Genomic DNA, 55661 nt, shown 5'->3' on the forward strand with positions numbered 1-55661 from the left:
CCCGGGTGCCGAACAGTTCCAAGGCGATGTCCGACGGATCCTGCTCCTCCACCCCGGCCACCAGCAGCGCGGTGGCCACGGCGTGCGAGAACGGGTTCGTCAGCGCCCCGTCGACCACCGCTTCGCCGTCCAGCCACCGGCGGCCGGCCCACGGATTACGCGCGTAGTAGCCGTCGGTGCGGACCCACGCGCCCGCCGCGCCGACGCCGGTGACCTCACCCAGCTCACCCCCGGCGATCGCGGCCGTCAGCGGCGGCAGCGCGGCCGACCCGAAACTCTGGAACCCCGTCTGGCAGATCCGGCCGGAGCGGGCGGCGAGTTCGGTCAGCGCGAAATACCCGTCGAGGTCGAGCACGGGCGGTGTCTCGATCAGCAGATCTCCACCGGCCAACAGCACCGACTCGGCCACCGCCCGATGCGTATGGGGAGGCGAGGCGACCACCACGACATCCGGGCTCACCATCCGCATCAGCGCGTCGACGTCCCGGTGCACGGGGGCGCCGTCGGGGAGCAGGTCGAGTGCGGCGGAAGACGGCTCGCGGATGTCACAGAGCCCGGCGAACTCGATCAAGCCTTCGTCGTGGAGGTCACGGGCTCTGCGGACGTAGGTGGCCGCGTATCCCGACGTGCCGACGACAGCAAGGCGTGCGGTACCCGCCATTGGGTCTCCGATCCTGCGAGTTTGCGCGTTTTCTGCGAGCAAACCGTACGGGTGAGATCTTCTCGATGTCAAGGACGAAATCGCAGGTAGAAGGCGGTTTTACGGGCAGGCGGGAGGACGGCGCGGCGTAGCGAATTGACAAGGCAGCAGACCATTTACATGATGTTGTGCAAGTCTGCGCAAAGGGAGTTTCGTGACCGTCACCATCTACGACGTCGCTCAACGGGCGAAGGTGTCCATCTCCACGGTCTCCCGCACCTTCACGACCCCTGATCTGGTCAGGGCCGAGACCCGGAACCGCATTCTCGCCGCGGCGGGCGAACTCGGTTACTCCCCCGTCGGCGGACCTCGCAAACCGGCGAAGAGCACCGGCCAGATCGGGATCATCGTCTCCGATCTCGACAACCAGTTCTTCACGGGCGTCCTCGACGGCGCGCAGGCCCGTGCCAGGCAGGACGACACCGCCGTCCTGTTCGCCAACAGCGGCCAGGACCCCATCGTCGAGGAGAACCTCGCCCGCAGCATGGCCAAACAGGTCGACGGCCTGGTGCTCTGCAGTCCCAGCATGTCGGACGAGCAGCTCCACGAACTGGCCGCGCACACCTGGATGGTCCTGTTGAACCGGGAAGTCGAAGGCATCCCGTCGGTGGTGGTGGACAGCCCGGGCGGGATGCGCCAGGCCGTCCAGCACCTCGCCGCGCTCGGCCACCGGAAATGCGCGTTCATCGGCGGGCCGAAGGATTCCTGGTCCTCGGCCGCCCGCAGACGCGGCTTGCTGCCCGCCGCCGAAGAACACGGGATCGAGATCGCGGAGTTCGGGCCGTTCCCCGCCCGGTTCGAAGGTGGATTGCAGGGCGCGGATCTCGCGCTCGCCGCCGGCGTGACCGCGATCGTCGCGTACAACGACATGGTCGCTTTCGGCGTGCTGGCAAGGCTCAACGCTCGCGGGGTCCCGGTACCGGACGAGATCAGCCTGGTCGGCTTCGACGATCTCGTGTTCGCCGCGATCTCGGCTCCTCCGCTGACCACGGTGGCCATCCCGGCCGAGGCGGCGGGCCGGGCCGCGGTCAACGTCCTGCTCGCCCTGCTCGAAGACGACCATCGGGTGGCGGCCAACCAATCGCTGGACACGTACCTCATCGTCCGGGCCACCACCGCTCCACCGTCCGCGGGCCAGCACTGAGTCCTCTGTCGGCCACCGGATCGATCCCCTCGACGTTAGCGTTAACACCACGGGAGGCATTCACGTTATCGACAACGCTCCGGCGGTCAAGAAGAAACCGAGTAACGGTCCAATCACGACCCGTGCTCGCGGACTCAGCGCAGGGTGCTGTCGCGGAGCACGACCTCTCCCTTGACCCGGATCACCCGCTTGCGACCGCCCTGCCGTTCCTCGTCGAGCACCAGTGACGCGGCCATCCGGCCCATGTCCTCCAGCGGGAGGCGCACCGTGGTCAGCGTGGGCGCGAGATCCCGCAGGGACGGGATGTCGTCGAAACCCGCGATCGCGACGTCCTCCGGGATGCGGAGGTTCCGGTCACGGGCGGCGGCGATCGCCCCGATCGCCATCACGTCGTTGACCGCGAAAACGCAGCCGGGCCGCCTTGTCCGATCGAGGAGTTCGTTCATCGCCTGGTATCCGCCGTCCCTGGTGAACTCGCTGGGCACGACGACCTCGGCCCGCCTGCCCCGTTTGGCGAGTCCGTCGACGAAGCCGTCGACGCGGTCCCGCGCCGTCAGCAGGTTCTTGGGCCCGCCGAGAACGGCGAAGGAACGATGCCCCAGTTCGGTCAACGCCGACGCCAGTTCCCTGGCACCGGACCGGTTTTGGGGCAGCACGGTGTCGGCACCCAGCTTGTCCTGGCCGATCACCGCCACCCGGCCGCCGTCGGAGACGAACTCCGCGATCGCCTCGGTCAGCCGCTTGGTGTGCCCGCTGTCGGTGGTGCGGCTGCCGACCATCACGATGCCCCGGACCTGGCGCGCCCGCATCGTCGTCACGTAGCGCAGTTCCTGCTCCGGCCGGTTCAGGGTCGTACCCAGCATCAGCTCGCCGTGTGGTTCGACCACGGCGAGCGCGGCCGCCGCGATCACCGAGAAATACGGGTCCTGGATATCGGCGACCACGAGACCCACGACGTCGCTGCGGCCTCGCGCGACAGCCTGCGCGAAGGCGTTGGCGGTATAGCCGAGCTCGGCGGCGGCCGCGAGGACACGCTCGCGGAAACGCGTGCCCACAACACGTTCACTGCCGTTGACGACCCTCGACGCCGTGGCCAGCGAAACGCCGGCCTTCTCGGCGACATCCGCCAAAGTGATCTGCGAACCCACGCCGCCCCCGCTCCGGAAACCGGTTTCCCATCATAACCGAAGCCGGGCCGATCCTCACGGAACACTCTGGCGCGTGGCGACCCCGGCCACTACAGTGCACTAACGCGATTTTTTCTCACGTTTCCGGATCGGGATGAGCGACCAGGTTTGCGGTCCTACCTACCGAGGTGAAGCCATGAAACGAATTCTCTTTCTCCTGTCGGCGCTTCTGCTGCTCGCGCCGATTCCGGCCGGAGCGGCCGCGGCCGAGTCGCCACTCTGGTTCGACAACGGATCCGTCGGAGTCTCCGGTGAGGCGTTCCGCGACGAGCACGGCCGCGAGGTGGTCCTACGCGGGTTCAACGTGTCCGGGGAGGCCAAGCTCGCCGAATTCCGGGGCCTGCCCTTCGCGACGGTGGACGACGCCCGGACCTCGGCAGCGGCCATGCGGCGGCTGACCGGCGCCAACGCGGTGCGGTTCCTGGTGACCTGGGCGTGGATCGAACCGGAACCGCGGAAGATCGACCGGGCGTACCTGGCCAAGGTCACCGAGCAGATCTCCGCCTTCTCCGCCCAAGGAATCCGGGTCTACCTGGATTTCCACCAGGACCTGTACTCGAGGTACCTGTTCAACCCCGGGAGCTGGTACACCGGTGACGGCGCACCCGCCTGGCTGATCCGCGCCGGTGGCTATCCGCCGGAATCCTGCGGTATCTGTTTCCACTGGGGACAGAACGTCAAGAACAACCAGGCCGTCACCAGCGCGACGTACGACTTCTGGCACAACCGGGAACTCGCGACCGAGGCGGGGCCCATCCGGATCAGGGACGAGTTCGTCTACCAGGCCGGCGAAACCATGCGTTACCTCAAGGAGAACCTCTCCCCCACCGCCTTCCGGCTCATCCTCGGCGTCGACCCGCTCAACGAGCCCTACGCCGGGCGCTACGACTCCGGCCAGACCGGCCCGACCTGGGAGCGAGACCTGCTTTGGCCGTTCTACCAACAGTTCCGCGGCCGGATGAACCAATCGGGCTGGGGCGACAAGGCGGCTTTCGTGGAACCGCACATGTTCTGGAACCAGAACGTGGACCTCGTCGCCGAACCCGGCGGACTGACCGGCGTACCCACGCTCGGCAACCGGTACGTGTTCAATTCGCATTTCTACGACGGAAAAGCGCAGTCAGGGGTACTCAAACCCGGGTTGGCCAAGGACGGTGAGTACGTCAAGGACTTCGGCCTGATCCGGGACCGTTCCCAAGCGCTGAGCACGGCCGGGATCGTGTCCGAGTTCGGCCACCCGGTCGCCGGCTTCACCTCCGACAAGACACCCACGGTGCTGAAGGCGATGTACCAGGCACTGGATTCCCGGGTGACCGGCGCGAACTGGTGGTCCGGCGCGGCGGGCTCCGGACGGCCGTTGTCCGGCAGCCAGTGGCATTGGGACATCTACTACAACCGCCACCACGAGCTGATGAACGACAACCCGGACAAGGTCCGCACCGAAGGCGACGCCATGAACGACGAGCACTTCTCCGCGGTGCGGACCGACGGTGGCGACGCGCAACTGACGATGGACGGCAAACTGGTCGACCGAGTCTTCCCCCGCGCCGTCGCGGGTGACACCAAAGCCTTCACCTACGAAGACCGGGCTGTCGCGGCCTGGAACCGGATCCCCGATTCGATGCCCGCGCTCAGCCGGGTCGCCGGCACCGGACAGTACGGGGTGCTCGTCTGGCGCTCCAACGGCGGAAAGGCACCGACCGAACTGCATCTGCCGTCGTCGTTCTCCCACGCGCGGACCACCGTCGTCAGCGACCTCGGCTCCAGCACCGGCCTGCCGGCCTACACCGGCGCCGAACCGGTCTCGGTCGCTCCTGAACCGGGAGAGCCCGGCGTGAACCGGCTGATGCTCTCCTCCGCCGACAGCGGTCGCGTGCATTTCGCCTTCGTCGGCAACGGATCCGCGGTGGCTCCCGCCGACCTGCGGGCCGCGCAGGCGGAGCTGGCCACTTGGGTGGCAACGAAATTCCCGTGACCCCGGATGCGGCACGACCCTTGCGGAAAGCGCTTTCCCGCTCGTACTCTCTCCACCAAGCCCGGCTTGCATGCTGAAGAGGCTTTCCCGCGGGGATAGCCGAACCAGGAGGTACGACCGGAGGTTTTCCATGAGCAGCAAGGGATGGCGCCGCGTCTTGTCGAGCGGAGCCGAGGCGAACGGCGAGGAAACCGTGACAAGCACGGTCAAACTCTCTGGCTCGCGGGACTACGGGATGAAACGGATCATCCCGCAGGGCCTGGGTGGCAGCGAGAGCCAGAAAGCGGTGTTCGAACTCGCCGATGGGGCCACACTCTCCAACGTGATCATCGGCAAACCCGGCGCCGACGGCGTGCACTGCCTCGGCACCTGCACGCTGCGCAACGTGTGGTGGGAAGACGTCGGCGAGGACGCCGCCACTTTCAAAGGCACCTCGGCCTCGCAGACGATGACCATCGACGGAGGCGGCGCGCTGAGCGCGAGCGACAAGGTCTTCCAGCACAACGGTCCCGGCACGATGATCATCCGGAACTTCGCCGCACAGGGCATCGGCAAGCTCTACCGTGCCTGCGGCGACTGCAGCAACAACCCGCAGAACCGGCACGTGCGGGTGGAGAACGTACGGATCGAGATGTCGGCGAAGAACGTCGTCAGCATCAACGTGAACTACGGCGACACCGCCCGGCTGAGCAAGGTCACGCTGGTCGGGGACAGCGGCAAGAAGGTCTCGATCTGCGACAAGTACAACGGTGTCAAGAAGGGTGACGGTTCGTCCAAGAAGGTCGGCACCGGGGCGGACGGGAAGAACTGCATCTACTCCGCTTCGGACATCATCTACAAATAAGGTTGAACGCCGGGGGCATCGTGTGTCCCCGGCGCCTTTTCGTTCGCGTGCCTGATGTGTGGGCACGTAGTGAAGGCCTCCTTCCCTACTCTCAGGGTAGGGAAGGAGGCCTTCACGGGCTTCCCGGCTTGGGGTGCCAGTCGCGAGTGGTCATTCGGGTTTCTCTTGAGCGGTAAGCCAAGCACGTTCTGTGGACATGATGAGGGGCCCGTCGCCGGTGTGGCTGGCGGGCTCCTCGGGTTCTACGGGGTTAAGCGGTGGCGCGGTGGAGGGTGTTGCGCCGGGGTCTTCGTAGCGGATCCAGGTACTGGGGTGGTGTGAACTCGGGTCGTCCGTCAGCGGCCATGCGGACTTGCCAGTCGCCGTGGTGGATCAGCCGGTGGTGAAAACCGCACAGCAGGGTGAGATTCCGCAGGTCGGTCGGGCCTCCGTCGGCCCAGTGATCAATGTGGTGGGCGTGGCAGTGCTTGGGCTGCCGATGACAGCCGGGGAAGGCGCAGCCGCGGTCGCGGATGTTGAGTGCTCGGCGTTGCCCGGGGGTGACGAATCGTCTCAGCCGTCCCATGTCGAGGGGTTCACCAGCGGCACTCATCACCACGGGCAGCATCAGGCAGTCGCAGGCGGCGAGTCGTGCCTCGCGGGCGGTCATTTCGCCGACGAAGTCCAGGCACGCTGTCCCAATCCCGGTCTTCAACTCTTCAAGGCCAATGGTGACGTGGAGCAGGGTGCGGTACCCGCTGGTTCCGGGCTGATCCGGACAGGCGATCGCCAGATCCAAGATCTCGGCGAAGGCGTCACCCTGACGTTCCGGTTTGGTGCGCGGATCCGCTTGGCCGAACTCGTCGACCGGGCGTGGTTTCGCGTAGGCGTCGAGAACGGCGGCGGTGCGGGCACCGAGTTCGTCATCCAGCAGGCCGGTCAGTTTCCAGAAGCCGTCTTTGCGGCGTTCCAGCGTGACTTCCCGTGCGGGCTGGGCGGGTTCGGGGTCCTTGGGTTCCTTGCCGTCGGGGGCGAGCCAGGCCAGCAGGTTTTCTTCTGCCTGTCTGAGCTGTCTCGGCCCTGCCTCGCAAGCAAGATCAGCCAAGATCTTCTCCGCACACTTCCGATCTTCGGACGACACCTCCGCCGGGATCTTCTTCAGAAACTCCAGAATCTGATCGATCCGATGGTCCCCGATCGCACCATCAGCAGCGGCCGCGGCGGTGGCAGGCGCGAACGCCGGAATCTCCGTGCCATCGAGTGCGCGGGTCGGGTTCAGTGCGATCGCGCGGCGCACGATCGGACCCGCCTCGCCACGGGTCAATCCCGCGACATCGGCGAACCACGACACCGTGGAACCATAGCCATACAAGTCTTTCGGGCCGCGAGACTCGATCTCCGCCAGAAACTGCCCCAGCGCGGCGGAGGCAATCCGGATCACCTGCAGGGACTGCTGCACGCCATGGCCAAGCTCCAGCTTGCCAGCGCGCCACAGCTCCTGCGGCAACTCGGGAAGGAAAGTCTCGGACACCCCTCAATAATACCAAACAACGGTCGAACATGTGTTCGTAATTTTACGTAGCAGTGAATCGGCGCGTTGACCACTGAAGGGTGATATCGCCAGGTAAGCACGGCTAACTCACCGTACTGAGTCGACGCCACTTCACTTTGGTAGGCGACGTTTGTTCGTCGAACAACACGTGAAGCACGCATTTAGTCGACTAAGAGGCTCCGGCACTTGATGCGGTGGGTTGATCTTGAATGTCCGGTGGTCGGGCAGGCACGGGCATAGGTAATCATGAAGTTTCTGACGCTACGTGATCACCTGGACTGCCCGTGCCTGCTGTGCCATCTTTCCTCATCGACCCGCTCTGGGCCGAACTGGAGGCACTGTTAGGGCCCCGTCCGGAGTTTTCTCCGACCCATCAGTGGGGGTGTCACCGGCGCCGGGTTTCTGATCGTGTCGTGTTCGAGCACATCGTCGCCGCCCTGGTGCACGGTTCGGGCTACGAGATCATCGCCAGCCGGGGATGTTCCGATCGCACCATCCGCCGCCGGGTCGCTGACTGAGCCGGACGTGGTCTGGGACAGAAGCTCCACAAGATCACTCTGACCGCCTACGACAAGATTATCGGGCTGCAACTCGATGACCTCGCGATCGATGGCTGCATCACGAAAGCCCCCTGTGGCGGGGATAAAGCAGGTTCGTCACCGGTGGATCGCCGCAAAGGCGGCCTGAAACGCTCCGCCGCCACCGATGCCGGCGGCGTACCCGTGGGCATCGTCTCAGCCGGAGCGAATCGGCACGATTCACCCTTGCTCGATCCCACTATCAAGGCTGTCAAAGAACAAGTCGGTGCTTTACCGCATAAACCGTTGGCGCACCTGGACCCCGGCTACGACGGCCAGCCCAGCCGTGACGTGCTCACCGACCACCACCTCGACGGCGAGATCGCGAAAAAAGGCATTCCCAGCCCTATCCAGGTCGGAAAACGCTGGGTCGTGGAACGCACGCACTCCTGGATGAACAACTATGGCAAACTCCGCCGCTGCACCGACCGCGACGGCGACATCGTCGACTTCTACCTCTACCTCGCCGCCGCGTTCGTCACCCTACGTTGCCTGATCCAGCAAGCCCGCCAGACCTACCGCTGGCACGGCCGCCCCACGACCCGCCGACTCAAATAGCCCCTATTGCCGGAGCCTCTAAATGCGGATTTCCCCGAGGTCGATCACCATGGACAGCGAAAGCCGTCTCCGTGGTGACGAAACCGTTGCCCGACTTGACGGTGCACCCACTCGCCTCGGGCAGGATCTGCTGCGTCTTCCGCCGTCCCATCGTTTCGCCACCGAGCGGGGCCATCGCCGTGGTGCGCGACCCGCCCGGCCACAAGCCCCGCTGTCGACGACTTCCTCGCCGCGCTGCTCCAAGCGAGGGACGACCAGCCTTGACATCAGCGTCCCGTCATTCATACATTCGACGTCACTTTGTATGAATGACGGGAGTTGATCCGCATGCGGCTCGGCAAGACCGCCGTCGTCCTGGGTGGCAGCGCCGCCGGTTTGTGCACCGCGGGAGCGCTCGCCCCGCACTTCGAGGAAGTACTGGTGCTGGAACGCGACGAGCTTCCGGCGGAAGCCGAACACCGGCGTGGCGTGCCGCAGAGCAAACACCCGCATTTCCTGCTGAACTCGGGCCGTCGCGCGATCGGGGAACTCTTCCCTGGTTTCGAAGACGACCTCATCGCCGCGGGCGGCCTGCATCTGATGCCGTCCATGGACGCCGCCTACCTCGACGGCGAGGGCTGGTCGGCACGCAAACGCGGCACGATGACGATGATCTACAGCTCGCGGATCCTCATCGAACGCGTGCTGCGCGACAAGGTGCGGGGCCTGGCGAACGTGACCATCCGCGAAGGGGTCGCGGTGAACGGCCTGACCGTACGGAACGGCGGCACCCTCGACGGAGCCGTCACCGGTGTCGATTTCTCCACCCCCGACGACGCCGAGCATGTCGACGCCGACTTCGTGGTGGACGCGATGGGACGCGGTTCCTCGGTCAGCGGCTGGCTGACGGCCGCGGGCTGGCCCGAGCCCGAAGTACGGACCCTCGACGCCAAGGTCACCTACACCTCACGCTGGTACGACCTGCCCTCCCCGGCGGAGCGGCCTCCGTCCTGGTGGTGGCGGCACCTGGTGATCATGCCGACCCCGGACAAGGGCGAGCACCCCGCGGAACACGAGTTCCTGGTCAACTTCTTCCCCATCGAAGGCAACCGCGCCATCGCCTGCATGGGCTCATGGGGAATCGAGATGCCTCGCACCACCGACACGTTCGTCGAAGCGGCCCGCCGGGTGCGGACGCCGTTGTTCGCCGAGGCGATGGACCGGTCCTCCCCCACCTCGGAGGTGCACCTGACCCGCTCGACCGGCAACAAATGGCGACGCTACGACCTTTTGCGCACTCCACCGAAGGGTTTGGTGTTCGTCGGCGACTCGATCTGCGCGTTCAACCCGTTCTACGCGCAAGGCATCAGTTCCGCGGCGGGTTCGGCGTTGCTGCTGCGGGAACATCTCGCGCGCGCCGACCGCCTCGACGTGAAGTTCTCCTCAAGATTCCTTGCGGCGCAGCGCAAACTGCTCAGCGTCCCGTGGAGCCTGGCGATGGCCAGGGACGGCGGCTACGAATGCGCGGCGGGGACCGAGAAGCTGCCCGAATGGCGACGACGCGTCGTCGCGGCCATGTCGAGCCCGGCGTTCAGCCTCATCGTCGGTGCGGCTCGTGAGGATCCGGTGGTCGACGACCATTTCGCCAAGGTGTTCAATCTCGACGAGTCGCTGGGTGCCATGCTGCGGAACCCTCGGGTGCTGGCCGGGCTTCTGCGCTACCGCGTCCGCGCCGCACTGGGCAAGCACCGGGTCCCGTTCGGCTTCGATCCGCAGGCCGAGCCACCCGCCACCGATTACTCGCCGGACAGCACGGCCACCGCCTCGGCGTCGGTACCCGCGCGATGAGCGCCGTCTGCGGGCCGGAGGCGGAAGCCGTCACCCGCGATCTCGGCTTCGATTGCCACGACGTCTCTCCCGTGGTCTCCCTCCGCTTCCCGTGGGATCTCGCCGAGCCGACGATGCCGCTGCTCGAAATCCTCGTCATCGGCGGCGCCGTATTCGCTTTGGTGCACGCCATTCGCCGCCACCGCTCAGGCGATTCGACGAACTTGGCGCTGTGGTTCGCTTCGCTCGTCTATCTCTTCGTGATCGAACCTCCGTTGTACTTCCCGGAGTGGTTCGGTCTCGAGCGGCAGTACGGCTTCATCTTCGCCCACAACCAGTTCACCGTGCAGTTCATGTGGGATCGGCTGCCGCTCTACATCGTGGCGTTCTATCCGGTGATCAGTCAGGTCGCGTACGAACTCGTGCGGTCACTCGGGATTTTCCGGCGCCGCGGCGCGCTCACCGGATCGGTGGCCGTCGCCTTCGCCTGCCAGGTGTTCTACGAGGTCTTCGATCACCTTGGCCCGCAACTGAAATGGTGGGCCTGGAACTGGGACAACCGGATCGTCAACCATCCCGCGATGGCATCGGTGCCGATGAACAGCATGCTGTTGTTCGCTTCCGTCTCGATGGGGGCCATGACCTACCTGGTCGTGCGGTTGACCGGCGGCGCGCGAAGTGGCCGCTCGCTGGTCCTGCGCATCCTGGTGGCCGGTGTACTCACCCCGCCGACGATGGCGATCGCCGGTATCCCGTCGAGTTTGTTCGGCGGGGACGAGCCCAACACGACCGCACAGGCTTGGGTCCTCGGTATCGAGCTCGCCCTGCTCTGGGTGGCGGGCACGTGGATTCTCGTTTCGCATCTGCGATCCCCGGATCGCGGGCAGGGTGAACCGCTGTCCGCCTTCGCCCGCTTCTATCCCGCCCTTTACCTGGGTGGCATGGCCGCGTTCTGGCTCAGCGCGCTGCCCGCGTACTTCTCCGCGAAGAACGGCGTCACCGAGGACGGCACCCCGATCGGAAGCGGCCTCTACGCGCTCATCTGCTTCCTCGGGGCGGGTCTGATGCTGGCCGCGGTGTACCGGAAGGCACCTGCCACCGGCTGAAGCGTTCCCCTCGGGGAAGATGGAGCGCATGGGGCACCATGGATGGCAGGGCAACCCACCCGGCACCGAAGACGAAGCACGCCGCCGGATCGTCGAGGCGGCGACGGCCTGCATCGACCGTGCCGGGCTCGCCAAGACCAGCCTCTCCGACGTCGCCGCGGAAGCCGGCGTGACCCGGCAGACCGTCTACCGTTACTTCCCGAGCCTGGCGGAGATCCTCCGCGCCGTCGCCTTGGCGGGCGTCGAGGAGTTCGCCGGGCGGATGGAACGCCATCTGGCGTCGTTCGGCAGCGCCGCCGAGGCGGCCGTGGAATCCGTGGTGTTCGCCGTCCGGACGGTCCCTGAAGAGCCCTACCTCGGCCTGCTCCTGGAAGCGGGCGAGACCGACTTCTTCACCGTCGAAGTCGCCTCCGCCCCGGCCTTCGCCCTCGGCGCGCGGATACTCCGGAACGTGCCGGTCGATTGGGCCGCCGTCGGTGTCACCACCGACGAGGAGCTGCAGGGGCTCGCCGAGATCCTGATGCGGCTCTTCCTGTCTTTTCTGCGCTACCCCTCGGCGGCGACGCTCAGCGACGACGAGCTGCGGAAACTCGTCCGCCGGTGGATCGGACCGGCGTTGGGCGGATGACCGGGCCTGATCCGGGTCAGCGGGCGGGTTGGAACAGCTCGACGAGATTGCCGGCCGGGTCGGCGAGCAGGATCTGACGGCCGCCGGGACCGGCGACGACGTCGCTGAGGAAGTCCTGCCCGGCGTCACCGAGACGGGCGATCTCGGCGTCGAGGTCGTCGACGACGAGGTGGATGCGGTTGCGGCCCGCGGTGTTGACGTCGTCGGGGGTGGCACGCGCACCCGAACTCGCGGGCCCGGACAGCAGCAGCCGCAGCGGTCCGCGGACCACGTCGGCGAAGGCGGGCGCGGCATCGGTGTTGAGGGTGAAGCCGAGCCGAGTGGTGTAGAAGTCGATGGCGGCTTGGACGTCGTCGACGAGGTAACGGACGCTGGCGGTCTTATCTGGTGTGGTCACGGCGAATTCTCCGATCCATTGGTAGCGGCGAGAACGGGCAGCAGATGCCGAACGCGGGTGTCGATTTCCACCGCGGCCCGCTCGAAAGCGGAATAGTCGGTGTCACCGGCCGCCGCCGGGTCGCGGATGCTCCAGTGGACCCGGCGCGCGTGGTGGCCGGGCTCGGGGCAGACCTCGCGAGCCTTGTCGCACAAGGTGATCACGTGGTCGAACCGGCGAGCGTCGAGGGTGTCCAGGTGCCGGGGGCGTTGTTCGAACACGTCGACGCCGAACATTTCGCGCAGCACCCGGACGGCGCTGGGGTGCAGGCTGGATTTGGGGCGGCTGCCGACGCTGGTCACGGCCACCTGACCGGCGGTGTGGTGGCGCACCAGGGCTTCCGCGATCGGTGAGCGGGCGCTGTTTCCGGTGCAGACGAACAGCACGGCGACCTGGCCGTAACGCCGACCGTCCGGCGGAGCGGGTGGTGCGGTGTCCCGGCGCAGTGCCGGATGCAGCGCGGCCCCGCTGCCTGTCAACGCCTCGGCGCAGCGATCCAGATCCAGGTGGTAGTAGCTGTCCCGGCCGTCGAAGCTGCTGCGCGTCGCGGCGACAAGCCCGCCGTCACGCAGCAGCCGCAGGTGATAGGACACCAGGTTCTGCGGCTGGTCGATCCGCTCCACCAGCTCTCGCACCCGGTAGTCACTGTTGGCGAGTTCGGCCAGTAACCGCCACCGCAGCGGATGAGACGCCAGTCGGACGAAGGCCGGTGGATCGAAGACTTGCCCTGTGGGCACCATGTGTCGAAGTTTACATCAAATGAGCTTGATGCATCAACCTCATTTGATGCGTTTTCGGAGCGGCCGACTTGCCGGGCTGATACTGGACCGGTTATGCATGAGTCATGCAAGCAAGGACGGCGAATCTGCTCGGTGCGGCGGCGCTGGCCGTATCCGACCGGATACTGGCGGATGCGCACCGGAAGGTCGGGGTCAGCGCCAGCGGCGCGGCGGCACTGGTGGTGGCGTCGACCGGTCCGGGGTTGAGCGTGTCCGAGTTGGGCCGCCGGGTGGGACTGAGCCAATCGGCCGCGGCCCGCATGGTCGACTCGCTGGAGCGGAGCGGGTTACTCGAACGGCGCCCTCGCCAGGGCCGGGAAGTGGCCGTCGAACTCACCCCGGAGGGGCGACAGGCGGCGAGCACCCTCCTGGAGGCGCGCGGCGCGGGACTGACCGGCTTGATCGAAGAGCTCAGCGCGCAGGAGCAGGACCAGTTCGCCGATCTGCTGGGCAAACTGCTGACCCGCCTCTACGCCGACGTCGGCAACGCCGATCTGTTGTGCCGGCTGTGCGACAGGGCGAGCTGCACCGACGGCGCGGTGTGTCCGGTCGGGCAAGCGGAGCGGTCTCGCTAGTGATTCGGGCCGCTAGTCCGTGAAGGCCTCCATCCCTACTCTCAAGGCAGGGGCCCGGCGAAGTCGGGATGCTGCAGGTCGGTGACCTCTCGGTCATGGCGCAGGGGACCACCAAGAACAGCGCCGACCAGCAACTCTGCGACTTTGCCGGGACCCTGCCCTCACAGTAGGGAAGGAGGCCTTCACGGACTTTCCTGGCTCACGTGAACTACCACGATGGCCGCACTACCGGGATCACCCGCTGTGGGACCGGGAGCGAGCCAAGGTCAGCCCACCGAGGAGCAGGGCGGCCAGCCCGATGATCAGTGCCACGAAGGCCCCGGCCAGCCCGTTGCCGGTCCCGATGCCCCCGTCGGAGGTGGCGACCACCAGCCCGGCCAGGACCATGCCGACCGCGGCCGTCACGACGGCCACGATGGCGCCGCGCCGCCCGGAGCCGCTGCCGAAGCGGCCGGCGGACCGAGCACGGGCGAGCCCACCGGCGACGACACCGATCAGACCGAGCACCCCGGCCACAATGGATCCGAGCCGCCCCGGGCTCAGTGTGTAGATATCGGCGGTCTGCTGGGCGAAGACATGAACGGACATGAGTTCTTCCTTCTCTCGGTGACACGCCGATCCTGTCCGCCGCACCCACCACTCGTCGTCGCACGGACGTGGACATCGGGCACTGCCGTCACCGCGGCAGAAACCCGGGAACTACCACGGACGCGGTAGTCGTGTGTGGTCTTCGCGGAGGATCACTTCGAGTCGCCGTCCGGCTAGGGTTCGGAGATGCGCAAGGCACGAATCGGTGCGAGAGACTGGGCGATCGCCGCCGGGGTGCTGGCTGTCCTCGTGGTCACGGTGATGTCCCGCCGGTCATCGGACACGAGTCTCGAGCCGCTCGGCTACGCGTTCTTCGTGATCGGAGGCGTGGCGCTGGCCGCGAGCCGCCGGGCGCCCGTCGCCGTGCTCGCCACGACGGGGCTGACCGCGCTGGCCTGCCAGCTCGTGGGTTTCGACGTACCGGCCGTCGCGTACTTGTTCGCGGTGTACGCGACGATGCGCGCCGGGCACCGGATCGCCACGCTGGCCGGTTCGGTGGTCATGGTGCTCGCCCTTCCGTTCGCGATCCTGGCTTCTGCGCGCGTGTTGTCCGTGGGCGAGGCCTTCATCCACAGCCGCGAAGTCCTGCAACTGGCCTGGCTGATCGCCGCCGCGGCGGCGGGTGAGGCGCTGCGTCAGGCCGAGCGACGGGCCGACGAAGCCGAGCGCACCCGCGAGGAGGCCGCGCGACGCCGGGCCGACGAAGAACGCCTGCACATCGCCAGGGAATTGCACGATTCACTCACGCACCAGATCTCCGTCATCAAGGTGCAGGCGGAAGTCGCCGTCCACCTTGCCCGCAAACGAGGTGAAGAGGTGCCGGAAGCGTTGCTAGCGATCCGGGAGGCAGGCCGTGAGGCTGCGGGCGAACTGCGCGCGACCCTGGAGGCGCTGCGCGATGACGCCGAACATCCGCCGCGTGGCCTCGACGCCGTCCCGGACCTGGTGCGGCAGGCCAGAACGACCGGACTGGACGCGAAACTGACCGTCGAAGGACAGCGGGCCGACGTACCGGCCGCGGTGGACCGGGCCGCGTACCGGATCGTCCAGGAGTCCCTGACCAACATCACCCGGCACGCCGCCGCCGCTTCCGCTTCGATCCGGATCGGCTACCGCCTGGACACGCTCGTCATCCAGGTCGACGACGACGGGAAAGCCGTTCCCGGCACCGGCTCGGTGCCCGGCGTCGGGCTGCTCGGCATGCGCGAACGGGTCACCGCGCTCGGCGGCCGTCTCCGGGCCGCGCCACGCGGCGACGGCGGCTTCACGGTCGAGGCCGAACTCCCCGTCGCGCGGTCGTCGTGATCCGGGTCCTGCTGGTCGACGACCAGCCGCTCATCCGCAGCGGATTCCGCGCCCTCCTCGACGCCGAAGACGGTATCGAGGTCGTGGCCGAAGCCGCGGACGGAGGTGAAGGGGTCACGCTGGCCAGGAAGCACCTGCCCGACATCGCGCTCATCGACATCCAGATGCCGCTGGTCGACGGCATCGAGGCGACCCGGCGCATCGCCGCGGACCCGGCGCTGGCTTCCGTGCACGTCGTGATCCTGACCAACTACGGTCTGGACGAGTACGTGTTCAAGGCGTTGCGGGCCGGGGCCGCCGGATTCCTCGTCAAGGACATCGAGCCGGAAGACTTCCTGCACGCGATCCGCGTCGCCGCGCGCGGTGACGCGCTGCTCGCTCCGTCGATCACCCGCAAGCTGATCGACCGGTACCTCACCCTGCCACCCGCCACCGGGACCGTCGCCGGTCTCGCGGAACTGACCAACCGCGAACGCGAGGCCGTCGTCATGGTGGCTCAAGGCCTGTCCAACGACGAGATCGCCGCTCGGATGGTGATCAGTCCGCTGACCGCCAAGACCCACGTCAACCGGGCCATGACGAAACTCCACGCCCGTGACCGCGCCCAGCTCGTCGTACTCGCCTACGAATCCGGACTGGTCGCCCCTGGGGCGAAGGCCTCAAGACACGAAAGTCCGTGAAGGCCTCCTTCCCTACTTTCAAGGCAGGGTCCCGGCAAAGTCGAAATCTTGCTGGTCGGAGACCTCTTCGTCATGGCGCAGGCCGACGTCTATGAAGGAATTGGGACGTTGAGTGTCCCAATTCCTTCATGGACACGGGGTCGCACCCCGGTTGCGAAGCTTGATCAACAGAACTTCAGGGGCATGCCCCTGAACCCGGTACACCTCGAGTGTGGAGGATTTGGGACGTTCACCGTCCCAAATCCTCCACACTCGCACCCCACAGGCATCAGCGATGCCACATCCAGACCACCAAGAACAGCGCCGACCAGCACTTATGCGACTTTGCCGGGGCCCTACCCTCAGAGTAGGGAAGGAGGCCTTCACGGACCTTGGCTGTGGCCGGGAGCCGCGTCCCGGATGGCGTCCACGATGAACTGGTAACCCGTGCACCGGCACAGGTTCCCCGAGATTCCCTGCCGGATCTCGGCGTCCGTCGGGGCGGGGTTCTCCTTCAGCAGTTCCATCGCCGTCGCCAGCATCCCGGGCGTGCAGAATCCGCATTGCAGGCCGTGGTGCTTCCGGAACGACTCCTGCAGCGGACTCAGTTCGCCGTCTGAGGCGAGTCCTTCGATGGTGACGATCTCCGCCCCGTCCACCTGGACGGCCAGCAGGCAGCACGAACGCGCGCTCGCGCCGTCGAGGGTGATCGTGCACGAGCCGCAGACGCCGTGTTCGCAGCCGACGTGCACCCCGGTGAACCCCAGGTCGTGGCGAAGGAAGTCGGCCAGGGTCCGCCGCGGTTCGCAGTCCGCGCGGTAGGTCCGTCCGTTCACCGTCAGGGTGACCGTGATCATGCGCGCTCCTTCGCTCGCGCGATCGCCCGCCGGGTGAGGACCGCGGTCATCTCGCGCCGGTAGCCGGCCGGTGCGTGGAAGTCGCTTGGTGGATCCGTCGCGGCGGCGGCGAGATCGGCGGCGACGGCGATCGCGTCGGCCGTCAGTGCGCTGCCGACGAGTGAGTCCTCGGCGGTGGTGGCCCGGATCGGCGTCGGGCCCGCGCCGCCGACGGCGATCCGCGCGGTTTCGCAGACGTCGCCGGACATCGTCACGGTGACGAAGACGGCGACCAGCGCCAGATCGCGGCTTCGGCGGCTCAGTTCCTCGACCGCGTGACCGCCTCGATGCGTCGGCACCGAAATGCGGGTCAGCAGTTCGCCGGGACCCAGCGCCGTGCGATGCGGGCCGAGGAAGAAGTCGCGTGCGGAGACCAGCCGCTCACCCTCGGGGCCGTGGACGCCGAATTCGGCGTCGAGCGCGACCATCACCGCGGGCAGTTCCGCGGCGGGATCGGCGTGCGCGAGGCTGCCGCCGATCGTGCCCCGGTTCCGGATCGCCGTGTGCCCCACGTAACCGATCGCTTCGGCGAGCAGAGGGACTTCGGAGCGTACGACTTCGGACATCTCGACGACGCGGTGCCGGGTGAGCGCGCCGATCTCCAGCCGTCCGTTCTCCTCGCGCAGAAAGGAAAGCGCGTCGACGCGGTTGATGTCGACCACCAGCGGCGGCCGGAGCTGACGCAGATTCAGCAGCGGTACCAGGCTCTGCCCGCCTGCCAGCACCCGCGCGTCCGGCGTACCCGCCAGCGCGTCGACGGCCTCATCGAGCGACGCGGCCCCGAGATAGTCGAACGGCGCGGCCTTCACCGGCGTCCTCCTCGCTTCATCGCGGCCAGCAGCCGGGGCGGGGTGATCGGCAGTGAAGTGATGTCGACGTCGTACTCGCGCAGTGCGTCTTCGACCGCGTGCGCGATCGCCGCGCCACCGCCGATCACGCCCGCTTCCCCCATGCCCTTGAACCCACCGGGAACGTGTTCGGCGGGCGTCGTCATATGGGACACGGAAAAGGGCGGGATCTCGGTCGCGGTCGGCAGCAGGTACCCGGTGAACGACGTGGTCTCCATCCTCCCGTCGGCGCCGTAGACCAGTTCCTCGTACAGCGCGCCACCGATCGCCTGCGCCGCGCCGCCGTGTAACTGCCCGTCCACGATCATCGGGTTGATCACGGTGCCGCAGTCGTGCGCGATCAGGTAGTCCAGCAGCGTCACCACGCCGGTCTCCCGGTCGACTTCGGCGAGGACGGCGGTGCAGCCGAACGAGGTCGCGACGTTGACCGGGTCGTAGACTTCGCGCTCTTCCAACGTCGGCGTCTCGTCTTCGGGCCAGGCGCCGTTCAGTCGCCGGTATGCCGCGTCGCCGATCGCGGCGAGCGTCACCTCTTTGCCCGGCACGCCTTTCACCGAGACCACTCCATCCTCAATGGACAGATCGTCGGGTGAGGCCTCCAGCAGATGTCCCGCCACCCGCAGGATCTTCGCCCGCAACCGGGTCGACGCGTTCAGCACGGCCGCGCCGCCGACGGCCGCCCCGCGGCTCGCCGCCGTGCCGTATCCGGTGTACGGGCAGCTGTCGGTGTCCCCGGAAAGCACGGTGACGTGGTCGAGCGGGACGCCGAGGGTCTGCGCGGCCACCTGAGCCAGCGCCGTGTGGATGCCCTGGCCGATCGCCGACATTCCCGTGTGGACGGTCACATGCCCGGTCGAGTCGACCCGCACGACCTCCTCGTCGAACCCGGAATGTCCCAGTCCGGCAAGGTTGATGATCCGGCTCGGCCCGAACCCGGTCAGTTCGTTGTGGAAGGAATACCCGACGCCGACACCGTTTCCGCGGCGCTTCGTCCAGCCCGCGTCTTCGACCGCCTTCAGGCAAAGGTCCAGGCAGTCTTCGTAGCGGCCGTTGTCGTAGACGAACACCGGGCTCTGGTAAGGAAACGCTTCCGGTGGGATGAAGTTCTTGCGCCGCACCGCGTGCGCGTCCACGCCGAGACGTTTCGCCAGCTGCTCCACCAGATGTTCGTGGACGAAGTTCGCCTTCGGCAGCCCGTAACCGCGGAACGATCCGTACGGCGACCGGTTCGTCATCACGGCGACGAGGCTCAGTTCCACGTTCGGGATGGCGTACGGCCCGGTCAGCAGCGCGGTCGTCGTCCAGCACGGGCTGGCACCGGCGGAACCGAGCACACCGCCGAGGACGCCGTACACCGTGGCACGCAGCCCGATGATCGTGCCGTCGTCTTTGGCCGCGAGTTCGACGTCGATCTTCTGCTCGCGCGAGTGCGCGTTGGCGACGAAGCTCTCCGCGCGATCCTCGATGAGCTTGACCGGTTTCCCGGTGCGCCGCGAGAGGATCGCCGCGACGACCTCCTCGGCGTAGAAGTCGAACTTGTTACCGAAGCCGCCCCCGACGTCGGGGGTGCGCACGCGGATCCGGTCCATCGAGAGCCCGAAGATCTCGCCGAACAGCTCACGCGCGAGGTTGGGCGCCTGCGTCGAAAGCCAGACGTCGAGCCGGTCGGTGAACGGATCCCAGGTCGCCACCACGCCGCGCGTTTCGATCGGCGCGCCCATCTGGCGCGCGAAACGGAACGATTCGGTGAGCACGACGTCGGCCTCGGCGAACGCGGCATTCACGTCACCCATCGGAATCGTGCCGGTACCGGCGATGTTGTCCGGCCAGTCTTCGTAGAGCTTCGGCGCGCCGTCCGCCAGCGCCTGTTCGAGGGTGCTGACGGCCGGGAGCTCCTCGTACTCGACCTCGATCAGTTCCAGCGCGTCTTCGGCGGTCGCCCGGTCCTTCGCCGCGACCGCCGCGACGCCTTGGCCGGGATACCGCACCTTGCCGACGGCGAGCGCGTGGTGTTCGGCCATCCGCATATCCGGCAGGTTCGACCAGATCACCGGTTGCGGTGCCTTCGTACTCGCGAGCACGTCTTCGCCGGTGATCACGGCGAACACGCCGGGATGGGCGTTCGCGGCCGCGACGTCGACGCGCACGATCCGCGCGTGCGGCAGGGGACTGCGGAGGACGGCGGCCTCGAGCATCCCCGGCACCTGGACGTCGTCGATGTACCGCGCCCGGCCGGTGAGCAGGCGGACGTCCTCCTGCCGGGTCACCCGCGCGCCGATCAGCCCCTCGCCCATGATCTCACTTTCGCGCACCGACGGCCTTTCGCGCATCGTGCACACGGGTCACCCCGGCTGGCGAATCCAGTCAGAGAATCCGTGCGACGCGGTAGGCGATCCCGCCTTCGACCAGATAGCCCGAGCCCGCGCACACCACGTCGTTCAGCCACGCGTAGCGCTTGTCGCCGGTTTCGAAGAGCGGATTCGTCCGGAAGTAGTACTCGGCCGGATCGACGAGGTGCCGGGTCGCGGGGTCGGCGAGTTCGGCGCGGCGCTCGGCCGGGATTCGCCAGCGGCCGCCGTAGGTCATGTGCAGCAGCGCGTCGTCGTGGGTGCGCAGGGTCAGCCGGACGTCGAGCACCATCGTGCCGTTCGCGCGGAATATCGCCCAGTCACCGCCGGTGGGCAGGACTTCGCCGCGCAGATCCGGACCGTCGAACGTGCCGCCGGCGGCACCGAAGAACGTCCGGCCACCGCCGATGTTCAAGGGAGGGTGGAGGTCGACGACGATGTCGAAGAGCAGTTCCGTCCGGAGTTCGCCGACATCCTTCACGCGCGTGGTCATGAGCCGAACACCTTCCGCCGGACGGCGTCGGTGGAGACGCCGGACTGGGCGCAGAGCGCCGAGAGATCGAAAAAGAACCGTTCGGACGCGATGAGGCCGTCCGCGAACGTGAATTGGATGAAGACGGGCAGCTCGGCGCGTTCGCCGTTGGGCACGACGCCGAACCGGTCGCCGGTCATGGTCATCCGGGCGGTGCCCCAGCAGACGAGCGTGGTGCCGTCGCTCGCGTGGCCGTCCAGGGCGACGTCGTAGTTGGGGAAGGCGGCGAAGAAGCGTGTCAGCGCCTTCTCGTTCTCGGCCCGGCCGTTCGCCGTCGTCCCGAAGGCCGGTGTCTCGAGCACCATGTCCGGATGCAGCAGGTCGAGTGCCGCGGGGATGTCTTGCCTGCTCTTGGCGACAGCCAGGGCACGGGCGAGTGCGAAGCTCATGAACTAAACGTACGATCGTTCGTATAGTTAGGCAAGCATTTAGTCCTCTAAATGCTCATGGCGGCCCGGTCCACCTCCGGAAGCCATTGCCGCTCGGGGTCGAAGGGGCGGTAGCCGGACCGCACGTGCTCGATCAGCAGCGCCAGCGTGGGGTGCCGGTTCTCGCGCCGCCACAGCAGGGAGAACGGGTACACCGGCGTCGGATCGACGAGCGGGATCTGGACGACGTCCGGATGCCAGGGCACGTGCATCTTCGCGCCGACGAAGCCGAGGCGGTCCTTCGACTCGCTGAGCACCTCGATGTGGTGCTCCAGCCCGAAGTTCGGGCCATCGGTGTCGACGAGGATGCCGAACGCGGGGCACAGCTCCTGCCAGAACTCCGCCCATTCACTGGCGCGCGCGTTGTACGGCATCCAGGCCGTCAGGCCGGCCAGTTCCGCCATGCCGACCCGGCGTCGCCGCGCGAGCGGGTGCCGTCGGCCGACCAGCAGATTCGCGGGCTCCAGGTAGGCGGGCGTGCGGTCGATCGCGGGATCCGGCACGGTGTTGACGCGGGCGAAGGCGGCATCGACCGTGTCAGGCAGCAGTGCCCGTCGCTCCGCGCCGAGGCCGGGTGTGACGAGTTCCAGTTCGTCGTCGTGGTCGGCGTGGAACGCCCGGATCACCTCCATGGTCGCCAGCCGTGTGCCGAGGACGTCGACGCGCAGCGGGCGGCGCCTGCCCTGGAGACGCTCGACAGCCTGGTCCGCGAGACCGATCAGCGCACGGGCGTGCTTGAGGAACTCTTCGCCGTCCTCGGTCGGGTCGGCCCCTCCGCGCGTCCGCGACAGCAGCCGTACGCCGAGATCCGACTCCAGCTTCGCGACCCGTTTGGAGATTGCCTGCTGACTCACCCCGAGCCGGATCGCCGCCTCGCCGAAGTACCGGTCTTCGGCCACCGCGACGAACGCGCGGACCGCGCCGAGATCGAGCTCCATCTGTCCTACACCGCGCTGACGCGCAACAACCGAAGCTGCCCGATCTCGGAGACGTTCTTCATCAGCTCGGAGTTCACCCAGGCGACGGTGTGGGCGAAGGTGAGGCCGGCTTCTTCGCCCCACGGGTAGCCGGAGGAAGCGTCCAGGTCGGCGTCGGTCAAGCGATCCAGGACAGCCAGCCATTCCTCGCGGAGCCCGCGCAACCACTCGACGGCGGAGTCTTCACCGGGCCATGTGATGTCCTCGCGCCCACGCGGCGTCCGCCGGTTCGCGTGATCGAGGGCGACACTCCACCACCAGCCGATATGCCAGGTGAGCCAAGCGATCGTGGGGACGGGGACGGGATCCGGTTCGGAGTCGGCCCAATCGGCGCGCCAGGCACCGTCGGCGTCCTGGCGCACGGTCCAGCAGAGCTCCCCGGGCTCCCAGAGGAAATCCTCTGGCTTCAGCTCGGCAAGGTGGTACTCGAACAGCGACCAGGTCAGCTCGAACTGCCACCGCGACAATTCGGAACGGGATGCGGGCACCCGCCGGATCTTCCCGGCGCGGCCGTCATGGGCGCAACCTGATTACCTTGGTGAGCATGAAGTCGAAGATCCTTTTGGTCGGCGCCACCGGAACGATCGGGACCGCCGTCTCCGAAGCCCTCACCGCACGCGGGCACGAGGTGCTGCCCGCGTCCCGCTCCGGCGAGATCCGCGTGGACGTCGAACAGCCCGCCACCCTCGACGCGGTGTTCGACGCCGAGCCGGGGATCGAGCACGTCGTCTGCTGCGCGGGGAGCGGCACCCTCGTCCCGATCGACGGCGGCACCGACGAGGAGTTCGTCCAAGGACTGCACGGGAAGCTGCTCGGACAGGTATTCCTGCTGCGGCACGCGATCCCGCGGCTGCCGGACGGAGGTTCGGTCACGGTGACCGCCGGCCGGATCCCGGAGACCTTGCGCGGCAGCGCGTTCGGTTTCCTGACGAACGCCGGCCTCGAAGCGTTCGTCGCCGCGGCGGCCCACGAACTGCCCCGCGGCCTCCGCGTCAACGCCGTGAGCCCGGGCTGGGTGAGCGAAACACTGGCCGCGCTCGGCGAGCCGGACGGCGGCACCCCGGCGGCGGACGTCGCGTGGTGCTACGTCGAGGCCGTGGAGACCGCGAGCCTCACCGGACGGACGCTCACGCCGTAACTGACCGGCCGCATTTTCGGTTGACCGCGCTGCGGGTCGCGGTCACCCTCCGGCTGCCGGACCGGCTGTCCGGCGACGGCGGGCAGCTTCTTCGACCCGCTCCCGGCCGGGGCGGACGCGTATCTGCTGTCCGACATCCTCCACGACTGGGACGACGAGCGCGCCCATCGCATCCTGGCCCGCTGCGCCGAGGCGGCGCGCCCGGGAGGTCGCGTCCTCGTCATCGAAGCGGTCGGCGGACTCGGGGCCCAAACCGAGTGGGACCTGGTCATGCTCGTGCTCTACGGCGGCCGCGAGCGGCGTCTCGACGAACTCCGTGAACTCGCCGCCGCCCATGGCCTGGCCTTCGACTCCATCACCTCGCTGACCGAGCAGCGCAGCCTCCTGGAGTTCCACCTCAAAGATATTCCTTGACAAGAATATTCTCTGAGGTGAATACTTCTTGGCATGGAGCAGATCGCAGCAGCACTGGGAGACGGAGCGAGGTGGCGCATCGTCGAGCTTCTCGCCGAGCGGCCCCGGTCCGTCGGTGAGCTCGCCGAGCTGACCGGCCTGCGGCAGCCGCAGACCACCAAGCACCTCCAGACCCTCGCCCGCGTCGGTCTCGTGACGGTCTTCCCGCTCGGGCAGCGTCGCGTCTACGCGGTCGAGGGGGCCCCGCTGAAGGAATTCGGAAGCCGGCTGGGGGAGCTGATCGCGACCATCCAGGCGAACGAGGGCGAGCGAGATGTCCTCACGCGCTATCAGGCCGCGATCGGCGCGGATTCCGCCGCCGCGGATCGTGCTCGGTGGGCGGACGGACGCGCGTTCTCGTTCGACCGCTCGCTCGCCGCGCCGCGAGACGTCGTCTGGCGGCATTGGACCGAGCCCGCTCTGCTCGCGTCCTGGTGGGCGCCGCCGTCGATGACCGTCACCGACTGCGTCATCGAACCGAAGACGGGCGGACGTGTCGTCCTCGACTATCGCGACGCGGAGGGGCGGTATCGCTCCGCAGGAAAGGTCCACGCCGCGAGGGAACTCGAACACCTCGAGTTCGATCTCTCGGTGCTGGACGGCAAGGGAGAAACCTTCTTCACCGGTCACTACGACCTGAAGTTCACCGACGAGCCCAACGGGACCCGCCTCCGGCTGGACCTGCGCATCACCGAAACCACCGTCGAGGCCGTCCCCTTCATCGCCGGGATCGAAACCGGCTGGGGCCAGGTGCTCGACAACCTCGCGACCCGACTCACCACGCACGAAAAGGAATGAACGACATGACGAACTCGACCGGCCGCCGCGTCACCGCGAACATCAGCCTCAGCCTCGACGGTCACTACAGCGGCCCCGGCGGCCCCGGCGACATGGGCGCGATCGTTTCGTACGCGACCACCGACGTCGCCCGCGGCCACCTCGCCCGCATCCACGAAAACGCGACGACGGCGCTGCTCGGCAGAAAGAACGCCGAGGGCTTCCTGGGCTTCTGGCCGACCGTCGCCGCCGACGAGAACGCCGACCCGCGAGACCGCGCCTACGCGAAGTGGCTGGTGGACGCGGAAAAGGTGGTCCTCTCCACGACACTGACCGAGTCCCCCTGGGACCGTGCCCGCGTGGTGAACGCCCCCGCCGCCGAGGTCGTCGCCGAACTCAAGGCGAGCGGCGAGGGCGACATCCTGGTCAACAGCAGCGCGAGCGTCATCAAGGCGCTGCTCGCGGACGACCTGATCGACCGGCTGTACCTGATGATCTGCCCCGAGATCACCGGCGGCGGGCAGCGGCTGTTCGTCGACGGCCTGCCTGCTTCGAAGTGGAAGCTGACCTATCAAGAGGTCGGGGAGCTGGGGGAGATGGCCGTGGTCTACGACCGCGTTCGCTGATCTTCGGGTGGCTCCGGCGTCTCGCCTTCGATGGCGGGACGTCGGTGTTCGCTCTTCTCGATCAGCTCACCGATTTCGCGGATCACGCCTTGCGCGTCTTTCGCCCGCTTCACGTCGATCTTGATTTGCGTACCTTCGCGGCTCTTGATCGTGAGCGTGATATCGGCCCGCGTCTGGGTGAGCCAGGTGGTCACCGAGCGGGCGAGGACGGCCCCTGCGCCACCGGAGCCGAGCGCTACGACGAGGACGTCGACGACGCTTCCCATCTCGCCGGGGCGGATCGGCTGTCGTCGGCCGGCGACTCGGCCGCGGAAGTCGTCCTCGTTCGTCAACCAGGAGCGCAGGGACCGGAAGTACTGGTCGGAGTTGTCGCCTTCGACGGCGAGGAAGACTTCGGAGTGCGCTGTCATGGCGTCCCAGTTCCCTGATAGTCCTTGGTGATGATCACGATGACGCCGGGTCCGGCGTTCTGAATCCCCTCGAACCGGGGCTCGGCTCGGATTCCGAACCGGTTTGCCAAGTCCTTGGCGGCCCGCTCTTCGTCGGTTCCAGGACGGTAGTACGCGGCTGACGCGGGAAGCTTTCCTTGAAAGCCGCCTCCGTCAATGACATTCCAGCCATCGGCTTTGAAGTCATTGCTTGCCTTCTCTCCGAGGCCGGGGACCGTCGAGTTGTTGTACACACGGACGGTGACCCACTTGAAGCCCTGGCTACTGCCCGTCGCAGGCGCCGCGCTGCTGGTCGTCGACGGCGGTGTCGTAAGCGTGCTTCCGCTTGTCGTCGGCGAACTGGAACTCGTCGTAGGGGTGGTCGGTGGCGTCTTCGCGGAGTTCGCCGTCGTGTCCGGTGCGTTGGCGATCATGACGATGACGGTGGTGACGAGAGCGGCGACCGCTGCGATCACGGAGACGGCGATGACCCTCGTGCGCGATCGCGCACCGGAAATGCCAGGTGTCACCTCGTCCGGAGGAGGTGACGGTTCGACGAAGGCGGTCGCCGGGTTGCGAGTGAGTGCCAGTTGGCCGACGGTGTCGGTGCCCCGCTGGGACGGCAAGGGCAAACCGCGGATGCGCATGGCGTGCCGGAGCTGGGTGTAGACCGTGCTGAGGGGAAGCAGTTCGAGGCCGTCCGCGACACCCCGGTTCAGCACCTCCAGCAGCGCGCCGGTGAACACGGTGAACCGCTCTCCAGCGGGAGCCAGCGAAAGAGCGTTCCCCGGCACGGAGGCCAACGTGTAGGAACCGGCGATCTCGGCCTGGCCGAGTACAGGAACACCTGCCGCACGATCTCGAAAGGCAGGGCGCTGACCTCGAGTTCGTCGTGGTCGGTGTCGGGCAGCGCTAGATAGAGCTCTTGCTTGACCGGCCCGAGCAGGCCGTGCCCGGCGAAGTAGACCAGCAGGGTGTCAGTGGCCAGACTGGCGGATTCCCTCAACTGCCTGTACGCCGTGCGCACGGTGTCAGGATTGCTGACGATGGCACAGCGGTCGGAACTGAAGCCGCCGTAGTGGGGGTCGGTCAGGGCCAACGCCAAGGCCGTGAGGTTGTTGGACACGGCGGGAAGGTCCGGTATATCGGTGTCGTGGTAGCGGCTCGCGCCGATCAGGACGGCGTATGAGCGATCGGGATCCGGTAATCGCACCTGCTGACATCCGTAGTTCTGGGCCTGGAGGCCGCGGCGACTGACCGGGGTCAGTATTCCATTGCGGTACGTGCTTCCGGGAGGTATCGGGGTCCTCGGCGTGATCCGTGGAGAAGCGACCCGCAAACGCATGATTCCGTCGATGAGCACGTCAAGTGTCCTCACGGGCGCGATGCGAGGCTATCAACTATAATCCGGTTACCTGTACTATAGTTGGCATCCCGGCACTATAGTGGTCCGGCCAGCGCGTACTGGAGGAGGCGAATCGTGGACTTGAGCCGTCCGTTGATGACGGTCACTCCCACGCTCGACGGCGACGTCCTGGCCGTACTCGCCAACCACGACGGCATCTTCACCACCGGGCAGCTGCATCGGCTGCTGGCGCGGCATTCGGAGGAGGGCATCCGTAAGGTGCTGCGTCGCCTGGCGAAGCAGGGTGTCGTGTCGTCCGACAGGGTCGGGAACGCCTTCGCGTACCGGCTCAATCGTGAGCACCTCGCGGCGGAGCACATCGTCGGGCTCGCCCAGATGCGCAAGACACTCCTGGAGCGCATCGAGGACCGTCTGGAGTCTTGGGAGATCCCGCCGGTGTACGCCGCTGTATTCGGCTCGGTGGCACGCGGCGAGATGACGGAGGACAGCGACGTGGACCTTCTGCTGATCCGGCCGGATGACGCCGATGACCATCTGTGGGAGACGCAGGTTCACGAACTGGCGGTCGAGGTGACCCGCTGGGTCGGCAACGACACTCGCCCCCTGGAGTTCACGGAAGCCGAACTCGCCGACCGCGCATACGACGAGGTCGTCCTGCGCGATGTGGTGCGGGACGGGCTCACCGTCGCCGGGAGCCGGGCTTGGCTGGCCAGTCACTTGAGAAAGAGAAAAGGCTGACGTGCGAACTCGGCAGTGCGACGTGAGCGTTCAACGCGGGCGCCTGGGCAAGGCAAATCAGTTCCTCGAGGCAGCCGACACGATTCGCGAACTTGCCTGCGAGCACGAGGACGTGACCGACGCGTACGTGACCTTGTGTGTGCCCGCGGGCATCGCGGCGGCTGACGTCATCTGCTGCGCCAGGCTGGGTGAGCACGCGCTGGGCGAAAGTCATGATGAAGCGATCGGCTTGTTGGCCAAGGCGGACAAGGACGTCGCGAAACACTTGAGGGCCTTGCTCAAGCTGAAGACCAAAGCGGGTTACAGCCATACCCCGGTTACCGCGGACGAGTTCAAGCGCGCGGGCCGGGCGGCTGAGACGCTGGTCGAAACGGCTCGTCGGGCAACGAACGTCAGTTGAGAACTCGACGGGGCCGCCATACGCGCCGACGCGTGTGGCGTGGCTGGGGTGGGCCCGGAGAGACTCGAACTCTCACTGGCACGGACCTAAACCGTGTGCCTCTGCCAATTGGGCTACGGGCCCCAGTACCGCCTCGAAATCGTAGCGTGCGACACGATCGGCGTTTCTCGGCGTGGCCGGTGCCGCCGCAGGGGGTGACGTCCTCTAACGTGGGGCCCCTGCAGGTACGTTGCGGCGAGGAGGACACGTGGCTCGCGATCCGGAGACCATCGAGCGTGAGATCGAGCAGGCCAGGAACGCGCTGGTCGCCACGCTCGACCAGCTGGGCACGAAGGCGAACCCCGCGAAGCTGGTGGATTCCGCGAAGACCGGCCTGCGCGCGAAGCTGGACGAGCCCAAGGTGAAGTACCCGCTCATCGGCGGTGCGGTGCTGATCGGCGTGCTGCTGATCCGCAAGCTCCTGAAGTAGGTCTCAGGAGGTCTGGGCCGCCTTGGCCGGTGTCTTGGCGGGCTCGTCCTTCTGGGCCTTCGCCTCGTCGACGGCCTTCGGGAGTTCCTTGCCCTGGGGCACCGGCGGCTTGGCGGTCTTGTCCTTGGCCTTGCCGTTCGCCGGGGGAGGAACCTCGAGGGGTTCGATCTCCGGGAGCGTGAGTCTCGCCGTCATGTAGGCGGCGGTGAACTCGAGCGCGCTGCCGTTGAGCAGGTGCACAACGGTCGACCGCTCCGGCGGGGACAGTTTCTCGACCAGCTGGTCGGCCCGGTCCCGTGCCGCGATGATGCCCGGCGCGCGACCGGTCAGTTCCTTACCGGAGCCGCTGACCGTGACTTTCCAATCGTCGTCCTCCTGGACGTACGACGCGGTGATCGGTTCGGTCATCCGCCTCACCCCTCTCCCTCGCGAGCATGCGTCACTACTGTGGACTTCGCCACTCCGCCACCATGACGCCGCTTTCACGAAGCGGCGCCCCCTCCTGGTGGAGGCCGTGACTGTCCATCAGAGTTTCTACAGTGTCATCGATACAGTAGGACAACTCTGTGTCACAAGACACTGGCGGCAATGTGCACTGAGTGACGACCGAATGGCCTAATGCACGCGCATCTTCACAGTCGCTTCAGCGGGCCCTCGCCGACAGGCCGGACCAGAGGATGTCCATCGCGTATCCGGTGGCCATTTCGGGGCTGACGTCCTCGTGTCGCTCGCACCAGATCGCGAGTCGTTCACATGCGCCGACGACGAATTCCGCGGACGCTTCGGCGCGGAAGTCGTCGCCCGCTTCGATGTAGTCGCTCATCAGCGCGGCGATCAGGTCGGTCTGCTGGCGCCGGGTCTGCTCGATCTCGTCGGCGGCCGGCGTGCCGATGAGGGCCATCTCGTGCCGGAGGAGTGACCAGGCCTGCCGTCGTTCCCGGATGAAGACGAAGAAGGCGAGCAGACCTCGCCGTAGCGCCTCCTCGGCGGTGGTGGCGCCCACGGTCGCGCGTTCGGTGGCCTCGCGCAGCGCCGCCCGCGACTGCTGGATGCAGGCCAGCAGCAGTCCCTCTTTCGAGTTGAAGTACTCGTAGAGCATCGGCTTGGAGACGCCGACGCGTTCGGCGATCTCGTCCATCGAGGCCGCGGTGTAGCCGCGTTCGGAGAAGACTTCTTCGGCGATCTCGATCATCTGTCGCATCCGGTCTGCCCGTGGCATGCGTTTGCGCTTCGCCGTCGTCACCACAGCACTCTACCGAAGGTAACCTACTTCAAGTAGGGTGAACTCCCGGTAACAGGTAATTCGAACGAGAGGTCGGGTCATGGGCAACCGCACCGAGACCGGTGTCGTCATCGTCGGGACCGGCTTCTCCGGTCTGGGCATGGCCATCCAGCTGCGGAAAGAGGGCCGCGAGGACTTCGTCATCCTGGAGAAGGCCGACGACGTGGGTGGCACCTGGCGGGACAACACCTACCCCGGCTGCGCCTGTGACATCCCCTCGCACATGTACTCGTTCTCGTTCGAGCAGAACCCCGGCTGGTCCCGCGCGTACTCGCCGCAGCCGGAGATCTGGCGCTACATGCGCGACGTCGCCGACAAGTACGAGCTTCGCCGCTTCATCCGCTTCGGCCAGGAGATGACCGGCGCCCGCTGGGACGCCGAGGAGAACCGCTGGCACGTCGCGTCGAAGTCCGGCGACGAGTTCGTGGCGCCCGCGCTCGTGGCCGGGGTCGGCGCGCTGCACCTGCCGCAGATCCCGAAGCTGCCGGGTATCGAGAACTTCAAGGGCCGCGCGTTCCACTCCGCGCGGTGGGAGCACGACTACGACCTGACCGGCAAGCGGGTCGCCGTGGTCGGCACCGGCGCGAGCGCGATCCAGTTCGTCCCACGGATCGCGAAGGACGTCGAGGAGCTGACGCTCTTCCAGCGGACACCGCCGTGGATCATGCCGAAACCGGACCGCGAGATGCCGTCGGCCCTGCAGAAGGCGTTCCGGTCGGTGCCGCTGCTGCAGCGCGCCTTCCGCGACGTCCTCTACTGGGGGCTCGAAGCCCGCGCGATCGGCTTCAACGGGCATCCGTGGGTGATGAAGATCGGCCAGCGCATCGCGAAGCGCAACATCCACAAGAGCGTCAAGGATCCGGAACTGCGCCGGAAGCTGACGCCGGACTACACCATGGGCTGCAAGCGGGTCCTGGTCTCCAACGACTACTACCCGGCGCTCGCGCGGGACAACGTCGACGTCGTCACCGACGGCGTCACGGAGGTGCGCGAACACAGCGTCGTCGACGGCGCCGGGGTCGAGCACGAGGTCGACGCGATCATCTACGGCACCGGATTCCACGTCACCGACGCCTTCGATGATCTGGAGATCATCGGCAGGGACGGACGCAACCTCGGCAAGGAGTGGGCGACCGAAGGGATGCGGACGTACCAGGGAATCACCGTGTCCGGGTTCCCGAACCTGTTCTTCCTGCTCGGCCCGAACACCGGACTGGGGCACAACTCCGTGGTGTTCATGATCGAAGCGCAGATCTCCTACGTCGCGCAGGCGCTGCGGCTCGCCCGCGGCAAGGCGCTCGACCCTCGGCCGGAGGCGCAGGAGCGCTTCAACGGCGACATCCAGCGCAAACTCGCCAAGGGCATCTGGACCCAGGGCGGCTGCAAGAGCTGGTACCTGGACGCGAAGGGCGTCAACCGGACGATCTGGCCCGGCTTCACCTGGCGGTACTGGCTGGACACCCGCAAGGTGCGGCGCGAGGACTACGAGCTCCTCGGCTGAGCCCGCGAAAAGGGGGAGGTCCGTGAGGGCCAGGATGGGGGGCGAGGCCTTCACGGACCAGGGAGCGCCGCGCTCATGAGGGGTTGAGCCGGCGAAGCCTTCCGATGAGATCGACGGTGGGGATGCCGCAGAGTTCGGCCATCCGCTCCAGTGCCGAAAAGTCGAGGTGGACCTCGGCGCTCCCGGCGTCGCCCGACCGTTTCAGCCGGTCGTCCGCCCACCGTCTCAGTGGGAGCAGTTCTTCCTGGTCGTCCTTGATCACCAGGCGCAGGTCGATCCGGACCCGGCCGGGTTCGTCGACGAACACGCGACGGTGCACCTTGGCCAGCAGATCCTGTGGCAGCTCGTCCATCGCGATGCACAGTTCGACCAGCCGCACCACGGAACAGTGCCGGGTGCCCAGCTCGTAGGTGGCCAGCGTCTGGAGCGAGATCTCGCTCTGCAGATGCTGGTTCAGCTCCTTGCGTGTCCAGCCACGCTTACGACGGAGCTTGCGGAGCTCGTCTCCGAGTATCCGCTGATAGTTCTCAGCGTCGATCAGCACTCCCCATCCCCTGCCTTGCCAACCTGCTCCACCGCTCACCCCGGGTGACTGATCCGGGGCGAGCGCACTCACGTGAATGAAAGTCGGCAGGACATCCGCTCTTACGCGGTTTCGGGGGTGCTTTTCACACTGATTTTGACCCATTGGGCCAAATGGGTTAATTCTGCGCGGCCAACGAGCGCATCAGTTGACGCAGGGGACGCCTTCAGCCGTGATCGGCTTTTCGTCGGACTGCTCGGGCGGCGGGGCCGCGGCCGACGAACCCGCGACGTTCTGTGAGGAATCGGAGCCCTGCGCGCCGCTCGCCGGCTTGTAGTCCGAGCCGAGGAAGACCATGACGTGGCCGGCTTCGACGCTCTTGTCCTCCTGGACGGTCGGGTTGCCCCCGAGTTCGGCGGCGACCGCCTTGCCTGCCGCCTGCTGTCCCTTGGCGACCCAGATCACCGTTTTCTTGCGCGCGCTGGCCGTGGCCGTGTCGCCCGCGGTGAAGCCCTTGTCGACGAGCTGCTTCAGCACCGTCGCGGCCAGTCCGTCCTTGCTCGTCGAGTTGCGGACGTCGACCGTGGTCGCCTTGTTGGGCGACTCGTCCTGCGGCGGCGCCTGCTCGCCGGGCGGCGGGCCGGCGACGCCCTGGACGAAGTCCTTGACCTGTTTCGGGTCGACCTGGATCGCGACGCCGTCTTCGGGAGTCTTGTACTCGATGTTGACGATCGGGATCGTCCGGAACTCGAGCTGACCGCCGGTGAGGCCCTTCATCTGCTGCGCGAAGCCGAAGATGTCCCAGTTCTGGTTGAGCACGACCGACTTCTTGATGGCCGTGATCAGGTCGTTGAGCTTGCCGGGGTTCGCGAGCGTGCCGGCGGAGAGCACCTTCCGCGCCATCCCGGCCATGAACACCTGCTGGCGGACCACTCGGTCGAGGTCGCCGCGCGGCAGACCGTGGCGCTGCCGGACGAAGCCGAGCGCTTCGACACCGGAGATGGTGTGCGGGCCCTTGGTGAACTTCGCGCCGGAGAACTGGTCGTTGACGTCGTCGTTGAGGCAGACGTCGACCCCGCCGATGGCCTGGGTGATCTCGCTGAAGCCGAGCAGGTTGATCGCGGCGTAGTTGTCGATGGTCGAACCGGTCAGCTTCTCGACCGTCTTGATCAGCGTCTTCGCCCCGGCCTCGTTGGCCTTCTGATCGAGTTCCTTCGGGTCGGAGACGCCGTCTTCCTGCAGTTTCTTGCGTTCGCTGAGCATCGCGCGGGCATAGGCGGAGTTGATCTTGTGCTTGCCGAAGCCACCGGGGATGTCGACGTAGGAGTCACGCGGCAGAGAGATCGCGACGGCCTTGGAGCCGTCGTTCGGGATGTGCACGAAGATCAGCGAGTCGGTGTTCAGCTCGCCGTCGGCCTGCCCGGCGCGCAACTGCGCGAGGAGTTCCTTGGACAGCGGGTTGCCCTGCGCGTCCGTGCGGCTGTCGAGACCGACCAACAGGATGTCGCGTGCGCCGTCGGCGGGCTTGTCGCCCTCGTCGGAGCCGATGCCGACGTTCGCGAACGTCAGCCCGTCCATCGCGGCCCACGCGTAGCCGGTCAAGCCCATCACCAGTAGCGAGACGAGACCCAGCGCGATCTTGGGGCCGCGGAACGAGCGCCGCGGGGCGCGCCGGGGTTCGGGGCGCCGGGGCGGCGCGTCCGCCGCTTGACGGGCGGGTGCCGGGCGGGATCCACGGGGCGGGGCCGGACGGGGAGGAACGCGTCCGGGCGCGTCCTGCCTAGGCCGGGCGGGACGTCGGTCCCCATGCCCATTCCGAGGCGGGTACTCCACGCGGTCTGCTCCTTCTCTTCGTTACCGGTTGACGGTCTTCTCAAGGGACGCATGGTGCCTGTTGAGGGTTGTCGCAGGATTACACATCCCCCCGAAGATGTGGCACGCACCACCGGTTTGCGTTCAATGGTACGGAGAACGCCTGGTCAGCGCCGTGTGACTCGCGACGGACTCAGGGGAGGACGCGGCGGGCGGCGCGTGCCGGGACCAGGCTGGCGGCGGCGGCGAGCATCGCGACGACGATCGTCGCGACGGGCAGCGCGACCGCCGCGGCGCTCACCTGCTTCCCGTCGAGAGCGCCCATCAAAGGCGGCGCGCACGCGACCGCGCAGACCAGCCACGTCCCGGTCATCCGGCTCGTCCCGTTGCGCACGGTGTGCAGGAGGTAGACGCCGAGGAGCAGATTGACCAGGCTCTGCACCGGCCCGAGCCGTAACCCCAGGAGGTCGGCGTCGGCGGAGGCGCCACCGAAGCGGGCCAGTGCGAAGCCGAAGACGCCGAGCATCGCGTACGCCATCCCGACCGTCGCCGCGGCGCGGCAGAACACCGCGGCGCGCAGGCCCGGCTCGTCGACCGCCCGCTGTCGCGGGCCATGCGGTTGAGTGTTCCAGTGCCTTTCGAACCACCAGAAGACCAGTACGGCGGGGACGGCGAGCAGTGCGAGCGCGAGCAGGACCCTCGGCCTGGCCAGCCAGCTGAGGCCGTCCACGAACGGATCCGGCAGGTAGACGACGGCCACGAGCAGCAGCATCGCGGACAGGAAGCCGAGGTAGAGGCTCATCGGAGCGCGGAGGATGAGGCGGGCGGTGGCGGCGACCGCCGGACGTGCGCCGAGCCCGGCCAGTGGCCGCGCGAGGAGTCCGAGCAGCGCGAGCTGGACGAGACCGAGCAGGAGCACACCCCACGGCGCACCCGACAGCGCGGCCGGGGCGCCGGGGCCGCCGAGCAGCATCACCCCTTCGCCGCGGACGGCGATCGCGAGGCCCAGCCCGGCGGCACCGGTGAACGCCGCCGCCAGGAGGACGCCGCGCGGCGGCCGGACGCCGTCGGCGTGGGCGAACGCGAGCTGCTGGACGAACAGCGCGAGGAACAACGTCTCCGCGTAGCGCGGGATGGCCGAGCCCGACCACTGCGCCGCGGCCTCGCTCGCCAGGGTCAAGGCCAGCAGCCCGGCGACGGAGGCGGTTCGCGTCCGGCGGTACAGCGACAGCAGGGCCGGCGCGAGGACGACGGTCAGCAGGAAGACGCCGAGCAGCCAGAGCGGGTGCAGCGCGATCCGCATGACGGTGGCGTTCGTGCCCGTCGGGATCCCCAGCACCTCCAGCGCGAGCGGGACGACCAGCGCGACGACGGCGAAGATCAGCGCCGGGCGCAGCAACGGGCTCGCGCGGTCGGCGAGGTACTGCGAATAGCGGCCGCCGGTCGCGCGGATCGAGCGCCAGCCCGCTTCGTTGATCCGGCCCACCGCGAAGAAGATCAGCGGACAGAGCTGAGCGAGCCAGGTGAACGGCCACAACGACCGCTCCGGCACGCCCGTCCAATGCACGAGCGCGACCGCGGATTCGCCGAGCAGCATCAGCACGACCCCGGCGACACCGAGCAGGGCCCATCGGCCGACCGGGGTCACCGGACGCGGTTCGCGGGGGAGCGTGACGGCGGTCCGGCGGGTGCGGACCCAGCCGCGGAGACGGAACACCAGCAGCGCGCCGATCACCAGCACCCCGACGACCATCGGGCCGAGTGGATCGCCGACCGGCGGTCCCCAGCGCTGGTGCCAGGAGTTGAGCACCAGACCGGCGGTATAGAGGGAGGCGACGACCTCGCAGGTGCCGCCCGAGTCCATCGGGTTGAGCACGCAGGTGTGGTGCATGTCGGCCGAGAGCCGGTCGTCGAGCGCGGTCCTCGCCTCCTGGCCGAGCGGGTGCCCCTTCCGTTCGGCGTAGCGGAGGATGTCGTAGCCGAGGTCGTGGGCCTTGCAGGGGACGGCGTAGTCCCATTTGGTGTTGTCGTCGCCCCACGGTGCCGAGCAGCCGCCGTCGGTGTGGACGGCGCGCACGGTGCCGTCCCGCGCCGTCATCACACTGGGGGTGATCCCGCTGACCGCGGTGAAGTCGGCGGGCAGCTTCGCGATGGCGTCCTCGACCGGGCCCGGGCGCACCAGGGCGTCGACGGCGTTCTGCGCGGCGAGGATGTCGCCCGGCGGGGGCCCCTGGACCGGCGGCGAGGCAGGCCGCGACGCGATCAGGCCGAACCCGAACACCAGCACCGTGACCAGCAGCAACCAGCCGGACGTCGACCATGGCCGCCGGATCCTGGCAGGACGAGCGTCGGCGTCGGCTGTCGCTGGCATGCCGTCCAGGGTGCCATCCGCCGATCGGGGCCGACATCCGGATAACCCCCGGGTTCACCCCCCGGCGTCCCTGAGCACGGGCGGGCACCGGCCGCGTTTAGTCCTCTAAATGCGTGGTGTGGTCTCCCGAAGGAGCGGGTCGTTCCACATCCTGGGCGAACCGCACCTGGTTCCGGCCGTTCTCCTTGGCCACGTAGACGGCGGCGTCGGCGGCGTGGAGCAGTTCCTCCAAAGATTCACCGTGACGAGGGAACAGGGCCGCCCCGATCGAGGTGGTACGGCCCGAGATGGTGACGCGGCTGCCTCGTTTGTCGGTAGTCACTATATGCAGTTCGGCGATAGCGCTGCGCACTCGCTCGGCGGCGAGTTTCGCGGCTGTTTCGTCGATATCCGGCAGAAGGACCAGGAATTCCTCGCCGCCGAACCGGCCGATGACGTCGGCGGGCCGGGTGACCTCGTCCAATTTCCGCGCCACGTCGCGGAGGACGTCGTCGCCCGCGGGATGCCCATATGTGTCGTTAATCCACTTGAAGTGGTCGAGATCAATCATCAGAAGGGCAAGGTTGTCGTCCGATCGGGCAGTCCTTCCGAGTGCCCGATCGGCCGACTCCGACCATCCGCGCATGTTGAGAACACCGGTTTTCGGGTCCGTCCGCGCGTCGTTTTGCAGTTGGTCGATCTCGGCGAGGCGATTGAACACCACCGTCACCACGGCCATCACGATCACCATCGGTGGCATGATCAACAGCAGTACCGCGGTGACCGCCCCGAGGCCGATCGTGATGGCCTCCAGCAGGTTGTCCGCCGCATTGCCCAGTACGGTCGACACCGACGGCCGCTTCGGCGAGCCGAGCGTGAGGATGCCGCCGATGTAGGCGATCTGCACCGCCTCGAAGACCATTCCGGTGATGATCAGGACACCGAATTCGCCGAGGGTGCCCCAGCCGGAAATCCGTCCCCATTCATGCGGGCCGAACGCGGCGAACGTGAGCGACGCCAGTGTCACCGAAACGCCGTGGGTGACCGAGGAGAACACGAAGTTGTGCGCCGGCCGCCGGGCGATGAACCAATGCTGGATCCGGACGAGTGCGATGATGGAAAGCGTCAGTGAAAGCGGCAGGATCACCGCGGCCGGAAATGTCCATACGGCGGTGAGGTCGATGAGAACGGTATGGCTGCGGTCGCGGCGCCTTTCCTCTTGCCGCTGGGTCAGCTGAATATGTGCCGTGGCGCCGACGGCGAGAATCGCGAATCGAACCCAGTCGGTTTTTCCCGGCGCCGTCGCATTCATCGTCGCGAGGACCATGATCGCGATTCCGATCGCCTCCATGGCGAAAAGGAACGCGATGAAGCGTTTCGGCCGCTGCCACAGCGCCCACGCCCTGGGGTCGTAGGGATGACGTCGAGGCGGTTCGGCCTGGTCACCTTCCGGGCTTGTCCGCCCGCGTTCGGTCACCGGGACAGCGCTCTCGGCGGCGGCGGTCGCCGCCACATCGTCAAGGTCGCCGGCACCGTCGCCGTGCTGGCGGCGATCGCCGGTCTCGGCTGGCAATTGCTACCTCTTTTCCGCGCGGTTGGCACGGCTGAGTAATCTCACCGGTACCGACTGATACACCGTTCGTATTCCACGGCCGGTATCATCCCATCGCATCAGTTGTTCGACACCGGCAAGGGCGGCCACGGCCGTGTGCCCCTGACTCGCCTTGCCCGCGAACACGGACCGGAGGTGGCAATCGTGTCCCGTGATTTCTGATCTTGCTCGCTGAATGTTTTTCAAGACGCGGTGTGGAAGGGGTGACCGATAGTGTCCAGTCGTGACTTCTGAGCCCGGACAAGGTATTAGTTCGCAGCGAGGTGTGCCGGAGGTGAGTGACCGTGTCGAGCCGTGACTTCTGATCCAGAGCCGTTTCAGGTCGGATGATTGTTTTAGACCGAGGTGCCCCAGCAGTGTCCCGTCGAGATTTCCGAGTACGAACCCGCCGGGCGGCCGTGCCGCCCCAGGGGTCGTCCAGTGTGGATTCCTCATGACAGCAGCGGTTCCGGACTGGTTCCGTTGATGTGCCCCCAGCTGAGCGCGACCAGGACGGCCAGCAGCAGGCCGACCACGCCTGCCAGTGCGATGGCCGAGGTCGCGGCCCCGAGCCGATCGGCGGCGAGCCCGCCGAGTCCCGCCCCTATTCCCTGAGCCACCCGCAACCCCGTGCGGTACACCCCGCCCGCACCGCCCCGAAGCTCGTTCGGGACCCAGGTGATGAACGTGGCGCTCACCGTGATCAGGTACGCCCCCGCCGCACCCGCCGCCGCCAGCAGCAGCAACGCCGGAATCAGGCCGGGCTTGAGCGCGAAGGCGATCAGGGCGACCATCGGCAGTGCCGCCAGCACACCGAGCAGCTTCCGCCGTTGTTCCGCGGAGACGAACCGCGACAGCAGGAACGCGCCGATGACGAAACCCAGCGGATCGGCGGCCAGCAGCCAGCCGACGGCCTGTTTTCCCACGCCCATCTCCGCGGCGAGCGGTGCGGCCAGTCCTTCGGGGATGACGGCGAGGCCGACCAGCCACGAGAACCAGACCAGCACCCGCAGGTGACGGTTGCCGAAGACCTGCTTCACCGCGCCGAACCAGCTTCCGGTGCCGTCGGACGCGGCCGCCCGCCGGGAGACGGCGAACCGGACGACGGCCGCGCTCAGCAGGAACGTCGCCGCGTCCAGCGCCAGTGCCCAGCTCACCCCCACCTGCGACACCAGCAGACCGCCGCCCGCCAGCCCGAGCAGCATGGCGGTGTTGGTCGAGATCCCGCGGATGTCCTGGCTCTTGAGATAGAGGGCGTCGTCGGTGAACACCTCGCGGGTCAGCGCGTTCTGCGCCGCGTTGCCGGGCGCGTTCGCGAGCCGCGCGAGCACCACCAGCCCGCACAACAGGGCGAGTGGGGTGCCGGGGATCGCCATGGTCGCGAGCAGCACCCCCTGGATCAGGGAAGAGACGACGAGAACGGTGCGCCTCGGATAGCGGTCGGCCAGCTGGGAGAGGCCGAGACCGCCCGCCAGCGCGGGCAGGAAGGTCAGGGAGTAGACCACCGCCGAGAGCAGCGCGGAGCCGGTGCGGTCGTAGACGAGGATCGCCAGCGCGACGATGGTGAGCTGGTCCCCGATCAGGGACTGCACCTCGGCGAGCCAGAGTGCGCGGAACTCGCGGTTCGCCAGGGCGGCGGTCATCCGCGGCGCCGCGTTCGTCCTCACTGCGTGACCACCTCCCCCCGATCGGGTGAACTTGACTCCCTCGCATTCTTGCCTGCCCTGTTACGTGGCGGACGAGGGAGTCACTGCGGAGGGCCCGCCGAACAACGTTCAGTATGCCTCCGGCTACAGGGAGACGAACAGAAGACCGGTGAATCCTTCCCCTGTTGGGCCGATCGAGCTACGCCATCTGATGGGCGAGTGACGTCGGTCTGACTCGTGCGCGGGTATCTGCGCGCTGATCGCCCCGCACTCGCTCGGCGCAGCCGGGGCGCCGCTCGCCGCCGCCCGCGTTCCGGTTGGGCTGAATGGGCCAACACTGAGGGGAGACCGGTCTGAATGCTGAGGCCGGCCGGGTACTAAGGGGTGAGGGCCATGAACGGTTTGCTCGACGACAAGGCCGTCGTCGTGACCGGGGCGGGGCGGGGGCTCGGCGAGGCGTTCGCGGTGCACGTGGCGAGGGCGGGCGGAGCCGTCGTGGTCAACGATGTCGACGCCGAGCTGGCCGAGCGCACGGCGGAGAACATCCGCCGGTTCGGTGGCCGGGCGGTCGCCAGCGGGCACAGCGTCGCGGATCCGAAGCAGGCGCAGGAGATCGTCGACCTCTGCCTTGCCGAGTTCGGAGCCATCGACGGGCTGGTCAACAACGCCGGCCTGAACTACGAGGCGCTCCCGTGGGAGGACGACGTCGAGCAGGCCCGCGAACTGGTCGAGGTGAACGTCCTCGGCGTCATGTACACCGGCCTCGCCGCGATCAAGGCGATGGTCGCGCGTGGCACGCCGGGCTCCATCGTCAACATCTCGTCCGGCGCGTCGCTCGGCCAGCGCAAGCTCGGCGTGTACGCCGCCAGCAAGGGCGCCGTCGCCTCGCTGACCTATTCCTGGGCGCTCGACCTGGAGGAAAGCGGGATCCGCGTGAACGCGGTCTGCCCGCTCGCGCACACCCGGATGGTGTGGAAGTCCGAACGGTCACTGCGGGCGTGCCCGCCGGACCGGACGCCGTCGCGGATCGCGCCGGTGGTGCTTTTCCTGCTCGGCGCCGGATCCGAGGGGATCACCGGGCAGATGATCCGCTGCAACGGGCCGCAGCTGCACGTGATGGGGCAGCCGTACCTGAAGGAACCCATCCTCGAGCGCCCGGTGTGGGACACCGAGACCGTGCAGCGCGCCTTCGACGAGGTCTTCAGCGCGCACTTGGAGAACTACGGCCTCGAAAAACGTGTCCCGCCCCGGTTGCGCAAGTGGACGGAGTCGACCCGGACCGCCTAGGACACGGCCTAGCCGACGACGAACGGAAGCTTCGCGGCCAGGTCGCCGAGTGCGGCCTTCTCCGCGTCGGTCGGCTGCCGACGTCCGGTGCCGATCAGCAGCGCGTCCGTGTCGGAGAAGGAGCCGGGGAACTTCTCCCCGGTGCGCTGCTCCAGGATCTGCCGCGTCTTGGCGAGGCTGTCGTCGGCGGGGCCCTTGAGGTGCGGCAGGTGCGCGACGAGGTCGAGGTGGTGCAGCGTCCACTCGACGACGTACGCGGAAAGGAAGTCGCCCGCGGACAGGACGATGTCCCGGGTGGCGACCCGCATGCCCGGGTCGGCGAGGTCGGCGGCCCGGCCGGCGGCGGAACCGACGTCGTCGAGGTGGAACTTGAGTAGCCGCGGTTCTTGGTAGGCGGCCGCGAGACGGACGATCAGCGTGTCGAGTTCGTCTTCGCCGGTCGGCGGTTTGTCGGACAGCTCCCAGTAGGTGACGGCGTTGCGCGTCGGCTCGGTTTCGGCAGGGGTGGCGAGGGTGATCAGGACGTCCTGTGCGTCGATCACCAGGTGACACACCAGGTCCTGGACCAGCCACCCGGCGCAGCCGGACGGTTTGGCGAAGTCTTCGTCGGGGGTTTCGGCGACGGCGGCGAGGAGCGCCGCCCAAGAGCGGGAGAAGAGATCCACGGCGGCAAGTTAGCAGCGGGGGCGCCGTGGTGGCGACCCTTTTCGGGACGGGAGGCCTTCACAGCACCCGGCCCGCTGCTGGGAAGGCGCCGCTGGTGAAGGCATGCCCGTCCTTTCCCAGTCGGTCTATGTCCTGAGGTGCATGGTGTTGCGTCTGGGTTGGCCTGTGGGGTCGAGGTAGGTGGGTGGGGTGAATTCGGGTAGTCCGTCTTGGGCGATCTGGACTTTCCATTCGCTGTGGTGGATCAGCCGGTGATGCTTCGTGCAGAGGAGCACGAGATTGTCGATCTTCGTTTCGCCGTGGTGTCGCCAGAAGACGATGTGGTGTGCGGTGCAGCGGGGTACGGGCATGTCGCAGCCGGGGAAGGCGCAGCCGCCGTCGCGGATGGTCAACGCATACTTCTGGGCCAGTGACACTGTCCGTTTGGATCGGCCGATGTCCAGTGGTTCGCCCGCGGTGCCCAAAACGCCGGGCCGGACGCGGGCATCGCAGGCGAGGATGCGGGCGTCGGTCGCGCTGATCGGCCCGACCAGATCCAGATGCGCTTCACCGAGGTCCCGGATCAGGTCCTCATACGACATGGTGACGAGGATGTGGGTGGCTTCCCCGGCTTGGCCGGGGAGATTCCGGCTGGTGGTCTTCAGCCGGACGTAGTCGGTGAAGGCGTCGCCGTAGCGTTCGTCCTGGGTGCGGGAGTCCCGGACTCCGTCGATGGCTTTGTGGGGTTTGGCCATCGGGTCGAGGTCGGACTTCAACCGCGCATACGTTTCCAGGTCGAGTCTGGCTTTGAGGCCGAGGGTGCCGTCACGGTGCTTGACGAACCGTAACTCCGGCCGGGTGTCTTTCGGGTCCTCGTTGCGGGGTTCTTTGCCATCAGGGTCGAGCTTGTCCAAGAGGCGTCGTCCGGCGCGGGTGATCTGCCGTGGGCCAGCACCCCGGGCCAGGTCGACGAGGATTTTCTCCCCGCCCCGCACGTCCTCTTCCGAAACCGTGGACGGGATCCGGGCCAGGGTACGGATGATCGCGTCGATCTGGCCGCCGCCGATCGCACCCTCCGCCGCGGCTTCGGCCGTCAACGGCGCCAACGGCGGCTCAGGATCTCCACCGATAGATGGCCCAGGATGCAGGGCCAGAACCCGGTCCGCGCGGACTCCGGCTTCCTTGTCCGTCACATGAAAGTCCTCGAAGATCAGCGCAGCCAGAGTGGAATGACCACTGCATCCACGAACACCGCGGGAATTGATTTCCGCCAGGATCGCGTACTGCTCCGCCTCCAACTGACGCTTCAGAACCTCGATTTCCTGCTTGCGGGCATGCAGCGTCGCCGTATCGACACGCCACCACTCGGAGCGCACCGCCTCAGGACTGTTTTCGCTGGCCACGACCTCAACGATACCCGTGCTCGAACACCTGTGCTATCGCATATTCAGACTACTGTGGCACCGAAACTACGTGGAGCACCAAACTTACAAGACGCGTAGCGCGCGTAGGCACCTTCGCTACAAAGCCTTCCCGCGGATGCGCCGAGCTGGTCGCAAGAGTCGAGTACGGGGCGCGTCGCGTGCCATGAAAGGTCCTTTCCTTGCGAAATTTCGCAAGGAAAGGACCTTTCATGGCGGCCTCGGGCGTCAGGAACCGGCGGCGGGAGCGGGTTCCGGAGCGGCGGCGGCGTAGAGATCGGCGATCGCGGGCCCGTACCGGTCGTTGATGATGCGCCGCTTCAGTTTCAGTGTCGGCGTCAACTCGCCGGTTTCCGGCGTCCACGCCTTCGGGATCACGTGGTAGCGCTTGATCTGCTCGATCCGCGCCAGCCGCGAGTTCGCCGACTCGACGGCCTTCTCGATCTCCGCGAGCACCTGCGCGTTGTCGGCGAGCGATTCGCCTTCGGTGAGCTGGATGCCGTTCGCGGTCGCCCAGCCCGGTGCGATCTCGTCGTCGACGACGATCAGCGCGGTGACGTAGGGCCGGTCGTCGCCGATCGCGACGGCCTGTCCGATCAGCGGGTGTTCCTTGAGCAGGCCCTCGATTTTCGTCGGGGCGATGTTCTTGCCGCTCGAGGTGATGATCAGTTCCTTCTTGCGGTCGGTGATCGTGACGAAGCCGCGTTCGTCGATCGTGCCGATGTCGCCGGTGGCGAGCCAGCCGTCGGCGTCGACGTCCGGTTTGATGGAGCCGTCCTGCTGCAGGTAGCCGAGGAAGACGATCGCGCCGCGGACGAGGAGTTCGCCGTCTTCGGCGACCTTCACCTCGATGCCTTCCAGCGGGCGGCCGACCGAACCGGCCTTGAACGCCGACGGCGTGTTGGAGGTGACCGCGCCGGTGGTCTCGGACAGCCCCCAGACCTCCTGGATCTCGACGCCGAGCCCGGCGATGAAGTACAGGATCTCCACCGGTAGCGCGGCGGCACCGCTGGAGGCGACTTCGATCTGGTCCAGGCCGAGCATGGCCCGCACCGGCGCGAGCGCGGCGGCGTCGGCCTGCGCGATCTTCTCTGCCAGTTCCGGCGGCACCTCCTTGCTGTCACTGCGCAGTTTGTAGCCCTGCTGAAGCAGTTCGTTGGCGCCGAGCAGTGCGGCGCGTTTGTCCTCGGGCACCGAGCCGAGCAGGTTCTTCAGTCCCGCCGCCATTTTTTCCCAGACGCGCGGGACACCGAAGAAGCTCTTCGGATGCACTTGGCCGAGCGCGCCGACGACGGCGCTCGGGTCGCCGACGGTGTGCACGTGCCCGGCCCACACGATCGGCATGTAGATCGACAGTTCGCGTTCGGCGATGTGCGCGAGCGGCAGGTACGCGATGTTCGTGGCGTGCATCGGCGAATCGTGCAGCCGCTGGACCGCGACGGCCTGGTAGATGGCGTTGCGGTGGGACAGCACGACACCTTTCGGGTCGCCGGTGGTGCCGGAGGTGTAGATCATCGACAGCGGATCGTCCGGGGTGATCGCGGACCACGCCGTCTCGAACGCCGCCGGATCGGCCGCGTGTTGTTCGGCGCCCGCCGCGCGCAGGTCGGCGAAGGACAGGAACCTCTTGTCGTCCTGGGGAATCACGGACGCGTCGAGTACGACGACGTGCCGCAGCGCGGGCAGGTCGTCGAGGACCTGTGACCAGCGGCCGAGTTCGTCGGCGCCGGCGAGCACGACGACGCCGGCGGCGCTGTGCCGGGCGACGAACCCGATCTGTTCCGGGCTGAGCGTCGCGTACGCGGTACAGGGGATGGCGCCGAGATGGGCCGCGGCGAGGTCGGCGATCAGGTGCTCGGGACTGCTCGGCGCCATGATCAGCATCCGGTCGCGGGCGCCGAGACCGAGCCCGGCGAGGCCGCGTGACACCTCGGCGATGGCGGTGCGGAATTCACGCCAGTTCAGGGTCGGCTTGCCCTCGATGTCGAGTGACGTGACCGCCGGCAGTTCACCGAACTCCTCGGCGTTGCGGTGAAGCAGGGCGGGGATGGTCTGGCCTTCGATCTGCTCGGCGACGGTCGGCTGGGTGGTCAACGCTGGCCTCCTCGATGCTGCCTGATCAGGCACACTGTAAGCGCTGTCGGCAGTGGTGGATAGAGAATCGCGGCCACGGTTGCGGCCTGCGAAATGTCCACCTTTTCCGTTTTCACCGCGTCAGTTCCGAACGAAGGAGAGCATCGACCATGACCGGTTCGGCACGTGAGCTGATCGACGCGGTGCAGGCGGAACTCGCACCACACGACGACGACAACCGGCTCGTCCCGTTGGTGGGCCGGGGAAGGCGGCGCGGGAGGTCTTCGCCGCGATCGCCGAGGAGAATACCGGATCGTCCGCAGTGATTGGCGCAGCTTCCTCATGCTCGCGTCGCGCTCGCAGGAGCAGGGCGCACGGGAGTTCTTCGCGACGCTGGCCTCGGGTGAAGGGCTCGCGCTTGGCAAGTTGCCCGCGCTCGCGGAGGAATCGCCCGATTTCGAGCCACGCGCGGGATGCCAGGCGTATCCGGCGTTCGCCGCCGCGATGCGGGAGCGGTACGGCTTCGACGACGAGGCGTGCGCCTTCTTCGACTTCTTCGGCGCGCCGTCACCGGAGCTCGAGGAGCTGGCCGTCAAGGCCGTGCAGGCCGCGCTCGACGCCGGTCGACTGTCCGAAAAGGACGCTCGGACGCACACGCGGCTGTTCCAGGCCTACGAGCTGGACTTCTGGCACACCCTCGCCGACGATTACCGCCGTGACTGACTTCGTAGCCGAGGCCGCGGCGCTGGACGCGGCCGATCCCTTGGCGCCGGTACGGAACGCCTTCGACCTCGACCCGGAGATCGCCTACTTCGACGGGAACTCGCTGGGCGCGCCGCCGAAGCACGTGGCGGAGCGGGTCGCCGCGGTCGTCCGCGAGGAATGGGGCGGACGGCTGATCCGGTCCTGGTCGGAGGGCTGGTGGGAGGCGCCGGTGCGGGTCGGCGAGCGGATCGCGCCGCTGGTGGGGGCCGCGCCGGGGCAGGTCGTCGTGGCGGATTCGACGAGCGTGAACCTGTTCAAGGCGCTGGTCGCCGCGACTCGGCTCAACCCCGGCCGCGACGAGATCCTCGTCGACGCGGACACCTTCCCGACCGACGGTTACATCGCCGACGAGGTCGCCAGGCTGACCGGGCGGACGGTACGCCGGGTCGTCGCCGAGGACATGCCGTCCGAGGTGAGCGAACGGACCGCCGTCGCGTTGATCAACCACGTCGACTACGTCACCGGACGCGCCCACGACCTGCCCGCGCTGACCGAGGCGCTGCACCGCGCCGGGACGCTGGCGCTCTGGGACCTTTGCCACAGCGTCGGCGCGCTCCCGGTCGAACTGGACGCGGCGGGCGTCGACCTCGCCGTCGGCTGTACCTACAAATTCCTCAACGGTGGGCCTGGCGCGCCCGCTTTCCTCTACGTGGCAACGAAGTGGCTGGACCGGTTCGAGCAGCCGCTGGCGGGCTGGGCAGGCGATCGCGACCCGTTCGCGATGCGCGGCGCGTACGAGGCGCACGCCGGGGTCGAGCGTGGCCGGTCAGGCACTCCCGACATCCTTTCGCTGCTCGCGCTGGACGCCGCCCTCGACGTCTGGGATGGCGTGGATCGCGCTCTGCTGCGGGAGAAGGGCCTCGCGCTCGGCGACTTCTTCTTCCGGTGCGCGGACGAACTCCTCGACGGCGCGACCATCCTGACCCCGCGCGGGAACGATCGCGGTCATCAGATCTCGGTCGTAGACGACGACGCGGCCAAGACCATGGCCGCCTTGATCGAGCGCGGGGTGATCGGGGACTTCCGCCCGCCCAACGTGCTGCGGTTCGGGCTCGCGCCGCTCTACACCACCTACGGCGAGGTGCTGCGCGCCGTCACGACGCTTCGGGAGCTCCGGAGCTGAAACAGTGAATGTCATTCGGGAATCGGTGGCAAAAAGGTGATCGCATCGCCCCTCCGGGGGAGAACGGGGGATCTTTCGTGAATCCGCTGTTAATCTCGATATTCGCTCTCGCCGCGCGTGTGACGTAGATCCTTTCCCTGTGGCGTAAGGGAAACCCGCGTCGCGCGTCTTAAGGGCGAGGCGCGGGCCACGGCGCCGGGAGAAGGAGGGATTCGTGTCGCTCAACTACGTCCTCGTCGCCCTGTTCGGGATCGCTTCCGGTTTCCTGCTGAACGAATTCGGCGCGCGTTACCCCGTCGAGACAGTGCTCGTCGCGATCCTGATCTGCGGGGTGGCGACCCTGTGCTGGGCGAGTGTCCGGATGCTCCGGGACGCCTCCGGGAAGGTCGACGCACTCCTCGATGACGAGCTCGGCGAGGCGAACGAAGATCATTTCGCCGAATCGGTGGCGATAAGTGTCCGCGATTCTCGATTTCGTGGTGCGAAGGGCGTTACGACGGCGTTCCTCCGCGGTGATGTCGTTCGCAAACCGAACGGTATGTGGAGCGCTGGTCCGAAAGCGTGAGCGACGTCACGGCCAGTAGTTTTCGACGACTTTTTCACGGCGGAGCGAACGTGACGAGCGGTGACTCGATCGAGTCCGAAGAGCGTCGATCAAGCCGCTGCCTGCGGTAAACCGCCAGGTGACCTACTGGTGAGTCACTTGGCTGGTGCCCTGGTCCACGTGGTGGACTCACCAGGTCGACAACCCTCTGGTCAGGGAGTCACCGCAATACGTGACTACTCTTCGCGTCCGGACTTGACTCACCCGTTTGGGTCTCCTAGCGTCTTCGCGGGCGGAGCGGACCACGCTGTGTTGATCCGGCTATCGGATCCCGCGGGTGAAGAGATCCCCGGCGACCCGACACCAAACTGCCGGAAGGAAAACGGACCACGGTGAAGCAAATTCCACTTCGACGAGGCCGCGGCTCATCGATTCGTTCGCGCGTTCTGACGATCGCGCTCATTCCGAGTATCGCGCTGATGCTCGTCGGTCTCGCGATCGGCGGCTACCTGATCTTCGACGCGGTCAACGGCCGTGACTACGCGCAGCGGATCCGGGGCGCGGAAGCGCCAACGGTCCCGTTCTTCGTTCAGATCCAGGAGGAGCGCCGTCTGACGCTGCGCGAGCTCGCGGGCGACCGTTCGCAGCACGCCGCGCTCGTGGAGCAGCGCGCCAAGACCGACGCCGCCACCCAGAACGTCGTCAGCTATCTCCAGACCCTGGTCGGCAACTCGCCCGACAGCGTGCAGCGCAACGTCGCCACGGTGGACGGGCTCTTCCAGAAGATGCCGCAGATCCGGCAGTCGGCCGACTCCGGTCAGTTGCCGCTGCTCGACGCCTTCACCTACTACAACCAGATCGTCGACCAGTTCGTCGAAGGTCTCACCGGTTTCGCCCAGGACGCGCCGAACGCGGAGAACGCCTACCAGCGGATCACCGCGGTGCCGCTGTTCACCGCGATCGACCAGTTGCAGCGGGCGAACTCCCTCGCCGCCGCGGCCGTGGCCGGCGGCGGCTTCACCGACGAGACCTACCGCGCGTACGTCACCCAGGTCGGTTCGTACCGGTCACTGCTCGAGTCGTCCGTGACGCGGATGTCCCCGGGCGTCAAGGCGAAGTTCGACCAGCTCGTCGCGAGCGACCCGTGGAAGGCCGTCAGCACGGTCGAGAACACGTTCCTGCAGAACAGCAAGGCCACGCTGCCGGTACCGGAGCAGGTCTGGCTGCAGTCGGCCCGCGGCGTCGGTGACGCGATGATGCGCGGCTTCGTCGAGCAGAGTGGCGCGGCCACGACGGAAGCCATCGACGAGGCCGACCGGACGCTGATCACCTCGGCCATCGCCGCGGCCATCGCGCTGCTGCTGGCCATCGGCGTGTTCGTCGTCGCCCTGCGGCTGTCCAACCGGCTCATCGGCAGGCTGGCCCGGCTGCGCGAGGACACCCTCGACGTCGCCGAGATCCGCCTGCCGGAACTGGTGGACCGGGTGCGGGCGGGCGAACCCGTCGACCTCGACGACAAGGGTCACTTCCTCGACCACGGCGACGACGAGATCGGCCAGGTCGCCGAGGCCTTCAACAAGGCGCAGCAGACCGCCATCGCGGCCGCCGTCGAAGAGGCCAGGACCCGTGAAGGCACCAAGGCGGTGTTCCTCAACATCGCGCACCGCAGCCAGGTCATCGTGCACCGCCAGCTCAAGGTGCTCGACCAGGCCGAGCGCAAGCAAGAGGACCCGGAGCAGCTGGAAACGCTCTTCCAGCTGGACCACCTCTCCACCCGCGCCCGCCGCAACGCGGAGAACCTGATCATTCTCGGTGGCGGCCAGCCCGGCCGTCAGTGGCGCAAGCCGGTCACCCTCGCCGAGCTGACCCGTGGCGCCTCGGCCGAGACCGAGGACTTCGCCAGGGTCAAGACGGCGAAGATGCCCGCGATCGCGGTGCAGGGCCCGGTCGTCGGCGACCTCGTGCACCTGCTCGCCGAGCTGATCGACAACGCCACCTCGTTCTCGCCGCCGCAGTCGCGGGTCGAGCTGCGCGGCAACGTCGTCGGCAAGGGTGTCGTGATCGAGGTCGAGGACCAGGGCCTCGGCATCGAGCCGGAACAGGCCGCCGAGCTGAACGCGATGTTGGCCGATCCGCCGGACTTCGGCATCATGGCCCTGTCAGCCGAGCCACGGCTGGGCCTGTTCGTGGTCGCGCGGCTCGCCGCCCGCCACGGGATCTCCGTGCACCTGCGCGAATCCGCGTACGGCGGCACCAGGGCCATCGTGCTCGTCCGAACCGACCTGCTCGCGCCGGTCCCGTCTGATCAGCCGGAGGACGAGGTGGACCCCGAGAGCACCGAGGTGCCGGACGCCGCACCGCTGCGCCCGGGCCGTCGTGCCCGGCACCGCACCGAGCTTCCCGCGGAACGGCCGGAGCTCCCGGTGCCGATGCCGGTCGTGCCGCAGGTCCCGGTCTCGCAGTCGCCCGCGCATCAGCCGCCGGGACCCGATTCGCCGGGTGCCGCGCTGCCTCCGCTTCCCCCGCGCCCGCCTCGGGTACCCCGGCCAGAGACGCCGCGCCCCGAGCCGATCCGGCCCGAGCCCGCGCGTGCCGAGGCACGGCCGCAGCCGGTGCAGCCGCCTGCCTGGCCGCCCGCCGATTCCCGATCGCAGGACGGCCGTCCGCCGCAGAACCGGCGGCCCGGCCCCGAGGCACCCGGCAGGCCACCGCTGCCGCAGCGCCGACGTCAGACGAATCTGGTCCCCCAGCTGATGGAGGACCGGCCTGCCGCACAGCAGGAGGAGGTCCGCGAGGACACCCCCGAGCTGGCCAGGAACCGTCTCGCCGCGTTCCAGCAGGGAACCCGGCGTGCCAGGGACACCGAACCCACCGACGACTACACCGACCTCGACATGTACGGAGATCGTGACTAGATGGCCAACGCGGGAGTCAGTGAACTCGACTGGTTGCTGGATGACCTGGTCAAGCGGGTCAGCGGTGCCGACAGGGCGGTAGTCCTCTCTTCGGACGGCCTGCTCATCGGACGGTCCGGCAACCTGTCGGAGCAGGACGGCGAGCACCTGTCCGCGGTCGCGTCGGCGTTCCAGAGCCTCGCGCGGGGCACGGGACGGCACTTCGGCGGCGGCAACGTCCGCCAGACCATGGTGGAGATGGACCACGCGTTCCTCTTCGTCACCGCGGCCGGTCGCGGCGCGTGCCTCGCGCTGCTGGCCAAGGAGGACGCGGACATGGGCCTCGTCGCCTATGAGATGAACCTGATGGTCAAACGGGTCGGCGCGGTGCTCACTTCGGCGCCCCGTGCCGCGACACCCACGTCGCCATGAGCGGGCGGCACGAGTCGTGGTTCGAGGACGAGGCCGGGCCGCTGGTCCGGTCGTACGCCGTCACGGGCGGGCGCACCCGCTCGGACACGATCGGCCTCGACCTGATCACGCTGGTGGTCGCCATGCGCAGCGCGCACGAGGTCGCCGGCTTCGAGCCGGAGTACGGGCGGATCCTCACCCTTTGCCAGAGACCGACCTCGGTCGCGGAGGTCGCCGCGCGCATAGATCTGCCGTTGCCGGTGGTGAAGGTGCTGCTGAGCGACCTCATCGAACAGAACCTCGTGCTGTTCCGCACCGCGACACCGGTCACCGACACCCCCAACAAACACGTACTCCAGGCGGTTCTTGATGGCATCCGGAAACTCTGAGCCCCGGCGATCCTTGACCGCGAACGCGGTCAAGGTCCTCATCGCCGGCGGGTTCGGGGTCGGTAAGACCACGATGGTCGGTTCGGTCAGCGAGGTTCCCCCGCTGCGCACCGAGGAGGTCATCACCGCGGCGTCCGAGGGCGTCGACGACCTCACCGGTGTCGAGAAGAAGACGACCACCACGGTCGCCCTCGACTTCGGCCGGATCACCATCAACCCCGAGCTGATCCTGTACCTGTTCGGCACGCCGGGGCAGGACCGCTTCTGGTTCATGTGGGACGAGCTCGCCGAAGGTGCTCTCGGCGCCGTCGTGCTGGCCGACACGCGACGACTCGACAGTTGCTTCGCGGCCGTCGACTTCTTCGAGCGTCGTGGGCTGCCGTTCGTCGTCGCCGTGAACTGCTTCGACAACGCGTACCGCTACGGCACCGAGGAGGTCCGGCAGGCGCTCGACGTCGGCATGGATGTCCCGCTGCTGCTGTGCGACGCGCGGGAACGCGAGTCGACGAAGCAGGTGCTGACCGTGCTGATGGAGCACGTGCTCGCGCTTTCCGACCTGGCGGCGGGACTGCCTCAGGGCCGTTGACATTCATCCTACGTAAGACGCGCTGAAGAGGCCTCGAATTCGCGCCGTGAAGGACGCTTTCCTTGTAATTTTCACCGGGAAAGCGTCCTTCACGGCATTCGGGGACGGTCAGGATCGACGGCGGCGGAGCAGGGTGTCGAGCGCATAAGTGCCCGGTCCCACCACCGCGAACAGCAGGAAGATCCAGGAGTACAGCGCTGCCGTTTCCCCCTTGTTCTGCAACGGCAGCAGTGCGTCCGGCTGGTGAACGACGAAGTACGCGTAGGCCATGGTGCCCGAGAGAAGCACCGCGACCGGGCGGGTGAACAGGCCTGCCAGGATGAACAGCGAGCCGACCAGCTCGATCACCCCGGCATACCAGCCTGGCCAGGTGCCGACCGGTATGGCCGGCTTGTCGAAGAAGCCCATCTTCTGCAAACCGTGACAGAGGAACAGGAACGCGACCACTACACGGACGATGGAGAGGGTCAGGCCTTGCCACTTCGTTCTGGTCTGTCCGACCTCGGCACTCGTGGCGGCGGTTGTCTGGGTCATGACACATCCTTCCGGCTCAAGATGGTCTAAACCATTGATAGGTGTTCAGGATGACGGATGGCCCTGTCTGTACGGAACTTTCTTTCGTGGGTAATACCACGGCTCATCTGGGCCCAACAACGTTGTGCGCACACGAAAAGAGGGCCCCTTTCCTGGAGTCGTTCCAGGAAAGGGGCCCTCTTTGTTTTCTTTCTCAGCGACGGCGGCGGCGCAGCGTGTCGAGCGCGAAGGTGCCGGGGCCGATCGCGGCGATCAGCAGGAAGATCCAGCAGTAGAGGGTCGAAAGCTCGCCCATGTTCTGCAGCGGCAGCAGGCCTTCCGGTGCGTGGACGGTGAAGTAGGCGTAGGCCATGACGCCGGAGAGCAGCACGGCGACCGGCCGGGTGAACAGGCCGACGAGCACGAGCGCGGCGCCGACGACCTCGATCACGCTGCCGTACCAACCGGGCCAGGAGCCGAGTTCGACGGCGCCGCCCGCGCCGTCGACGCCACCGAAGAAGCCGAATCCCTGCAAACCGTGGCAGAGGAAGAGGAACGAGACGACGATCCGGACGGCCGACTGGATCGCGCCCTGTGCCTTGGCCGACCGGCCGGTGGCGGTGCTCGTGGTGGCGGTGGTCTCGGCGGGGGTGATGGTCTGCGTCATCGTTCTGGTCCTTCCGGGAGAGTCTGTGTGGCGGCTTCTGACAACGCGTCGGACGAGCACGACGCGATTCGACAACCCGCCGGAAAGTTTTTTCGCGAGGCGGTCACATCACCCGATCGGCGCAAGGGCACACTGGACGCCGTGGCGGGTAAGACGAGTGCCGGGATCCTGCTTTTCCGCAGGTCGGGCGAGACGACGGAAGTGCTGCTCGGGCATATGGGCGGACCGTTCTGGGCGAAGAAGGACGCGGGCGGCTGGTCGGTGCCCAAGGGCGAGTACGAGCCGGACGAGACGCCGGAGGCCGCGGCGCGGCGCGAGTTCCAGGAGGAATTGGGGCTGCCGGCGCCGGAGGGGGAGTACCTCCCGCTCGGCGAGGTGAAGCAGTCCGGCGGCAAGGTCGTCACAGTCTGGGCCGTGGAGGGCGACCTCGATCCCGCTCAGGTGGTGCCGGGCACCTTCGAGATGGAGTGGCCGCCGCGGTCGGGCCGGACGCAGGAGTTCCCGGAGGTCGACAGGGTCGCCTGGTTCGGGCTCGCCGAAGCGGAGGAGAAGCTGCTCAAGGGGCAGCGTCCGTTCCTCGCGAGGCTGGCGGAGTCGCTCAGCGGCTGAGCAACTCGCTCAGTGGCTTGTCGGCCAGCGATCCCAGGACGAGATCGGCGTGGTCGAAGTTCAGTACCGCGGTGATCGGATTCGGTACCGCGACACACCGCAGTCCGGCGGCCTTCGCCGCGGTGACGCCGTGGGGCGAGTCCTCGAACGCGATCGCTTCGGACGGTGGCAGGTCCAAGGCCGCGAGCGCGGCCAGGTAGAGGTCCGGACTCGGCTTCGCCTCGTGGAGGTCGCCGGTGAGGACGGCTTCGAACGCGTCCGCGAGGCCCAGCCGGTTCAGATGCGTGGTGACCCAGTCGCCGGTCGAGCTGGACGCGATGGCCAGCCGCAGGCCCTGCTCTTTCGCCTCGTCGAGGTAGTCCTGGACGCCGGGGCGCGGCCCCTCGGATTCCAGCAGTGCGGTCACCCGGGCGCGGACGCCGGTGCGGACCGCGACCCTGTCGAGACTCTCGTCGTTCTTCTCGAGCAGTTCGAACATCGCGACCGCGGTGTTCTGTGTGCCGATCACGGTGTGCCAGACGTCGAGGGGGAGCTCGCCACCGCGTTCGCGGAAGGTCTCCTGCCAGGCGGTGAGGACGGCCGCCTCGGTGTCGACCAGCGTTCCGTCGAAGTCGAAGATCAAGGCACCGGTCATGGGACGAGTCTATGTCTTGACTCACTGAGTGGTACGGATTACCGTACGCATTCGTTAGGAAAGTTACCAAACGAACAAGCCGTACCGCACAACGCCGCGCACCCGTCCCTCTCAACCCGCCGCCACGGATTCCCGGGGAGATCGATGTGAAGGCCAGAACCCGACTACTGCCACTAGGCGCGGCACTCATCCTGCTGCCCACCCTGCTCAGCGGAAACGCCCAAGCCGCTGATGTCCTTTTGTCCCAAGGAAAACCCGTCCTCGTCTCCTCGGTGGAGTCCTCCTCGTACGGTGGACCGCTCGCCGTCGACGGGAAGACCAGCACCCGATGGGCGAGTGCCGAAGGCGTGGACCCGCAGTTCATCCGTGTCGACCTCGGTGGCCCTTCCGCCATCAACCGGGTCAAGCTGAACTGGGAAGCGGCGTACGCCACCGCGTACCGGCTGGAAGTCTCCAACGACGGCACGGCGTGGACCTCGATCAAATCCGTCACCGGCGGCAACGGTGGAACCGACGATCTCACCGGCCTGTCCGGCCGCGGCCGGTACCTGCGCCTCGTCGGCACCAAACGGGCCACCAGTTACGGCTATTCCCTTTGGGAGATCCAGGTTTACGGTACGTCGGACTCCTCCGGCGACACGCAGGCCCCGACCGCGCCGACGAACCTCAAGGCCGGTTCGGTCACGGCGTCCACAGTGGACCTGACGTGGACCGGTTCGACGGACAACGTCGGCGTCACCGGGTACGAGGTGCTGCGCAACGGCCAGGTCGTCGGCACGACCGAAACCACGTCCTTCACCGACAGCGGGCTGAGCGCGTCGACCGCGTACACCTACACCGTCCGTGCGAAGGACGCTGCCGGCAACACCTCGGCGGCCAGCAACCAGATCCAGGCGACCACGCAGGCGGGTGGCGGTTCTTCGTTCGTCCTCGCCGCTTCCGGTGACATCGCCGAACAGTGCACGGCCTCTTCGTCTTCGTGCGTCCACCCGAAGACCGCCGCGCTGGTCGGCCAGATGAACCCGGCCGCGGTGATCACCATGGGCGACAACCAGTACGACGACGCCCACATCGAGGACTTCACGAAGTACTTCGACACGACCTGGGGCAAGTACAAGAGCATCATGCACCCGATCCCCGGCAACCACGAGACCTACGACGACACCCCGCTGGGCGCCTACAAGCAGTACTTCGGCAAGATCGCGACGCCGAACGGGAAGACCTACTACAGCTGGGAAATGGGCAACTGGCACTTCGTCGCCATCGACAGCACGGAGTTCTCGCCCGGCCTCGCCGCGAACGCGATCAGCGACGAGCAGCTGAACTGGATCAAGCAGGATCTGCAGAACAACACGAAACCCTGCGTCGCCGCGTACTACCACCACCCGCGCTACACCTCGGGTGACCACGGTGACAACAGCAAGATGGCCATCCTCTGGGAGACCATGGTCGGAAACAAGGTCGACCTCGTGCTCAACGGGCACGACCACCACTACGAACGGTTCTATCCGCAGAACGCCAGCGGAGCCAAGGATCCGAACGGTCCGGTGCAGATCATCGGCGGCGGTGGCG

The 55661-nt window shown here is 67.5% G+C and carries 57 protein-coding genes, 1 tRNA gene and 2 pseudogenes (2 of these 60 cut by a window edge); 30 read left to right on the forward strand and 30 right to left on the reverse strand.

What is annotated here, in order from left to right:
- Window positions 1-661 carry the 5' portion of a Gfo/Idh/MocA family protein gene (locus ACZ7KI_RS24210; RefSeq protein WP_470275370.1) on the reverse strand. Its footprint begins 512 nt before the window's first position, so 661 of the gene's 1173 nt are visible here — the first part of the coding sequence; the start codon lies at window positions 659-661; its stop codon lies beyond the left edge, outside the window.
- A 193-nt stretch (window positions 662-854) separates the two neighbouring features.
- On the opposite strand from ACZ7KI_RS24210, the gene ACZ7KI_RS24215 reads away from it, so the two are divergent.
- Complete coding sequence (locus tag ACZ7KI_RS24215; protein WP_470275371.1) at window positions 855-1844, forward strand: LacI family DNA-binding transcriptional regulator; 990 nt, start codon at window positions 855-857, stop codon at window positions 1842-1844.
- A 134-nt stretch (window positions 1845-1978) separates the two neighbouring features.
- Here ACZ7KI_RS24215 and ACZ7KI_RS24220 read toward each other — a convergent pair whose 3' ends face one another.
- Entirely contained in the window at window positions 1979-2992 is a 1014-nt protein-coding gene (locus tag ACZ7KI_RS24220) for a LacI family DNA-binding transcriptional regulator (RefSeq protein ID WP_470275372.1), read from the reverse strand.
- A gap of 175 nt (window positions 2993-3167) precedes the next feature.
- Between ACZ7KI_RS24220 and ACZ7KI_RS24225 the strand changes: the two genes are divergently transcribed.
- Window positions 3168-5006, forward strand: coding sequence for a cellulase family glycosylhydrolase (locus ACZ7KI_RS24225; protein ID WP_470275373.1), 1839 nt, complete (start codon window positions 3168-3170; stop codon window positions 5004-5006).
- Window positions 5007-5136: 130 nt separating this feature from the next.
- A complete protein-coding gene (locus tag ACZ7KI_RS24230) occupies window positions 5137-5850 on the forward strand; it encodes a pectate lyase (protein ID WP_470275374.1) in 714 nt (237 codons plus the stop codon).
- A 250-nt stretch (window positions 5851-6100) separates the two neighbouring features.
- Here ACZ7KI_RS24230 and ACZ7KI_RS24235 read toward each other — a convergent pair whose 3' ends face one another.
- A complete protein-coding gene (locus tag ACZ7KI_RS24235) occupies window positions 6101-7360 on the reverse strand; it encodes an HNH endonuclease signature motif containing protein (RefSeq protein ID WP_470275375.1) in 1260 nt (419 codons plus the stop codon).
- 305 nt (window positions 7361-7665) lie between these two features.
- On the opposite strand from ACZ7KI_RS24235, the pseudogene ACZ7KI_RS24240 reads away from it, so the two are divergent.
- The 4 genes and pseudogenes from ACZ7KI_RS24240 to ACZ7KI_RS24255 all read left to right on the forward strand — a co-directional run bounded on the left by ACZ7KI_RS24240 (window position 7666) and on the right by ACZ7KI_RS24255 (window position 12057).
- Window positions 7666-8517: pseudogene (locus ACZ7KI_RS24240) on the forward strand (IS5 family transposase).
- A gap of 327 nt (window positions 8518-8844) precedes the next feature.
- Window positions 8845-10344 carry an FAD-dependent oxidoreductase gene (locus ACZ7KI_RS24245; protein WP_470275376.1) on the forward strand — a complete coding sequence of 500 codons (1500 nt, stop codon included), beginning with the start codon at window positions 8845-8847 and terminating at the stop codon, window positions 10342-10344.
- Window positions 10341-11429 (forward strand): hypothetical protein, encoded by a 1089-nt coding sequence (locus tag ACZ7KI_RS24250; RefSeq protein WP_470275377.1) that lies wholly within the window; start codon window positions 10341-10343, stop codon window positions 11427-11429. The genes ACZ7KI_RS24245 and ACZ7KI_RS24250 overlap by 4 nt, the downstream gene beginning before the upstream one ends.
- A gap of 28 nt (window positions 11430-11457) precedes the next feature.
- Window positions 11458-12057 (forward strand): TetR/AcrR family transcriptional regulator, encoded by a 600-nt coding sequence (locus tag ACZ7KI_RS24255; protein ID WP_470275378.1) that lies wholly within the window; start codon window positions 11458-11460, stop codon window positions 12055-12057.
- 16 nt (window positions 12058-12073) lie between these two features.
- Here the strand turns inward: ACZ7KI_RS24255 and ACZ7KI_RS24260 are convergent, their stop codons facing one another.
- Together ACZ7KI_RS24260 and ACZ7KI_RS24265 are read right to left on the reverse strand one after the other, a co-directional pair.
- Entirely contained in the window at window positions 12074-12454 is a 381-nt protein-coding gene (locus ACZ7KI_RS24260) for a VOC family protein (protein ID WP_470275379.1), read from the reverse strand.
- Window positions 12451-13233 (reverse strand): arsenate reductase/protein-tyrosine-phosphatase family protein, encoded by a 783-nt coding sequence (locus ACZ7KI_RS24265; protein WP_470275380.1) that lies wholly within the window; start codon window positions 13231-13233, stop codon window positions 12451-12453. The genes ACZ7KI_RS24260 and ACZ7KI_RS24265 overlap by 4 nt, the downstream gene beginning before the upstream one ends.
- 104 nt (window positions 13234-13337) lie before the next feature.
- On the opposite strand from ACZ7KI_RS24265, the gene ACZ7KI_RS24270 reads away from it, so the two are divergent.
- Window positions 13338-13847, forward strand: a complete 510-nt coding sequence (locus ACZ7KI_RS24270; protein ID WP_470275381.1) for a MarR family winged helix-turn-helix transcriptional regulator — start codon at window positions 13338-13340, stop codon at window positions 13845-13847.
- Between the two features lie 234 nt (window positions 13848-14081).
- Here the strand turns inward: ACZ7KI_RS24270 and ACZ7KI_RS24275 are convergent, their stop codons facing one another.
- A complete protein-coding gene (locus ACZ7KI_RS24275) occupies window positions 14082-14435 on the reverse strand; it encodes a DUF6223 family protein (protein WP_470275382.1) in 354 nt (117 codons plus the stop codon).
- A gap of 186 nt (window positions 14436-14621) precedes the next feature.
- Between ACZ7KI_RS24275 and ACZ7KI_RS24280 the strand changes: the two genes are divergently transcribed.
- Complete coding sequence (locus ACZ7KI_RS24280) at window positions 14622-15740, forward strand: sensor histidine kinase (RefSeq protein ID WP_470275383.1); 1119 nt, start codon at window positions 14622-14624, stop codon at window positions 15738-15740.
- Window positions 15737-16420, forward strand: a complete 684-nt coding sequence (locus ACZ7KI_RS24285) for a response regulator (RefSeq protein WP_470275384.1) — start codon at window positions 15737-15739, stop codon at window positions 16418-16420. The genes ACZ7KI_RS24280 and ACZ7KI_RS24285 overlap by 4 nt, the downstream gene beginning before the upstream one ends.
- Before the next feature lie 362 nt (window positions 16421-16782).
- Here ACZ7KI_RS24285 and ACZ7KI_RS24290 read toward each other — a convergent pair whose 3' ends face one another.
- The 7 genes from ACZ7KI_RS24290 to ACZ7KI_RS24320 form a co-directional block, all read right to left on the reverse strand.
- Window positions 16783-17256 (reverse strand): (2Fe-2S)-binding protein, encoded by a 474-nt coding sequence (locus ACZ7KI_RS24290; RefSeq protein ID WP_470275385.1) that lies wholly within the window; start codon window positions 17254-17256, stop codon window positions 16783-16785.
- Window positions 17253-18104 carry an FAD binding domain-containing protein gene (locus tag ACZ7KI_RS24295; RefSeq protein WP_470275386.1) on the reverse strand — a complete coding sequence of 284 codons (852 nt, stop codon included), beginning with the start codon at window positions 18102-18104 and terminating at the stop codon, window positions 17253-17255. Before ACZ7KI_RS24295 ends, ACZ7KI_RS24290 begins: the two co-directional genes overlap by 4 nt.
- The gene (locus ACZ7KI_RS24300) at window positions 18101-20437 is read right to left on the reverse strand and encodes a xanthine dehydrogenase family protein molybdopterin-binding subunit (RefSeq protein WP_470275387.1); all 2337 of its coding nucleotides are present in this window, start codon (window positions 20435-20437) and stop codon (window positions 18101-18103) included. The genes ACZ7KI_RS24295 and ACZ7KI_RS24300 overlap by 4 nt, the downstream gene beginning before the upstream one ends.
- A gap of 70 nt (window positions 20438-20507) precedes the next feature.
- Complete coding sequence (locus ACZ7KI_RS24305; RefSeq protein WP_470275388.1) at window positions 20508-20984, reverse strand: DUF3237 domain-containing protein; 477 nt, start codon at window positions 20982-20984, stop codon at window positions 20508-20510.
- A complete protein-coding gene (locus ACZ7KI_RS24310) occupies window positions 20981-21412 on the reverse strand; it encodes an ester cyclase (RefSeq protein ID WP_470275389.1) in 432 nt (143 codons plus the stop codon). The genes ACZ7KI_RS24305 and ACZ7KI_RS24310 overlap by 4 nt, the downstream gene beginning before the upstream one ends.
- Window positions 21413-21459: 47 nt before the next feature.
- The gene (locus ACZ7KI_RS24315) at window positions 21460-22389 is read right to left on the reverse strand and encodes a LysR family transcriptional regulator (protein WP_470275390.1); all 930 of its coding nucleotides are present in this window, start codon (window positions 22387-22389) and stop codon (window positions 21460-21462) included.
- 5 nt (window positions 22390-22394) lie between these two features.
- Entirely contained in the window at window positions 22395-22916 is a 522-nt protein-coding gene (locus ACZ7KI_RS24320; RefSeq protein ID WP_470275391.1) for a DinB family protein, read from the reverse strand.
- Between the two features lie 56 nt (window positions 22917-22972).
- Here ACZ7KI_RS24320 and ACZ7KI_RS24325 point away from each other — a divergent pair, with 56 nt between their 5' ends.
- The 4 genes and pseudogenes from ACZ7KI_RS24325 to ACZ7KI_RS24340 all read left to right on the forward strand — a co-directional run bounded on the left by ACZ7KI_RS24325 (window position 22973) and on the right by ACZ7KI_RS24340 (window position 25422).
- The gene (locus tag ACZ7KI_RS24325; RefSeq protein WP_470275392.1) at window positions 22973-23566 is read left to right on the forward strand and encodes an SDR family oxidoreductase; all 594 of its coding nucleotides are present in this window, start codon (window positions 22973-22975) and stop codon (window positions 23564-23566) included.
- An 81-nt stretch (window positions 23567-23647) separates the two neighbouring features.
- Window positions 23648-23980 (forward strand): annotated as a pseudogene (locus tag ACZ7KI_RS24330) (methyltransferase); the annotation flags it as partial.
- 33 nt (window positions 23981-24013) lie between these two features.
- Window positions 24014-24817 carry a metalloregulator ArsR/SmtB family transcription factor gene (locus tag ACZ7KI_RS24335; RefSeq protein WP_470275393.1) on the forward strand — a complete coding sequence of 268 codons (804 nt, stop codon included), beginning with the start codon at window positions 24014-24016 and terminating at the stop codon, window positions 24815-24817.
- A gap of 5 nt (window positions 24818-24822) precedes the next feature.
- On the forward strand, window positions 24823-25422 hold the full coding sequence (locus ACZ7KI_RS24340) for a dihydrofolate reductase family protein (protein WP_470275394.1): 600 nt from the start codon (window positions 24823-24825) through the stop codon (window positions 25420-25422).
- Here ACZ7KI_RS24340 and ACZ7KI_RS24345 read toward each other — a convergent pair.
- On the reverse strand, window positions 25404-25832 hold the full coding sequence (locus tag ACZ7KI_RS24345) for an effector-associated constant component EACC1 (protein ID WP_470275395.1): 429 nt from the start codon (window positions 25830-25832) through the stop codon (window positions 25404-25406). The two genes, ACZ7KI_RS24340 and ACZ7KI_RS24345, sit on opposite strands and share 19 nt — an antisense overlap.
- Complete coding sequence (locus tag ACZ7KI_RS24350; RefSeq protein WP_470275396.1) at window positions 25829-26104, reverse strand: LytR C-terminal domain-containing protein; 276 nt, start codon at window positions 26102-26104, stop codon at window positions 25829-25831. The genes ACZ7KI_RS24345 and ACZ7KI_RS24350 overlap by 4 nt, the downstream gene beginning before the upstream one ends.
- A 7-nt stretch (window positions 26105-26111) precedes the next feature.
- On the opposite strand from ACZ7KI_RS24350, the gene ACZ7KI_RS24355 reads away from it, so the two are divergent.
- Complete coding sequence (locus ACZ7KI_RS24355; RefSeq protein WP_470275397.1) at window positions 26112-26519, forward strand: hypothetical protein; 408 nt, start codon at window positions 26112-26114, stop codon at window positions 26517-26519.
- A gap of 46 nt (window positions 26520-26565) precedes the next feature.
- On the opposite strand, the gene ACZ7KI_RS24360 is transcribed toward ACZ7KI_RS24355, so the two are convergent.
- Window positions 26566-27063, reverse strand: a complete 498-nt coding sequence (locus ACZ7KI_RS24360; protein WP_470275398.1) for a hypothetical protein — start codon at window positions 27061-27063, stop codon at window positions 26566-26568.
- Between the two features lie 267 nt (window positions 27064-27330).
- On the opposite strand from ACZ7KI_RS24360, the gene ACZ7KI_RS24365 reads away from it, so the two are divergent.
- Window positions 27331-27954, forward strand: coding sequence for a nucleotidyltransferase domain-containing protein (locus tag ACZ7KI_RS24365; RefSeq protein WP_470275399.1), 624 nt, complete (start codon window positions 27331-27333; stop codon window positions 27952-27954).
- A 22-nt stretch (window positions 27955-27976) separates the two neighbouring features.
- Window positions 27977-28354, forward strand: coding sequence for a hypothetical protein (locus ACZ7KI_RS24370; protein WP_470275400.1), 378 nt, complete (start codon window positions 27977-27979; stop codon window positions 28352-28354).
- Window positions 28355-28403: 49 nt separating this feature from the next.
- Here ACZ7KI_RS24370 and ACZ7KI_RS24375 read toward each other — a convergent pair.
- Window positions 28404-28477 (reverse strand) — tRNA-Leu (locus tag ACZ7KI_RS24375).
- Between the two features lie 124 nt (window positions 28478-28601).
- On the opposite strand from ACZ7KI_RS24375, the gene ACZ7KI_RS24380 reads away from it, so the two are divergent.
- The gene (locus ACZ7KI_RS24380; protein WP_005165704.1) at window positions 28602-28823 is read left to right on the forward strand and encodes a DUF3618 domain-containing protein; all 222 of its coding nucleotides are present in this window, start codon (window positions 28602-28604) and stop codon (window positions 28821-28823) included.
- Window positions 28824-28826: 3 nt separating this feature from the next.
- Here the strand turns inward: ACZ7KI_RS24380 and ACZ7KI_RS24385 are convergent, their stop codons facing one another.
- Window positions 28827-29231 (reverse strand): hypothetical protein, encoded by a 405-nt coding sequence (locus ACZ7KI_RS24385; RefSeq protein ID WP_470275401.1) that lies wholly within the window; start codon window positions 29229-29231, stop codon window positions 28827-28829.
- 235 nt (window positions 29232-29466) lie between these two features.
- Window positions 29467-30024 carry a TetR/AcrR family transcriptional regulator gene (locus ACZ7KI_RS24390; RefSeq protein WP_465501628.1) on the reverse strand — a complete coding sequence of 186 codons (558 nt, stop codon included), beginning with the start codon at window positions 30022-30024 and terminating at the stop codon, window positions 29467-29469.
- A gap of 121 nt (window positions 30025-30145) precedes the next feature.
- On the opposite strand from ACZ7KI_RS24390, the gene ACZ7KI_RS24395 reads away from it, so the two are divergent.
- Window positions 30146-31606 carry a flavin-containing monooxygenase gene (locus ACZ7KI_RS24395; RefSeq protein ID WP_470275402.1) on the forward strand — a complete coding sequence of 487 codons (1461 nt, stop codon included), beginning with the start codon at window positions 30146-30148 and terminating at the stop codon, window positions 31604-31606.
- Between the two features lie 73 nt (window positions 31607-31679).
- Here ACZ7KI_RS24395 and ACZ7KI_RS24400 read toward each other — a convergent pair whose 3' ends face one another.
- The 5 genes from ACZ7KI_RS24400 to ACZ7KI_RS24420 all read right to left on the reverse strand — a co-directional run bounded on the left by ACZ7KI_RS24400 (window position 31680) and on the right by ACZ7KI_RS24420 (window position 39549).
- Window positions 31680-32150, reverse strand: a complete 471-nt coding sequence (locus ACZ7KI_RS24400; protein ID WP_470275403.1) for a helix-turn-helix domain-containing protein — start codon at window positions 32148-32150, stop codon at window positions 31680-31682.
- 183 nt (window positions 32151-32333) lie between these two features.
- A complete protein-coding gene (locus ACZ7KI_RS24405; protein WP_470275404.1) occupies window positions 32334-33962 on the reverse strand; it encodes an LCP family protein in 1629 nt (542 codons plus the stop codon).
- A 172-nt stretch (window positions 33963-34134) separates the two neighbouring features.
- Complete coding sequence (locus tag ACZ7KI_RS24410) at window positions 34135-36312, reverse strand: phospholipase A2 (RefSeq protein ID WP_470275405.1); 2178 nt, start codon at window positions 36310-36312, stop codon at window positions 34135-34137.
- 97 nt (window positions 36313-36409) lie between these two features.
- Window positions 36410-37864 (reverse strand): GGDEF domain-containing protein, encoded by a 1455-nt coding sequence (locus ACZ7KI_RS24415; protein ID WP_470275406.1) that lies wholly within the window; start codon window positions 37862-37864, stop codon window positions 36410-36412.
- 470 nt (window positions 37865-38334) lie between these two features.
- Window positions 38335-39549 carry an MFS transporter gene (locus tag ACZ7KI_RS24420; RefSeq protein ID WP_470275407.1) on the reverse strand — a complete coding sequence of 405 codons (1215 nt, stop codon included), beginning with the start codon at window positions 39547-39549 and terminating at the stop codon, window positions 38335-38337.
- A gap of 372 nt (window positions 39550-39921) precedes the next feature.
- On the opposite strand from ACZ7KI_RS24420, the gene ACZ7KI_RS24425 reads away from it, so the two are divergent.
- A complete protein-coding gene (locus ACZ7KI_RS24425) occupies window positions 39922-40815 on the forward strand; it encodes an SDR family NAD(P)-dependent oxidoreductase (protein ID WP_470275408.1) in 894 nt (297 codons plus the stop codon).
- A gap of 8 nt (window positions 40816-40823) precedes the next feature.
- Here the strand turns inward: ACZ7KI_RS24425 and ACZ7KI_RS24430 are convergent, their stop codons facing one another.
- From ACZ7KI_RS24430 to ACZ7KI_RS24440, 3 genes are all read right to left on the reverse strand, one after another.
- Window positions 40824-41480 (reverse strand): maleylpyruvate isomerase N-terminal domain-containing protein, encoded by a 657-nt coding sequence (locus ACZ7KI_RS24430; protein WP_470275409.1) that lies wholly within the window; start codon window positions 41478-41480, stop codon window positions 40824-40826.
- A gap of 126 nt (window positions 41481-41606) precedes the next feature.
- Window positions 41607-42863, reverse strand: a complete 1257-nt coding sequence (locus ACZ7KI_RS24435; protein ID WP_470275410.1) for an HNH endonuclease signature motif containing protein — start codon at window positions 42861-42863, stop codon at window positions 41607-41609.
- Between the two features lie 246 nt (window positions 42864-43109).
- Window positions 43110-44975, reverse strand: a complete 1866-nt coding sequence (locus ACZ7KI_RS24440) for an AMP-dependent synthetase/ligase (protein WP_470275411.1) — start codon at window positions 44973-44975, stop codon at window positions 43110-43112.
- 149 nt (window positions 44976-45124) lie between these two features.
- Between ACZ7KI_RS24440 and ACZ7KI_RS24445 the strand changes: the two genes are divergently transcribed.
- From ACZ7KI_RS24445 to ACZ7KI_RS24480, 8 genes are all read left to right on the forward strand, one after another.
- Window positions 45125-45280, forward strand: a complete 156-nt coding sequence (locus ACZ7KI_RS24445) for a hypothetical protein (RefSeq protein ID WP_470275412.1) — start codon at window positions 45125-45127, stop codon at window positions 45278-45280.
- Window positions 45281-45296: 16 nt separating this feature from the next.
- Window positions 45297-45677, forward strand: coding sequence for a hypothetical protein (locus tag ACZ7KI_RS24450; RefSeq protein WP_470275431.1), 381 nt, complete (start codon window positions 45297-45299; stop codon window positions 45675-45677).
- Complete coding sequence (locus tag ACZ7KI_RS24455) at window positions 45661-46842, forward strand: kynureninase (RefSeq protein ID WP_470275430.1); 1182 nt, start codon at window positions 45661-45663, stop codon at window positions 46840-46842. The genes ACZ7KI_RS24450 and ACZ7KI_RS24455 overlap by 17 nt, the downstream gene beginning before the upstream one ends.
- 214 nt (window positions 46843-47056) lie before the next feature.
- Window positions 47057-47407: a hypothetical protein gene (locus ACZ7KI_RS24460; RefSeq protein ID WP_470275413.1), complete on the forward strand. Its 351-nt coding sequence runs from the start codon at window positions 47057-47059 to the stop codon at window positions 47405-47407.
- 371 nt (window positions 47408-47778) lie between these two features.
- On the forward strand, window positions 47779-50301 hold the full coding sequence (locus ACZ7KI_RS24465; protein WP_470275414.1) for a sensor histidine kinase: 2523 nt from the start codon (window positions 47779-47781) through the stop codon (window positions 50299-50301).
- Window positions 50302-50712, forward strand: coding sequence for a roadblock/LC7 domain-containing protein (locus tag ACZ7KI_RS24470; protein WP_037341577.1), 411 nt, complete (start codon window positions 50302-50304; stop codon window positions 50710-50712).
- The gene (locus tag ACZ7KI_RS24475; protein ID WP_061982202.1) at window positions 50709-51080 is read left to right on the forward strand and encodes a DUF742 domain-containing protein; all 372 of its coding nucleotides are present in this window, start codon (window positions 50709-50711) and stop codon (window positions 51078-51080) included. Before ACZ7KI_RS24470 ends, ACZ7KI_RS24475 begins: the two co-directional genes overlap by 4 nt.
- On the forward strand, window positions 51061-51666 hold the full coding sequence (locus ACZ7KI_RS24480; protein ID WP_026466899.1) for a GTP-binding protein: 606 nt from the start codon (window positions 51061-51063) through the stop codon (window positions 51664-51666). The genes ACZ7KI_RS24475 and ACZ7KI_RS24480 overlap by 20 nt, the downstream gene beginning before the upstream one ends.
- A gap of 108 nt (window positions 51667-51774) precedes the next feature.
- On the opposite strand, the gene ACZ7KI_RS24485 is transcribed toward ACZ7KI_RS24480, so the two are convergent.
- Both ACZ7KI_RS24485 and ACZ7KI_RS24490 read right to left on the reverse strand, forming a co-directional pair.
- Window positions 51775-52200, reverse strand: a complete 426-nt coding sequence (locus ACZ7KI_RS24485) for a DoxX family protein (RefSeq protein WP_037306795.1) — start codon at window positions 52198-52200, stop codon at window positions 51775-51777.
- Window positions 52201-52393: 193 nt separating this feature from the next.
- Entirely contained in the window at window positions 52394-52846 is a 453-nt protein-coding gene (locus ACZ7KI_RS24490; RefSeq protein ID WP_470275415.1) for a DoxX family protein, read from the reverse strand.
- Between the two features lie 141 nt (window positions 52847-52987).
- On the opposite strand from ACZ7KI_RS24490, the gene ACZ7KI_RS24495 reads away from it, so the two are divergent.
- A complete protein-coding gene (locus ACZ7KI_RS24495; RefSeq protein ID WP_470275416.1) occupies window positions 52988-53455 on the forward strand; it encodes an NUDIX hydrolase in 468 nt (155 codons plus the stop codon).
- Here the strand turns inward: ACZ7KI_RS24495 and ACZ7KI_RS24500 are convergent.
- Window positions 53445-54089 (reverse strand): HAD family hydrolase, encoded by a 645-nt coding sequence (locus ACZ7KI_RS24500; protein ID WP_470275417.1) that lies wholly within the window; start codon window positions 54087-54089, stop codon window positions 53445-53447. The two genes, ACZ7KI_RS24495 and ACZ7KI_RS24500, sit on opposite strands and share 11 nt — an antisense overlap.
- 146 nt (window positions 54090-54235) lie before the next feature.
- Between ACZ7KI_RS24500 and ACZ7KI_RS24505 the strand changes: the two genes are divergently transcribed.
- Window positions 54236-55661 carry the 5' portion of a discoidin domain-containing protein gene (locus ACZ7KI_RS24505; protein WP_470275418.1) on the forward strand. Its footprint extends 164 nt past the window's final position, so 1426 of the gene's 1590 nt are visible here — the first part of the coding sequence; its start codon is at window positions 54236-54238; the stop codon falls past the right edge of the window.

It is taken from the genome of Amycolatopsis sp. NPDC039088, assembly GCF_055598845.1.

What these genes read in the sequence shown, in the direction of transcription:
- ACZ7KI_RS24480 (WP_026466899.1), top strand. Translation starts at nt 51,061, where the DNA reads ATGGCATCCGGAAACTCTGAGCCCCGGCGATCCTTGACCGCGAACGCG.
- ACZ7KI_RS24225 (WP_470275373.1), top strand. Translation starts at nt 3,168, where the DNA reads ATGAAACGAATTCTCTTTCTCCTGTCGGCGCTTCTGCTGCTCGCGCCG.
- ACZ7KI_RS24470 (WP_037341577.1), top strand. Translation starts at nt 50,302, where the DNA reads ATGGCCAACGCGGGAGTCAGTGAACTCGACTGGTTGCTGGATGACCTG.
- ACZ7KI_RS24425 (WP_470275408.1), top strand. Translation starts at nt 39,922, where the DNA reads ATGAACGGTTTGCTCGACGACAAGGCCGTCGTCGTGACCGGGGCGGGG.
- ACZ7KI_RS24490 (WP_470275415.1), bottom strand. Translation starts at nt 52,846, where the DNA reads ATGACGCAGACCATCACCCCCGCCGAGACCACCGCCACCACGAGCACC.
- ACZ7KI_RS24265 (WP_470275380.1), bottom strand. Translation starts at nt 13,233, where the DNA reads ATGGTGCCCACAGGGCAAGTCTTCGATCCACCGGCCTTCGTCCGACTG.
- ACZ7KI_RS24230 (WP_470275374.1), top strand. Translation starts at nt 5,137, where the DNA reads ATGAGCAGCAAGGGATGGCGCCGCGTCTTGTCGAGCGGAGCCGAGGCG.
- ACZ7KI_RS24445 (WP_470275412.1), top strand. Translation starts at nt 45,125, where the DNA reads ATGACCGGTTCGGCACGTGAGCTGATCGACGCGGTGCAGGCGGAACTC.
- ACZ7KI_RS24305 (WP_470275388.1), bottom strand. Translation starts at nt 20,984, where the DNA reads ATGACCACGCGCGTGAAGGATGTCGGCGAACTCCGGACGGAACTGCTC.
- ACZ7KI_RS24310 (WP_470275389.1), bottom strand. Translation starts at nt 21,412, where the DNA reads ATGAGCTTCGCACTCGCCCGTGCCCTGGCTGTCGCCAAGAGCAGGCAA.
- ACZ7KI_RS24410 (WP_470275405.1), bottom strand. Translation starts at nt 36,312, where the DNA reads ATGCCAGCGACAGCCGACGCCGACGCTCGTCCTGCCAGGATCCGGCGG.
- ACZ7KI_RS24450 (WP_470275431.1), top strand. Translation starts at nt 45,297, where the DNA reads ATGCTCGCGTCGCGCTCGCAGGAGCAGGGCGCACGGGAGTTCTTCGCG.
- ACZ7KI_RS24280 (WP_470275383.1), top strand. Translation starts at nt 14,622, where the DNA reads ATGCGCAAGGCACGAATCGGTGCGAGAGACTGGGCGATCGCCGCCGGG.
- ACZ7KI_RS24345 (WP_470275395.1), bottom strand. Translation starts at nt 25,832, where the DNA reads ATGACAGCGCACTCCGAAGTCTTCCTCGCCGTCGAAGGCGACAACTCC.
- ACZ7KI_RS24385 (WP_470275401.1), bottom strand. Translation starts at nt 29,231, where the DNA reads ATGACCGAACCGATCACCGCGTCGTACGTCCAGGAGGACGACGATTGG.
- ACZ7KI_RS24270 (WP_470275381.1), top strand. Translation starts at nt 13,338, where the DNA reads ATGCAAGCAAGGACGGCGAATCTGCTCGGTGCGGCGGCGCTGGCCGTA.
- ACZ7KI_RS24395 (WP_470275402.1), top strand. Translation starts at nt 30,146, where the DNA reads ATGGGCAACCGCACCGAGACCGGTGTCGTCATCGTCGGGACCGGCTTC.
- ACZ7KI_RS24335 (WP_470275393.1), top strand. Translation starts at nt 24,014, where the DNA reads ATGGAGCAGATCGCAGCAGCACTGGGAGACGGAGCGAGGTGGCGCATC.
- ACZ7KI_RS24500 (WP_470275417.1), bottom strand. Translation starts at nt 54,089, where the DNA reads ATGACCGGTGCCTTGATCTTCGACTTCGACGGAACGCTGGTCGACACC.
- ACZ7KI_RS24475 (WP_061982202.1), top strand. Translation starts at nt 50,709, where the DNA reads ATGAGCGGGCGGCACGAGTCGTGGTTCGAGGACGAGGCCGGGCCGCTG.
- ACZ7KI_RS24275 (WP_470275382.1), bottom strand. Translation starts at nt 14,435, where the DNA reads ATGTCCGTTCATGTCTTCGCCCAGCAGACCGCCGATATCTACACACTG.
- ACZ7KI_RS24340 (WP_470275394.1), top strand. Translation starts at nt 24,823, where the DNA reads ATGACGAACTCGACCGGCCGCCGCGTCACCGCGAACATCAGCCTCAGC.
- ACZ7KI_RS24390 (WP_465501628.1), bottom strand. Translation starts at nt 30,024, where the DNA reads ATGCGACAGATGATCGAGATCGCCGAAGAAGTCTTCTCCGAACGCGGC.
- ACZ7KI_RS24315 (WP_470275390.1), bottom strand. Translation starts at nt 22,389, where the DNA reads ATGGAGCTCGATCTCGGCGCGGTCCGCGCGTTCGTCGCGGTGGCCGAA.
- ACZ7KI_RS24245 (WP_470275376.1), top strand. Translation starts at nt 8,845, where the DNA reads ATGCGGCTCGGCAAGACCGCCGTCGTCCTGGGTGGCAGCGCCGCCGGT.
- ACZ7KI_RS24325 (WP_470275392.1), top strand. Translation starts at nt 22,973, where the DNA reads ATGAAGTCGAAGATCCTTTTGGTCGGCGCCACCGGAACGATCGGGACC.
- ACZ7KI_RS24290 (WP_470275385.1), bottom strand. Translation starts at nt 17,256, where the DNA reads ATGATCACGGTCACCCTGACGGTGAACGGACGGACCTACCGCGCGGAC.
- ACZ7KI_RS24300 (WP_470275387.1), bottom strand. Translation starts at nt 20,437, where the DNA reads ATGGGCGAGGGGCTGATCGGCGCGCGGGTGACCCGGCAGGAGGACGTC.
- ACZ7KI_RS24255 (WP_470275378.1), top strand. Translation starts at nt 11,458, where the DNA reads ATGGGGCACCATGGATGGCAGGGCAACCCACCCGGCACCGAAGACGAA.
- ACZ7KI_RS24485 (WP_037306795.1), bottom strand. Translation starts at nt 52,200, where the DNA reads ATGACCCAGACAACCGCCGCCACGAGTGCCGAGGTCGGACAGACCAGA.
- ACZ7KI_RS24250 (WP_470275377.1), top strand. Translation starts at nt 10,341, where the DNA reads ATGAGCGCCGTCTGCGGGCCGGAGGCGGAAGCCGTCACCCGCGATCTC.